Origin of the sequence: Stieleria mannarensis, assembly GCF_014154935.1 — a bacterium.
Classification (GTDB): Bacteria; Planctomycetota; Planctomycetia; order Pirellulales; family Pirellulaceae; genus Stieleria; species Stieleria mannarensis.
Genome location: NZ_JACEHH010000045.1, coordinates 1 through 57,671, shown reverse-complemented (window position 1 = coordinate 57,671; position 57,671 = coordinate 1). Strand labels below are relative to the sequence as shown.

The 57,671-nt window shown below is 59.1% G+C and carries 48 protein-coding genes; 32 read left to right on the top strand and 16 right to left on the bottom strand.

The features are described 5' to 3' along the window. Window positions 1-117: 117 nt before the first annotated feature. Window positions 118-978: a sugar phosphate isomerase/epimerase family protein gene (locus H1B37_RS25145; RefSeq protein WP_182870036.1), complete on the bottom strand. Its 861-nt coding sequence runs from the start codon at window positions 976-978 to the stop codon at window positions 118-120. Between the two features lie 484 nt (window positions 979-1,462). Here H1B37_RS25145 and H1B37_RS25140 point away from each other — a divergent pair, with 484 nt between their 5' ends. From H1B37_RS25140 to H1B37_RS25125, 4 genes are all read left to right on the top strand, one after another. Then, window positions 1,463-2,482: a zinc-dependent alcohol dehydrogenase family protein gene (locus H1B37_RS25140; RefSeq protein WP_286178148.1), complete on the top strand. Its 1,020-nt coding sequence runs from the start codon at window positions 1,463-1,465 to the stop codon at window positions 2,480-2,482. 960 nt (window positions 2,483-3,442) lie between these two features. After that, window positions 3,443-6,388, top strand: a complete 2,946-nt coding sequence (locus H1B37_RS25135) for a PSD1 and planctomycete cytochrome C domain-containing protein (RefSeq protein WP_182870035.1) — start codon at window positions 3,443-3,445, stop codon at window positions 6,386-6,388. Window positions 6,389-6,447: 59 nt separating this feature from the next. Continuing rightward, the gene (locus tag H1B37_RS25130) at window positions 6,448-7,842 is read left to right on the top strand and encodes a DUF1501 domain-containing protein (protein ID WP_182870048.1); all 1,395 of its coding nucleotides are present in this window, start codon (window positions 6,448-6,450) and stop codon (window positions 7,840-7,842) included. A gap of 39 nt (window positions 7,843-7,881) precedes the next feature. Then, a complete protein-coding gene (locus H1B37_RS25125; RefSeq protein WP_182870034.1) occupies window positions 7,882-8,058 on the top strand; it encodes a hypothetical protein in 177 nt (58 codons plus the stop codon). Window positions 8,059-8,252: 194 nt separating this feature from the next. Here the strand turns inward: H1B37_RS25125 and H1B37_RS25120 are convergent, their stop codons facing one another. From H1B37_RS25120 to H1B37_RS25110, 3 genes are all read right to left on the bottom strand, one after another. Then, window positions 8,253-9,620 carry a sigma-54-dependent transcriptional regulator gene (locus tag H1B37_RS25120; protein WP_182870033.1) on the bottom strand — a complete coding sequence of 456 codons (1,368 nt, stop codon included), beginning with the start codon at window positions 9,618-9,620 and terminating at the stop codon, window positions 8,253-8,255. Further along, window positions 9,617-11,005 (bottom strand): sensor histidine kinase, encoded by a 1,389-nt coding sequence (locus H1B37_RS25115; protein WP_182870032.1) that lies wholly within the window; start codon window positions 11,003-11,005, stop codon window positions 9,617-9,619. Before H1B37_RS25115 ends, H1B37_RS25120 begins: the two co-directional genes overlap by 4 nt. 209 nt (window positions 11,006-11,214) lie before the next feature. After that, complete coding sequence (locus H1B37_RS25110) at window positions 11,215-12,765, bottom strand: Do family serine endopeptidase (protein WP_182870031.1); 1,551 nt, start codon at window positions 12,763-12,765, stop codon at window positions 11,215-11,217. 531 nt (window positions 12,766-13,296) lie between these two features. On the opposite strand from H1B37_RS25110, the gene H1B37_RS25105 reads away from it, so the two are divergent. Then, window positions 13,297-16,125, top strand: coding sequence for a serine hydrolase (locus tag H1B37_RS25105; protein WP_182870030.1), 2,829 nt, complete (start codon window positions 13,297-13,299; stop codon window positions 16,123-16,125). Between the two features lie 372 nt (window positions 16,126-16,497). Further along, window positions 16,498-17,097, top strand: coding sequence for a DUF922 domain-containing protein (locus H1B37_RS25100; protein ID WP_182870029.1), 600 nt, complete (start codon window positions 16,498-16,500; stop codon window positions 17,095-17,097). Between the two features lie 46 nt (window positions 17,098-17,143). Here H1B37_RS25100 and H1B37_RS25095 read toward each other — a convergent pair whose 3' ends face one another. Further along, window positions 17,144-17,449: a hypothetical protein gene (locus H1B37_RS25095; protein WP_182870028.1), complete on the bottom strand. Its 306-nt coding sequence runs from the start codon at window positions 17,447-17,449 to the stop codon at window positions 17,144-17,146. A 617-nt stretch (window positions 17,450-18,066) separates the two neighbouring features. Here H1B37_RS25095 and H1B37_RS25090 point away from each other — a divergent pair. Genes H1B37_RS25090 through H1B37_RS25080 form a run of 3 tightly spaced genes read left to right on the top strand, consistent with a single transcriptional unit; the run spans window position 18,067 to window position 21,948 of the window. Then, window positions 18,067-18,939 carry an HAD-IIB family hydrolase gene (locus H1B37_RS25090; protein WP_182870027.1) on the top strand — a complete coding sequence of 291 codons (873 nt, stop codon included), beginning with the start codon at window positions 18,067-18,069 and terminating at the stop codon, window positions 18,937-18,939. 7 nt (window positions 18,940-18,946) lie between these two features. Further along, window positions 18,947-20,158 (top strand): glycosyltransferase family protein, encoded by a 1,212-nt coding sequence (locus tag H1B37_RS25085; protein WP_182870026.1) that lies wholly within the window; start codon window positions 18,947-18,949, stop codon window positions 20,156-20,158. Between the two features lie 47 nt (window positions 20,159-20,205). Continuing rightward, window positions 20,206-21,948 carry a sugar phosphorylase gene (locus tag H1B37_RS25080; protein ID WP_182870025.1) on the top strand — a complete coding sequence of 581 codons (1,743 nt, stop codon included), beginning with the start codon at window positions 20,206-20,208 and terminating at the stop codon, window positions 21,946-21,948. Window positions 21,949-22,071: 123 nt separating this feature from the next. On the opposite strand, the gene H1B37_RS25075 is transcribed toward H1B37_RS25080, so the two are convergent. Further along, window positions 22,072-24,552 (bottom strand): glycogen/starch/alpha-glucan phosphorylase, encoded by a 2,481-nt coding sequence (locus tag H1B37_RS25075; RefSeq protein ID WP_182870024.1) that lies wholly within the window; start codon window positions 24,550-24,552, stop codon window positions 22,072-22,074. A 677-nt stretch (window positions 24,553-25,229) separates the two neighbouring features. Between H1B37_RS25075 and H1B37_RS25070 the strand changes: the two genes are divergently transcribed. The 7 genes from H1B37_RS25070 to H1B37_RS25040 all read left to right on the top strand — a co-directional run bounded on the left by H1B37_RS25070 (window position 25,230) and on the right by H1B37_RS25040 (window position 32,615). Beyond that, window positions 25,230-26,516 (top strand): ABC transporter substrate-binding protein, encoded by a 1,287-nt coding sequence (locus tag H1B37_RS25070; RefSeq protein ID WP_182870023.1) that lies wholly within the window; start codon window positions 25,230-25,232, stop codon window positions 26,514-26,516. 23 nt (window positions 26,517-26,539) lie between these two features. Continuing rightward, complete coding sequence (locus H1B37_RS25065) at window positions 26,540-28,405, top strand: ATP-binding protein (RefSeq protein WP_182870022.1); 1,866 nt, start codon at window positions 26,540-26,542, stop codon at window positions 28,403-28,405. Further along, complete coding sequence (locus H1B37_RS25060; protein WP_182870021.1) at window positions 28,402-28,839, top strand: response regulator; 438 nt, start codon at window positions 28,402-28,404, stop codon at window positions 28,837-28,839. The genes H1B37_RS25065 and H1B37_RS25060 overlap by 4 nt, the downstream gene beginning before the upstream one ends. Window positions 28,840-29,042: 203 nt before the next feature. Then, complete coding sequence (locus H1B37_RS25055) at window positions 29,043-29,564, top strand: response regulator (RefSeq protein WP_182870020.1); 522 nt, start codon at window positions 29,043-29,045, stop codon at window positions 29,562-29,564. A gap of 87 nt (window positions 29,565-29,651) precedes the next feature. Next, window positions 29,652-31,226 (top strand): hybrid sensor histidine kinase/response regulator, encoded by a 1,575-nt coding sequence (locus tag H1B37_RS25050; RefSeq protein WP_182870019.1) that lies wholly within the window; start codon window positions 29,652-29,654, stop codon window positions 31,224-31,226. Then, the gene (locus tag H1B37_RS25045) at window positions 31,216-31,590 is read left to right on the top strand and encodes a response regulator transcription factor (protein WP_182870018.1); all 375 of its coding nucleotides are present in this window, start codon (window positions 31,216-31,218) and stop codon (window positions 31,588-31,590) included. The genes H1B37_RS25050 and H1B37_RS25045 overlap by 11 nt, the downstream gene beginning before the upstream one ends. Window positions 31,591-31,706: 116 nt before the next feature. Further along, window positions 31,707-32,615, top strand: a complete 909-nt coding sequence (locus tag H1B37_RS25040) for a response regulator (RefSeq protein ID WP_182870017.1) — start codon at window positions 31,707-31,709, stop codon at window positions 32,613-32,615. 424 nt (window positions 32,616-33,039) lie between these two features. On the opposite strand, the gene H1B37_RS25035 is transcribed toward H1B37_RS25040, so the two are convergent. Then, window positions 33,040-34,710: an ATP-binding response regulator gene (locus tag H1B37_RS25035; RefSeq protein WP_182870016.1), complete on the bottom strand. Its 1,671-nt coding sequence runs from the start codon at window positions 34,708-34,710 to the stop codon at window positions 33,040-33,042. A 334-nt stretch (window positions 34,711-35,044) separates the two neighbouring features. Between H1B37_RS25035 and H1B37_RS25030 the strand changes: the two genes are divergently transcribed. Beyond that, window positions 35,045-35,860, top strand: coding sequence for a class I SAM-dependent methyltransferase (locus tag H1B37_RS25030; protein WP_182870015.1), 816 nt, complete (start codon window positions 35,045-35,047; stop codon window positions 35,858-35,860). Between the two features lie 212 nt (window positions 35,861-36,072). Here H1B37_RS25030 and flgL read toward each other — a convergent pair whose 3' ends face one another. Genes flgL through H1B37_RS24985 form a run of 9 tightly spaced genes read right to left on the bottom strand, consistent with a single transcriptional unit; the run spans window position 36,073 to window position 44,872 of the window. Further along, the gene (gene flgL / locus H1B37_RS25025; RefSeq protein ID WP_182870014.1) at window positions 36,073-37,530 is read right to left on the bottom strand and encodes a flagellar hook-associated protein FlgL; all 1,458 of its coding nucleotides are present in this window, start codon (window positions 37,528-37,530) and stop codon (window positions 36,073-36,075) included. Window positions 37,531-37,535: 5 nt separating this feature from the next. Continuing rightward, a complete protein-coding gene (gene flgK / locus H1B37_RS25020; protein ID WP_182870013.1) occupies window positions 37,536-39,500 on the bottom strand; it encodes a flagellar hook-associated protein FlgK in 1,965 nt (654 codons plus the stop codon). 2 nt (window positions 39,501-39,502) lie between these two features. Next, entirely contained in the window at window positions 39,503-40,042 is a 540-nt protein-coding gene (locus H1B37_RS25015; protein WP_182870012.1) for a hypothetical protein, read from the bottom strand. Between the two features lie 37 nt (window positions 40,043-40,079). Next, the gene (locus H1B37_RS25010) at window positions 40,080-40,421 is read right to left on the bottom strand and encodes a rod-binding protein (RefSeq protein ID WP_182870011.1); all 342 of its coding nucleotides are present in this window, start codon (window positions 40,419-40,421) and stop codon (window positions 40,080-40,082) included. A 20-nt stretch (window positions 40,422-40,441) separates the two neighbouring features. Beyond that, window positions 40,442-41,644, bottom strand: a complete 1,203-nt coding sequence (gene flgI, locus H1B37_RS25005) for a flagellar basal body P-ring protein FlgI (RefSeq protein ID WP_182870010.1) — start codon at window positions 41,642-41,644, stop codon at window positions 40,442-40,444. 23 nt (window positions 41,645-41,667) lie between these two features. Continuing rightward, complete coding sequence (locus tag H1B37_RS25000; RefSeq protein ID WP_182870009.1) at window positions 41,668-42,306, bottom strand: flagellar basal body L-ring protein FlgH; 639 nt, start codon at window positions 42,304-42,306, stop codon at window positions 41,668-41,670. A gap of 2 nt (window positions 42,307-42,308) precedes the next feature. Then, window positions 42,309-43,340, bottom strand: coding sequence for a flagellar basal body P-ring formation chaperone FlgA (flgA, locus tag H1B37_RS24995; RefSeq protein ID WP_182870008.1), 1,032 nt, complete (start codon window positions 43,338-43,340; stop codon window positions 42,309-42,311). Between the two features lie 3 nt (window positions 43,341-43,343). After that, a complete protein-coding gene (flgG, locus tag H1B37_RS24990; protein WP_182870007.1) occupies window positions 43,344-44,123 on the bottom strand; it encodes a flagellar basal-body rod protein FlgG in 780 nt (259 codons plus the stop codon). Between the two features lie 29 nt (window positions 44,124-44,152). Next, a complete protein-coding gene (locus H1B37_RS24985; protein WP_182870006.1) occupies window positions 44,153-44,872 on the bottom strand; it encodes a flagellar hook basal-body protein in 720 nt (239 codons plus the stop codon). Window positions 44,873-45,363: 491 nt separating this feature from the next. Between H1B37_RS24985 and H1B37_RS24980 the strand changes: the two genes are divergently transcribed. The 15 genes from H1B37_RS24980 (at window position 45,364) to H1B37_RS24910 (ending at window position 57,529) form a co-directional block, all read left to right on the top strand. Continuing rightward, on the top strand, window positions 45,364-45,885 hold the full coding sequence (locus H1B37_RS24980) for a flagellar basal body-associated FliL family protein (protein ID WP_182870005.1): 522 nt from the start codon (window positions 45,364-45,366) through the stop codon (window positions 45,883-45,885). After that, the gene (locus H1B37_RS24975) at window positions 45,882-46,730 is read left to right on the top strand and encodes a FliM/FliN family flagellar motor switch protein (protein WP_182870004.1); all 849 of its coding nucleotides are present in this window, start codon (window positions 45,882-45,884) and stop codon (window positions 46,728-46,730) included. The genes H1B37_RS24980 and H1B37_RS24975 overlap by 4 nt, the downstream gene beginning before the upstream one ends. 17 nt (window positions 46,731-46,747) lie before the next feature. Then, window positions 46,748-47,131: a FliM/FliN family flagellar motor switch protein gene (locus H1B37_RS24970; protein ID WP_182870003.1), complete on the top strand. Its 384-nt coding sequence runs from the start codon at window positions 46,748-46,750 to the stop codon at window positions 47,129-47,131. A 33-nt stretch (window positions 47,132-47,164) separates the two neighbouring features. Next, complete coding sequence (locus tag H1B37_RS24965) at window positions 47,165-48,169, top strand: hypothetical protein (RefSeq protein WP_182870002.1); 1,005 nt, start codon at window positions 47,165-47,167, stop codon at window positions 48,167-48,169. A gap of 17 nt (window positions 48,170-48,186) precedes the next feature. After that, window positions 48,187-48,909: a flagellar type III secretion system pore protein FliP gene (gene fliP / locus H1B37_RS24960; protein ID WP_182870001.1), complete on the top strand. Its 723-nt coding sequence runs from the start codon at window positions 48,187-48,189 to the stop codon at window positions 48,907-48,909. 25 nt (window positions 48,910-48,934) lie between these two features. After that, window positions 48,935-51,073 carry a flagellar biosynthesis protein FlhA gene (gene flhA, locus H1B37_RS24955; protein WP_182870000.1) on the top strand — a complete coding sequence of 713 codons (2,139 nt, stop codon included), beginning with the start codon at window positions 48,935-48,937 and terminating at the stop codon, window positions 51,071-51,073. Further along, window positions 51,070-51,303, top strand: a complete 234-nt coding sequence (locus tag H1B37_RS24950; protein ID WP_182869999.1) for a hypothetical protein — start codon at window positions 51,070-51,072, stop codon at window positions 51,301-51,303. Before flhA ends, H1B37_RS24950 begins: the two co-directional genes overlap by 4 nt. 11 nt (window positions 51,304-51,314) lie before the next feature. Next, the gene (locus tag H1B37_RS24945; protein WP_182869998.1) at window positions 51,315-52,031 is read left to right on the top strand and encodes a sigma-70 family RNA polymerase sigma factor; all 717 of its coding nucleotides are present in this window, start codon (window positions 51,315-51,317) and stop codon (window positions 52,029-52,031) included. After that, a complete protein-coding gene (locus H1B37_RS24940; protein ID WP_182869997.1) occupies window positions 52,016-52,225 on the top strand; it encodes a hypothetical protein in 210 nt (69 codons plus the stop codon). The genes H1B37_RS24945 and H1B37_RS24940 overlap by 16 nt, the downstream gene beginning before the upstream one ends. Beyond that, entirely contained in the window at window positions 52,222-53,445 is a 1,224-nt protein-coding gene (locus H1B37_RS24935) for a hypothetical protein (protein ID WP_182869996.1), read from the top strand. Before H1B37_RS24940 ends, H1B37_RS24935 begins: the two co-directional genes overlap by 4 nt. A 34-nt stretch (window positions 53,446-53,479) precedes the next feature. Next, a complete protein-coding gene (locus H1B37_RS24930) occupies window positions 53,480-54,157 on the top strand; it encodes a hypothetical protein (protein ID WP_182869995.1) in 678 nt (225 codons plus the stop codon). 407 nt (window positions 54,158-54,564) lie between these two features. Further along, window positions 54,565-55,215: a PAQR family membrane homeostasis protein TrhA gene (gene trhA, locus H1B37_RS24925; protein WP_182869994.1), complete on the top strand. Its 651-nt coding sequence runs from the start codon at window positions 54,565-54,567 to the stop codon at window positions 55,213-55,215. A gap of 895 nt (window positions 55,216-56,110) precedes the next feature. Next, the gene (locus H1B37_RS24920) at window positions 56,111-56,818 is read left to right on the top strand and encodes a tetratricopeptide repeat protein (protein ID WP_182869993.1); all 708 of its coding nucleotides are present in this window, start codon (window positions 56,111-56,113) and stop codon (window positions 56,816-56,818) included. Between the two features lie 155 nt (window positions 56,819-56,973). Further along, entirely contained in the window at window positions 56,974-57,228 is a 255-nt protein-coding gene (locus H1B37_RS24915) for a hypothetical protein (RefSeq protein ID WP_182869992.1), read from the top strand. Between the two features lies 1 nt (window position 57,229). Beyond that, window positions 57,230-57,529 carry a hypothetical protein gene (locus H1B37_RS24910; RefSeq protein WP_182869991.1) on the top strand — a complete coding sequence of 100 codons (300 nt, stop codon included), beginning with the start codon at window positions 57,230-57,232 and terminating at the stop codon, window positions 57,527-57,529. Window positions 57,530-57,671: the final 142 nt, after the last annotated feature.

Here is a 57,671-nt window from a genome sequence, read left to right as displayed (position 1 = left end):
TCGAGTGTAGGCGTGTTTAGGCATCGCGCGGATTTAAAAGACGCATTCGATGGCCGCAGGACACTCGCAAGAAGCCCGTAAGGGCGCGGAAGACGGGCGAATCCGCGCGCCGCGTTCTCAGGCCCAGCCCTGCACGTGCGGATTCGCACCTTCGACGTGGCGTTTTATCTCGCGGATGAACCGTCTGCCCCGCTGGGCGCCGTCCAATGTCGTCTCCGGATCGAAGTCTCCGTTGACTTCCAAGATGATGGGGCCCTCAAAGTGAACTCTCTCCAGCTGCCTGATGAACGGTTCCCACTCGATCTTTCCATCACCGGGCGGCAGGTGGTCGTCCCGCTCGCCGCCATTGTCGCTGGCGTGCACCATCCACAAGTGCCCCGACAACTTATGGGCGACCGAGAGCAAGTCGCCGGAAAGGTAGGCGTGTCCGGTGTCCAGGCAAATCCCGACTTCGGTGCTTTCGATCGCGCCTAGAATCCAAAGGATGTCGCGGGGACGGCCGAAGAACAGGTGTGGCATCATGTTCTCCAACATCAGACCGACATTCAGTTCGGCGCACTCGCAGGTGATCAGATTCAATGAATGTGCCGCGTTTTCCATGCGGTGCATGCGTTCCTCTTCGGGCAGACCATGTTGCTCGGGCCCCGGGTGGATCACAAAATACAGCACGCCGATTTCCGCAGCGGCTGAGGCGGCCGTGACGATCTCTTCCACCGAACGATTCCGCACCGCCGAATCGGGCGACGTGATATCGATCTGCTCGGCAAACGGCGCGTGAAAGGCGAACGGTTCGAGCTTCAATTGTTGAATCAGATCACCCGCGCGCTTGACCGCCTCAAAGTCGTGGTAATCCAAATGCGATGGAAACGAACAGATCTCGATCAAGTCGAATCCGGCCGCGCGGATCGGTTCCAGGCATTCAAAGATGCTGTGGCGATAAAAACATCCCGTGGACAATCCGATCGGCCACTCCACCATCTTGCTCTCTCCGCAATTGCGATCTGTAGGCTGGTTACCCGATGCCGCTACGACCGCGTCGTTCCTGTAATTTTCGGTCCCGCTCATTTGGCACGGGCGACAGCGTTGGTGTGCAGGCTTTCGGGACCGTCCAGCTTAGGGCGATGCTTCTATCGGGGGACGATGGCCCTTCCGGGCTGTCGCCCGTGGGGCTCTGCACGACGACCTAGAAAGGACGTCGTACACCCCTCAACCGACCACCTCTTACCCAATCGGCCAGATCATTTGGATTTGTCGCGTTTCGCCTCTGTCCTAAGCTGGATGGTCCCTCAAGGCGAGACACCAACGTCCAACGTACATTGCGTCGCAAACCATGTGCCGAAAAGCATGCTCCATCGCCCTCGCTGTCGGCATGCCAGATGCACGATGTCAAAAGGCGTGAAATCAACCAACGCCGACGCCGTTGCGGGACAGCGACGTCCCTGCTGGAGACAAACCGATGGACATGATGAACGCGATGGTGCTGCCTGGAATCGTCTCGCTTGACGATTGCCGCACTCCGCTGGAATTCACCTCATTGCCGATCCCGGATCCGGGGGCGGGACAGGTGTTGGTGAAGGTGCTTTCGTGCGGCGTCTGTCACACGGAGCTGGATGAAATCGAAGGCCGCACCGCACCGTCGCAATTTCCCGTTGTCCCCGGCCACGAAATCGTCGGGCGGATCGTCACGCTGGGGGCGGGCGTTGCCCAATGGACCGTCGGCCGGCGCGTCGGAATCGGATGGATCTATGCTTCATCGGGAACCAGCCAGGAAAACCTGAGCCCCGAATTCCGCGCGACCGGACGCGACGTCAACGGAGGCTACGCCGAGTACATGTGCGCCGATGCGAGGTACATTTTCCCGATCCCAGAGACGTTCGGCGACGCCGAAGCGGCACCGCTGCTGTGCGCCGGTGGCATCGGTTACCGCGCTCTGCGGCTAGCCAATCTGAGCGACGGCGACCCGTTGGGGCTAACCGGGTTCGGCGGATCGGCGCACTTGGTCTTGCAACTGGTTCGCCATCTGTATCCGCGAACCAAGGTCTACGTGTTCGCCCGCGATCAACGCTCGCGACAATTCGCGTTAGAGATGGGCGCCCACTGGGCGGGTGCGAGCGAAGCCACCTCGCCTGAACCGCTGCAAGCGATCATCGACACCACGCCGGCCTGGAAACCGATCGTCGAAGCACTGCGCAATCTGCGGCCCGCCGGGCGGTTGGTGATCAACGCGATTCGCAAAGAGGACGCTGACAAACAGGAATTAAGCCGGCTGTCGTATCACGACCACCTCTGGATGGAAAAAGAAATCAAAAGCGTCGCCAACATCACCGGCAACGACCTCGCCGAATTCCTGCCGATCGCGGCACAAATTCCGATCCGTCCAAAAGTCGAAACCTACACGCTCCGACAGGCCAACCAGGCGTTGGTGGAACTCAAGCACGGGCATGTCCGCGGTGCAAAGGTGATCGTGATGGATCAAACGTAGGACGCGGCCCATTCGGTTTTCCTAGCCATCGCGGAGAAAGGGTAAGAAGATTTTGGGGGTAAGAAGATGATGGATGGCACCGTCCATTGGATCCTCGGAGCGGGGAGGGTTGCCTGCGGCTCGGATGCACTCAAACACCAGCAAACGACCCTCCCCTCGCTGCGCTCGCCCCTCCCTGTCAGGCATTGGTGTCGACACAACTTACCATGGCTCCCTGCTCCCCCGGCTTTGCGCACAGAGAAGGGCTGGGGAAAATGACTTCGCGGCTCAGCGTAAGCGTCCCCTATTGGAGCGGAAGTTTCACAGAGCAAAAATGAAACGGGCTCCCCTCTCCTCCGAAACTCTGGCGAGCCTAAGCGAGCCAGAGTTTCGGGGGAGAGGGGCCGGGGGTGAGGGGGATCCACTCCATCGTGACCGCCGGCAGCGGAGAAGATCCGACGAGGGTCATTCACGCCGAAGCAAAGAGTCCTTGCGACAATCGCACCGCAAAACCATCGGCGATTTAGCGGGTCTATCGATTGGAAGCGTGTCCATGCTGAGCCCCTCACCCCCAGCCCCTCTCCCCAAAACAGATCGCGGTCATCGTTAGTCCGCGATCCAAGTCTTTCGCGCGATCTGTTTTAGGGAGAGGGGAGCCATGTCCTCATTTGCGAGCCGACTTGCGTAGACACCAATGCTCCCGGCCAGAGTCGTAAATTGCCCGCCGCGTGTCGCAGTTTCCTCTCGCGGCTTCCAATCTCAGCCGTCATAATGGACTCCCCACCCGCGGCGTTCCCCCTCAAGACCATTGCGTCTGGGAAAAAAACTGCCCAAGCCGCGATCATCGAACTTCAGCTAAACTATCTGGTTCGTCCCCCCAATTTCGCTCATTCTGGAGATGAAGTGATTTCGATTTGGAACTTTGCATGGCGCAGCCTACTAACCGCCGGCTTGCTGACCTGCCCTTTGGCGGGGGCCGCGATGGCCGCTGCACCGAGCGCCAGCGCACCGAGCGCAGAAAAGTTAGAGTTCTTTGAGAAAGAAGTCCGTCCGTTGCTCGCCGAGCATTGTTATTCCTGTCACAGCACGACATCAAAAACCATCCAAGCGGGGCTGCGGGTCGACAGTCTGGCGGCGATGCTCGAAGGCGGCGACTCCGGTGAAGCGGTCGTTCCCGGCGACGCCGACGGCAGCCTGTTGATCGAAGCGGTGCGCTACGACTCGTACGAAATGCCGCCCAAAGGGAAGCTGCCGGACGAGGACATCGCGACGCTGGAACGGTGGGTGGAAATCGGAGCCCCCTGGCCCGAAGAAGACGCACCGGCCGAAACGGTGACGCGGCCCGAATTCGATCTCCGGCAACGTGCCCAAGACCACTGGGTGTGGCAACCGGTGGGCTCGCCCGAAATCCCCACGGTTGAACATGCATCCTGGCCGCGGATTCCGCTGGATCATTTCGTGCTCCACCGGCTCGAACAGGCGGGACTGCAACCGGCCGGCGACGCCGACCGATCGGCGCTGCTGCGCCGCGTGTCGTTCGATTTGATCGGATTGCCGCCGACACCCGAGCAAGCCGAACAGTTTCTCAGCGACGACTCCCCCCAGGCGTTTGAGCGGCTGGTCGACCAGTTGCTCGATTCACAGCACTTCGGTGAACGCTGGGGCCGACATTGGTTGGATTTGGTGCGTTATGCCGAATCGCGCGGCCACGAGTTCGACAACGATGCGCCCAATGCGTATCAGTATCGTGACTACATCATTCGCGCCCTGAACGCCGACGTGCCCTACGACCAACTGGTCCGCGAACACCTGGCCGGTGACCTGCTGGCCGAGCCGCGAACGAATCCCGAACAAGGGTTCAACGAATCGATCCTGGGCACCGGGTTTTGGTTTCTCGGCGAATGGGTTCATTCGCCGGTGGACATCCTGAAAGACGAAAGCGATCGGTTCGACAACATGATCGACGTGATGTCCAAGACCTTCTTGGGCGTGACGGTTTCCTGTGCCCGTTGTCACGATCACAAGTTCGACGCCATCTCAACCGCCGACTACTACTCGCTGACCGGCTTCCTGCAGGGCAGTGATTATCGACAAGTCCGATTCGAATCGATCGACCACAATCGCAAGGTTGCCGAGCAACTGGCGGCGATCGATGCCAAGTATCGCCATTCGGTCCAGCAGTTGTTGGCCGAGCACCAGTTGTCGCGTGAGCCGGTCGGTCCGGTCGAAGAGGAATTGGCCCGGGCGGTCGTGTTTGACTACCAATCCATCGCGGCCGACCAGTACTATCAGGACGGGTTTCTGTTCGGCGACCAACCACGCCAGGCCGGCCAGCCCGTCGTGTCTGCCAAAGACGACGGCCCGGTGATCGAATTCACGCCCGTTGCCGCCGCGGTCAGTGATCCGTTCTGGAACGGATTGAAATCGGTCAGCGAAACGGGGATGGGCAACCGAAGCCGGCTGGCCAAGTTGCCGCGCAGCAGCCGCACCCTGCGTACCCCCACGTTCACCCTGACCGATGGCAACGTCGCCTGTCTGGTCCGCGGTGCCGGCCATGTCGTCGCCTGTGTGGACTCGCACCGTTTGATCGCCGGACCGTTGCACGGCGAGACGATCAAGCCGATCAAGGCGACCGATGATTGGGTGCAATTGAATCTGAAACGTTACGTCGGCCACCGGCTGCACCTGGAATTCACACCGGATGAAAACGCCCAATTGGAAGTTTCGCTGATCACCCAAGGGGCATCAAAGCAGACTCGCAATCAGTTAAAGAAACGTCAACAGTCGATCGCGGCCGGTGTCGAGAAGATGGCGAGCGAGGCCCACGGAGTCCTGGCTGACGAACTTTCCGAAATCGCCCGTTTATGGTCACAAGAACGATCGCAGTTGCAGTCACAGATCATGCACCGCTCTCGACTGGCCATGGCGATGATGGACGGCAGCGGCGAAGACGCTCACATTTACATTCGCGGAAACTCATCCAAGCCCGGTGCGGTCGAACCGAGGCACTTTTTGACCGCCGTTTCCGGAAACGCCCCGATGGAAATCCGATCGGGAAGCGGCCGGTTGGAATTGGCCGAACACATCAATGATCCCGCCAATCCACTGACCTCCCGCGTCATCGTCAATCGGATCTGGCACTACCTGATCGGTCGCGGCATCGTGCCCAGCACGGATGATTTCGGGGTTCTGGGCCAACGCCCGACGCACCCGGAATTGTTGGATCATCTGGCGACTCGCTTTCGTGAGAACGGCCAGAGTCTGAAACAGATGATCCGCATGATTGTGCTTTCGCGGACCTATCAAATGTCCAGCCTGGCCGATGAATCCGCGATCGGCAGCGATCCGAAAAACTTGTTGTATCACCATCGCCCGCCCAAGCGTCTCGAAGGCGAAGTGATCCGTGACGCGCTGTTGTCGATCTCCGGTGAACTGGATCCGACGCTGTATGGCGAACCGATTCCGATTCACCTGACCACCTTCATGGACGGCCGCGGCCGGCCTGGAAAGAGCGGACCGCTCGATGGCGCCCGACGACGATCGATTTACACCGCCGTTCGACGCAACTTTCTCTCGCCGTTCATGTTGACCTTCGACACGCCCGTTCCCTTCAGCACGATGGGGCGGCGGAACGTGTCCAATGTTCCCGCCCAGGCGTTGATCCTGATGAACGACCCGCTGGTGGTCGATCTGGCCGGCAAGTGGGCCCGACGTGCCCTCGCGTTGCATTCGCAAAGCGGGCCGCGGATCCGCTGGATGTACCAGTCGGCGTTTGCGAGACAGCCGACCGATCCGGAATTGGCGGTCGCCGAAGCGTTCTTCAAAACCCAACAGGACGCCCGCAACGTCGGACCGGATGACGTGCAATTGTGGAGCGATTTCGCCCACGCGCTGATCAACACCAAGGAGTTCATTTTTCTGCGATGACCAAGCACGCCCAATTTCACTGTCGGCGGTTTCAATCCGCACCGACCTCGCGCCGCGACATGTTGCGTCGCTGCGCCAGCGGCTTTGGCGCGGTGGCCCTGGCCGGGCTCGCCCAGGATGCCGCGTATTCCCTTGAGTCGTCGCAGTCCGATGAACTCGGTAAAGCCGGCCACGGTCCGCACCACCAGGTCCGTGCCAAGAACGTGATCTTCTTGTACATGGATGGCGGACCGTCACAGATCGACACCTTCGATCCCAAACCGCTGCTGACCAAATTCAACGGCAAAGACCCCGCCAGCCTATTCGATGTCGAACCCACCCAGTTCAACAACAACGGCACCGTGCTGGGCAGCCCGTGGGAATTCAAGCAACACGGCGATTCGGGGATCCCGGTCAGCAGCCTGTTTCCCCACGTGGCGACCTGTGTCGACGAGCTGGCGGTCGTGCGATCGATGGTTTCCGAATTCCCCGAACACACCTTTGCCAATTACTTTTTGCATACCGGCAGCGGGCTGCAGGGGCGTCCCAGCATGGGCGCATGGGTCAACTACGGTCTCGGCAGCGTGTGTCAAAACCTGCCCGGGTTTGTCGTCATCAACGGAGGGCTGATCCCGCCGGGCGGTTTGGATTGTTTCGGCAGCGGGTTTCTGCCGGCCAGCTACCAGGGGTCGGTGTTCAAACCATCGGGAAGCGGTGTCGCCAACATCACCCCGACCGAATCGTCCCCGGTCCGGCAGCGTGAAAAACTGGACCTGATCGGCCAGCTGGATGGATTTGCCGCCGAGCACTTTGGCCGACACGACAGCCTGGATTCCGCGATCCGCAACTATGAACTCGCCTACGCGATGCAGATGGCGGTTCCCGAAGTGATGTCGATCAAAGACGAACCGGCGCACGTGCAGAAAATGTACGGGATGGAATCAGAGTACGAACCGACGCGGATTTATGCCGCCCAGTGCTTGATCGCCCGCCGCATGGTCGAAAGCGGCGTTCGGTTTATCGAACTGACCTGCCCTCAAGTCGGCGGCGACCGCTGGGACCAACACGGCAACCTGAAACAGGGGCACGAGAACAACGCCCGCGCGGTCGACCAGCCGATCGCCGCGCTGCTGAAAGACCTTCGCCAGCGGGGCATGTTGGATGAAACCCTGGTGGTCTGGGCCGGTGAGTTCGGACGCACGCCGTTCGCCCAAGGCAAAGACGGCCGCGATCACAACCAATTCGGTTTCTCGATTTGGATGGCCGGCGGCGGGGTCAAACGCGGCACGACCTACGGCGCGACCGATGAATTCGGTTACAAGGCGATCGAAAACCGTGTCGAAATCCACGACCTGCACGCCACGATGTTGCACTTGATGGGAGTCGACCACACGCGATCGACGTTCCGCTTCGGCGGCCGCGACATGCGGCTGACCGATGTTAAAGGCCACGTGATCCACGACATCATCGCGTAACACTCCTCGCGCGATGCTTCGCATTTCCACCAAGGCAATATGCGCAGTCTTGCTTCGTCCATCATCATCTTGTCGTCAAGCTTGCTGTTTGCAGCGGCGGCGTTCGTGACGCACAGTGACACCAATCTGTTCTTGAACGGGGTGGCGGTGGCTGTGGGGATCATCGGGCTGATCGGATGGTTTACGTCCTCGGGTGAAACCGGGCCGAAGCAGTGATTGGCTGCAGTGTTCTCGATTCTGGTCATCTTCTTACCTCCAAAATCTTCCTACCTCGCCCCCAACTACGGCGCCGCGTCGGTGGAGGGGCAGGAGAAGAGTGGCAGAATGATACGGGGCAGAATGATGAGGAAATGCGCCCAGTCGGAGCATGAGAACGCGTTACATTATGGCAGTGAGCGATGGTTCGCCCACTACGGATCCTGTTTCAATTTGCGGTAGATCGTTTTTCGATCCAGTCCCAGGATGCGAGCGGCTTGGGTCTGGTTGCCTCCGACCGCTTCCAAGACGTGGGTGATGTAGCGGCGTTCGATTTCTTCCATCGTCACCAGTTCACTCGGATCCAAACCGCCGATGAACACGGTGCCGCCGGCGAAGTTACTGATTTTTTCCGGCAGGTCTTCGATCGTGATTTTATCGTAGCGTGTGAGCGCGACGGCTCGTTCGATCACGTTACGCAACTCACGAATGTTTCCCGGCCACGAATACGCCAACAGCTTTTCCGGGACGCCTTCGGCGAACCCGTCGACGGACTTATTTTCTGATCGAGCGAACTGTTTCAAGAAATGTTCGGCCAGCCGCAACGCATCGGTCCCGCGGGAACGCAACGGCGGCAAAGGGATCCCGATCACGTTGATGCGGTAGAACAGGTCGTCACGGAAGCGGCCTTCGGCGACAGAGGTTTCCAGATCGCGGTTGGTGGCCGTCAACACGCGGACGTCGAACGGAATGTCTTGGTCTCCGCCGACCGGCCGAACGGTTCGTTCTTCCAGCGCGCGCAACAGTTTGACTTGCATCGTCATGGGCATCTCACCCATCTCGTCCAACAACAGCGTGCCGCCGTTCGCCTCAAGGAACAACCCGCGACGCTGGCTGCGGGCGTCGGTGAAGGCTCCTTTGACGTGACCGAAGAGTTCGCTTTCGAGCAGCGTTTCACTCAGCGCGCCGCAGTTGACGGCAACAAACGGTCCCTCGGCGCGGCGACTGTTCTGGTGGATCGAGCGGGCCACCAGTTCCTTGCCGGTGCCACTTTCGCCGGTGATCAGGACGGCGGCGTCGGACCGGGCGACCCGTTCCAGTTGTTCGTACAATTTGACCATCGCCGGACTTTTACCGATCATCGGACCGAACGCGCTGACCTTTTCGGACGATTCCTGTAGCAATCGCACCTGTTCGGAAAGCTGTCGGTGCTCGATCGCCCGCCGCAGCGTGATCGCCAACAGATCCATCTCGATCGGTTTGGTGATGAAATCATAGGCACCGGCACGCATCGCCGTGATGGCGGTTTCCATGGTCCCAAAGGCGGTCATCACGATCACCGGCACGTCGGGTCGGGTTTCGGTCAGCTGTTGACACAACTGCAACCCCGTCGTGCCCGGCATTTTGACATCGGTCAACACGACGTCAAAGTTCTCCTGGCGGAGAGCTTCCACCGCGTCGGCCGCCGACTGGCACCCGCGGCTGTCGATCCCCCGCAGCCGCAGATCCGTCTCGATCAGTTCACACATGTTGCGTTCGTCGTCAACGATCAAGACGTTCGCGTTTGGCAGGGTGTCGTTCATGAGTTGATCGCAGTGGAAGGTTGATCGGCGGCGGGCAGGTGGACGCGGAAAGTGGTTCCCGCGTTCGGTTCACTTTGGACATCGATGTCACCGCCGTGTTCCTGGACGATCCCGTAGGCGATCGACAGGCCCAGCCCGGTACCCTGTCCGACATCTTTGGTCGTGTAGAACGGTTCGAACACATGATCGATTTGCTCCGGCGGGATGCCACCGCCCTGGTCGGTCACATGGATGCCGATCTGGTTTGTCGGGCCGGTTTTTTGTCGTTGCAAGGTCACCGTCACGGTGCCGCCATCGGGCATGGCCTGGACGCCGTTGGTCAGGAAATTGGTCAGCACCTGCTGGATCTGAGTCGCGTCGCCGTGGATGAAGTACGGTTGATCATCGCGCGCCAGATTGATCTGCACCGACGACTTTTCCGCGATCGGTTCGATCAAATCGCAAGTGGTTCGGGCGATCTGTCCGAGATCGATCTTGGTGTGTGTGGCCGGCGACTGTCGCGCGAAATCCAACAACTGGCGGATCAGTGTGGTCATCCGTTCGGCTTCGGACTTGATCGTTTCAGCACTCTGTCGAACCTCCTCCGCAGACAACTTTCCGCTCGCGATCAGACCGGCGCGGCCGGCGACGACGTTCAGCGGTGTGCCCATCTCGTGGGCCATCCCCGCCGCCAGCGTGCCGACGGTACCCAAGCGGTCGGTGTGCCGAATGGTGTTTTGTTGCTGGTCCAATTGTCGGCTCATCTGACTGATCGCTTGGGCCAATGATCCGAGTTCATCGTTGCGTTCAAACGCGGGTGGTTGAGGTAATTTCCCGGCGCCGATTTGATGGACTTGATCGATCAGCCGGGCCAGCGGTTTGCCGACCAGTTGCACCCCGCCGAAGTAGATCATCATGCCCGAGAGTGCCGCAACACCGACCAACGACAATAGCGAGGCGATCAAGGATTCACGAATGAATTGATCGTGGTGTTCCATCGACTCGGAAACCTCCACCCCGCCGGCTTCGGATCCGTCAATCTCGATCGGTACGAAGGTCCGCGCGACCGTCTGTCCGTCTTTATCGGCGACCGAGATCTGCGAGACCTGACGGGACGTGATTTTGGTTTCCGATTCGGCGGCCGGGACGCCGTCGACCCAACGCAGTTGTTGGCCGGGGACATGTCGCGCGGTCACCTCGATGGCCTGTTGAATGGTCACAACGCCGCCGTTGCGATAGGCGTCGTCGATCGCCGGCCTGAGGGCGCCAACGACGTCGTTGGCGTGATCCGCCCTGCGTTGCTCGTCCCACCTCAATTGCCGACGGATCGTTTGCCAGGAGAACAGGGCGACGATGCCCAACACACCCAGCATGAACAACAGAATCAGTTTGGCGGCCAATTTCATCAAAGTTTCCTTGTCGATCGAAGCAATGCTCCAGGATACCCGTTGACGCCGATCGCCAAAACATCGCCGCGTCGACGTCGCGACGTTCGATGCGAGCGAGGTGAATGCCGGGGAACCACCTGTTGGCGAAGGTAGCTACGTTTTCCCGGCAATTCACAACGCCTTCTGGTCGAAGTGGAGATGTCCCGCGACAACCCCGGTCGCAAGTCCTATCCTTCGATGACCACGAAGCGGGAGCCTCGCTCGTTGCGAACCAACAGCAGCAACGTTCCGTCCTGGTCCGACTTGACCGCCGCTTCAAACTCAGTCGTCGTCGCGACGTCTTGACGGTTCACTTGGGCGATCACCATCCCCGGACTCAATCCGGCCTGCTCGGCGCGACTTCCTTCTTGGACGCGGGTGACAACCACACCGGATTCATCCTTGATCCCGAGTTGCTTGGCGACGTCGGCGGTCAACGGCGTGACCTCGATCCCCAAGGACTGCATTTTGACGCCATCGGGTTTCTGCTCGCGATCGTTGACGGCAAAATCGTTCGGCGCCGCTTCGGGATCATAGCTCAACGAGATCGTCTTGCCGTCGCGGACGACCGCGACGGAAACCGTTTTCCCGATCGCCGAGCGTTCCACGGCAAGCTGCAATTGCTGTGGCGTAGCGACTTTGGTGCCGCCGAAGTCGACGATCACGTCACCCGGTTTGAATCCCATCTTGGCCGCCGGCGTGTCCGGGAACACGTTGGTCACCGCGACGCCGCCGCGTGGGGAGACGCCCAGTTGGGCTGCCAATTGGTGCGACACCGGCTGGATCGCGACGCCCAAGTAGGCTCGCTGGACGGTGCCGTTGGCGACCAATTGGTCGCTCACCCAGCGCGCCAGATTCGAGGGGACGGCGAATCCGATGCCGTTGTTGCCACCGCCGCGCGAGGAGATCGCGGTGTTGATCCCGATCACTTCGCCGTGCAGGTTGACCAGCGGTCCGCCGCTGTTGCCGGGATTGATGGCCGCATCGGTTTGGATGAAATTCTCACGCGCGGTGATGCCGATCCCACGATTCTTGGCGCTGACGATGCCTGCGGTGACGGTGCTTTCCAGGCCGAACGGTTGGCCCAGTGCGATCACCCAGTCGCCGACCGAGGTGGTTTCGCTGTTACCGAGTTTGGCGGCGGTCAATGAACCGTCGCCGTTGATTTTCACCACCGCGATGTCCGTCTTGGGGTCGGTGAACACTTCGACGGCTTCGAATTCGCGACCGTCTTGTGTTTTCACGATCACGGTGCCGCCGCCGTCGACGACGTGGTTGTTCGTCAGCACGATGCCCGAGCTGTCGATGATCACGCCCGAACCGATGCCACCCTGGGAACGTGGCGCCTGGCGCGGAGTCATGTTCGGGGGCATCGGAATCTGTCCGCCGCGGAACATGTCCTCAAACGGAGTGCCCTTGAAGGGGTTCTGACCGTTCATCGAGTTGTCGTTGGGGTCCGGCTTGGCCGAACGCCAGGACGTGTCGGGGCGGTTTTCGATCGCGACCACGGCCGGCAGCACGCTGTCGGCGACGTTGCGAAAGGCTTGCGATAGCGAGTTGGCGATGTTCAGTTGTTCCGGCGTGATCGCCGGTTTGGTCACCGTTGCCGGCGCCGACGCGGCGGCCGGTTGTTGATCAAGTTTGGTTGCCGGGGCGGCTGCCATCAACAGACCGGCCGCTGCCAGGCTAAGCGGTGCTGCGACGAGTGCCGTTCGAAGGCGGGATTTTGGCTTTTTCATCAGTGATTTCCTTCATCAGTCATTGGTATCGGTTGCAGCGGCGATGCGCCGCGTGGTCGATCGGAGTTGAACGCACGCGGTGTGCCAGAACGCTTGCATCCAAAGCCTTTCGTTGCGTTCGCACCGCAAATCACCGCCTCAAAACAATTCTGCAAGTAAGCGATGCCGGCCGCACCGATCGCCCGGCACCGTCCCAGAAAGTCCCGCCGGGGCAAAATGCCCCAGCTGTTCGTAACCGCCCCCGCGCGTACGCCGGCCCTTCCGGGCGGTCGCTCCGATCGCGTTGAGGACCTGAAAAAACGCTCCGCGTCGAAATCGGGCCATCGAGCAGATAGGCAATCTTCGACAGCGGCAAACAAGGTGGCTCGAATCGATGTAGACTGAGCCCCCACCGCGGTCATGATGCGGCCTGTGAAATCGAGTGGCGTTGGTTTTCAGGCCGGAATCACCACGCCCTTGATCGCTTCGATGCGGCTGCAACATCAGCCTGGAAACCGCTCTCACAATTCCCTCCTCACTTCGATTGACCCGATGATTGCACCGCTGCGTTCTTGGCAAGTTTTGTTGCTCGCATTGATCACGGTGAAGGTCGCCTTTGCCGATGATTCTCCGATCGACATCGTGATCAAAAATGGAAAGGTCGTCGACGGATCTGGGGCGCCGTGGTACTACGCCGACGTCGGCATTAACGACGGCAAGATCGTTCGAATCGGCGACATCAACGCCGAAAACGCGAAACAAGTGATCGATGCCGAAGGACTGGTCGTGGCCCCGGGGCTGATCGACATGATGGGGCAGACCGCATCGCCGATGGTCGACGACGCCAAGACGGCGATCAACCTGTTGACACAGGGGATCACGACCATCAACGCCGGCGAAGGCGGATCGGCGGCGCCGTTGGGGGCCGAGGAAGGGCGTCGCAAAGGCTACACGACGATGGCCGAGTACTTCACCCTGATCGAATCCAAAGGGTTACCCGTCAACGTCGTCCAGACGATCGGTCACTCCCAGATCCGACGTATGGTGATCGGCGACGTCCAGCGGCGTCCCAGCGATCAGGAAATGGAGCAGATGCAAGCCCTGGTGCACGAGGCCATGCAAGCCGGCGCGATCGGGGTGTCCACCGCACTGATCTATCCGCCGGCCGTCTACGCACGCACCGAAGAGATCGCCCGATTGGCGGCCGTCGCGGGCCGGTACGGTGGCGGCTATTACACCCACATGCGAAACGAAGGCGACCGGTTGCTCGAAGCCATCGACGAAGCACTCGAAATCGGACACCGCGCCGAAACGCCCGTCCATATTTTTCATCTCAAAGCCGCCGGCAAGCAGAATTGGGGCAAGATGCCATTGGCGATCGCCAAAATCAAACAAGCACGGTCGGCCGGCCAGCAGGTGACCGCCGACATCTACCCCTACGTCAACAACGGATTGGGCATCGCCGCACTGATCCACCCGCGTCATTTCGCCGACGGCCACCAGCGGTTGGTCGGGCGGTTGGACGATCCGGCCCTGCGTGAGGAGATCAAGCGGGAAATGGAATCGACCGACGGCTGGGAAAACTGGTTTCGGCACGCCGGAAAGGATTGGAACCGAATCGTCGTCGGACGCAGTAACGACGCCCGATACAGCAAGTACGACGGCATGTCGGTCGAGGAAATGGCCCGCGCAAGCGACGAGGATCCCTGGGACACGTTTTTCAATCTGGTTCGGCAGGGCGCGTTTGCACTTCCCGAAACGATGACCGAGGCGAACAAGATTCTGGCGATGCGACAGGAATTTGTCTCCTTTTGCACCGACGTCGGCCCCGCCGGTGGAAGTCGATCGGCATCTCATCCACGAGCCTTCGGCTCGTTCCCGCGAATGCTCTCGCGTTACGTCCGCGACTTGGGGGTGATCTCATTGGAGCGGGCGATCGCCCAAGCCAGCGCGGTCGCGGCCAACGATGTGCTGGCCCATGATCGCGGCCGCATCAACGTCGGCTTGGCAGCCGACGTGATCGTGTTTGACTTTGAAAACCTGGTCGACCACGCGGATTTTGCCAATCCCGAGGCGCTGTCCGAAGGGATGAAGTTTGTCATCGTCGGTGGCCAATTGGTGCTGAACGATGGCGAGATGACCGACGCCCGCCCCGGACGTGTGTTGCGGGGGCCGGGCTATCGCGAATCGATGGCCGCCGCAAATGTCCGCTCGGGAAAAAGCGATCCACGGTTTGCCAGCTACGACCGCCTAATGCAAGACTTCATGACCGAGCACCGTGTTCCGGGGGCTTCGATCGCCGTGACCGATCGCGGTCGCATCGTTTTCGCCCGCGGCTATGGATACGCGGACGTTGCTCAGCGACAACCGGTCGAACCGAACAGTCTGTTTCGGATCGCCAGTTTGTCCAAGCCGATCACCGCGGTGGCCGTGCTGCAACTGATCGAGCAGAAAAAACTGTCCTTGGACGATAGGATCTTCGATGTGCTTGATTATGCGTCGGAGATCGAGGCGATCGACGACTTTGATGACCGTTTGCGCGACGTGACCGTTCGCCATTGTTTGGAACATCGCGGCGGGTGGGACCGCGACGTCTCTTTTGACGCCATGTTTCAATCGGTCCGCTTTGCCGATCAGATGGAAACCGATCCGCCGGCCGACCAGGAAACGGTCATCAAAGCGATGTTGAGTCAGGAACTTGACTTCGATCCCGGCCAGCGCTATGCCTATTCCAATTTCGGCTATTGCTTGCTGGGACGTGTGATCGAAACACTCACCGATCAAAGCTACGAAGACTACGTCAAGGAACATGTCTTGGAACCGATCGGCGTGACGACCATGCGGATCGGAGCGACACGCTTGGAGGGTCGAGCGGAGAACGAAGTGCGGTACTACCATCCTGGGACCGGCACGTCTGTGTTTGCGGACGACCGAGGCGATCGAATCCCGTGGCCCTATGGGGCATGGCATTTAGAAGCGATGGATTCGCACGGCGGATGGATCGCTTCGGCGTCGGATCTGGCGAAGTTTGCCGCCGCATTGGACGATCCGGACGACTGTCCGATTTTGACGCGGCGCTCGATTGAGTGGATGTATCGACGACCGCCTGGACTTGCCGGGCACGATGCCGACGGCACGGAAAAAGATCGCTACTATTCATTGGGCTGGAGCAACCGTGTGGTCGGGCCGGGCAAGGTCAACCATTGGCACACCGGGTCGCTCAATGGAACAGCGACCATCATGATTCGCCGTCATGACGGGAAAAATTTCGTCGCGCTGCTGAATTCCCGCGTCAGTCCCTCCGCATCGCATCTAGGAAAAGCGATCGACCAACTGTTGCACGAAGCGGCCAACAAAGTGACCGACTGGCCCAATCCGTAACGCGTCGCGGGGTGTGGGATGCGTGTTGGTGTACGACGTCCTTTCGAGGTCGTCGCGCCGAGCCCTACGGGCGACGCCCCGGACGCGGGCGCGCGCCGGCTGATGTCAGACGAATAGCAGCCGTTTGGCGCAAGCCTACGGGCGCTCCGCATTGGAAACAACGCTTCACTGAGCGGTATTGCGCTTTGGCCGCCCGGGGACGCTACGGAGCAGCGACAGGAGGAGTCGCCTGAAGGCTGGACACCAACAATTGCTGATTGCCCCCTGTTGTTCACTTCGGAGGTTTCTTGGGCGGATTCCACACAACTCTTCTGCAACTGGGACGATAATGGAGTTTTGGGACGGTTCACTTTTTTCCACCCGAAACCTTCAATGGGAGACCCTCCGATGCCGTCAAAGCTGACCGGGCTATTCAAGACTCTTCGGTGGTCGGATTTTGTTGGCACACCGGACGCCAACAGCCCCCACCTGGCATTCACCAGCACCTCGTTCACCGTTCCGACCATCCTGCTGTCGTCACTGGTCAATGACAACATCAACGTGACGGTTAAGTTCAATGCTTCCAAGAGTTGGAAGAAGATGGACGAGATCAATCAGAAAAAGAAACGCACGCCGGATCAAATCCTGAAACACGAGCAGGGCCATTACGACATCGTCGCCTTGCTGGCCCGCGACCTGTTCATCGAACTGATGCAGCTAAAGGGGAATCACTACAAGAATCAAGCCGAGCTGAACAATGACGTGCGCCCGACCCTTGCTAAATACAACGGGACGGAAAAGAAGTTAATGGACAAGTACGACTTGCCGACCGAGTCCGACCACGGGGAGAACGCTACCGGCCAGGACAAATGGAATCGCATGATCCAAGAGGCGTTCACGACCCCGCGCAGCCCCGCCGTGTTTGCCCCGGATGGCAAGGCGTACAAAGTTCCGTTGCTGGATGTCTTGGCAAAGAATGGGATCAAGCCGTGATCTCGGCCGAACGCAAAAGATTGAAGTCGCTGAATCCCCTGCCGAGCTAGTCCAGCAAATGGCTGGTCGCGGCGATCAATTCGCGGCGGAGTTGGGCGGAGGAGACCATCATCCGACGTTTCACGTCGCTGTCGTCAAAGAACCGCTCGATGCCCGGTAGCAGGGAATCGAGTGTATCGGTGTTGCGAATGCCGTACATCAGGATCCGCTCCCAGGAATATTTGTTGTTCTCGTCCAGGGTCTGGCGGATCAGGATGGTCCGTCCGTCATCCCAATTGATGATCGCAACGATGCAGCGTTGTTCATCGTCACGATCGATTCGTCGACATTCAATGACATCGTATTTCGACATGGTGCATCTGGTGGGGCAGCGACGGAGGTGGAGGGGGGGGCGGGAGGCGGGCGGCAATCCATTGAAGGCGGGCGGCAATCCATTGATTCTTCGTCCGAACGCACCGCAGCGGTCAGAGGCTGTTAGGTAAATCAAAACAATTCCGTCAGACCCGCCAGAGAATTCTCTGCGATGGCGCGTTCACGCCAGTCTGATTGGGCCGCCTCGTCGGAGGATGCCACAGCCACATCGCGACGCTCGCCAGCAGGCTGTCGATTCAGTGAGCCGACGGCGCTAGCCGCGGGCCTAGCGGTCCTGGCATCGCCCTTGGAGGCCCGTGGCGAGTGCCATCGGCTCACGATTGTTTCGGTAGCGATTGAATCGACAGCCCATCAGAGCGTGGAAGTCGTCGTGGAGCCAGTTTCTGGCGAAGCGAGTGACGTTGACCGGTAATTCGATCCAGGTACGGAGGATGTTTGTTGCGATTGCCGATTGATCAAGGTAGCGGCAAACCGGGGCGGTTGCAAAACAATGCCCAGTCGCGCCCCACTCTGCCCTTAGCCAGCCGTGAGGTCTGCGATCCTGCCCCGTGACAAGTCGCAGTGGCGACCGCTGAGTCGATGACGTAAAATCCGGCCATGCTGCCCACCGCCTCACCACTGATCCTGTTTACGGACCTCGATGGCTGCCTGCTGAACAAGCACGACTATGACTGGTCCCCGGCGTCTGCGACGCTGGATGAATTGCGTCAACGGCAGATTCCGGTGGTCATGAATTCCAGCAAGACCGTGCCGGAAATGACGCTTCTGGCCGCTGACCTGGGACTGACCGGCAACACCTTTGTCTCCGAAAACGGATCGGTGATTCGATGGGGGCAGGATGCCGGCGAGCTCAGTGGCGAGATCGAAATCATCGGTGCGGCTCGCGACCAGATTCTGGACGTCCTGAAGCCTCTGAAACAATCCTTTCGCTTCCGTTCGTTTGCCGATCTCGGACTCGACGGGGTGATCCAGGCGACCCAGCTGTCCAAGGACCGCTCACAACTGGCGCTCGCGCGGCAAGGGACCGAGCCGCTGCTGTGGGATGACAGCGACGAGAACCGAGATTTGTTCGAGCGACAATTGCAGACCCACCAGCTGACGTTAACCAGAGGCGGTCGATTCTGGCATGTCGCCGGGCGGACGAGCAAAGGCCAGGCGATGCAGGTCGTCGCACAGCGGTTGTCACTTCTGATGGCGGGTTGCGAATCCGACAGTTCGCCGATCTCCGACAGTTCACCGATCACCGCGGCCATCGGTGACAGCCCCATCGACCAGAGCATGTTGGATGTGGCCGACATCCCGATCGGCATTCCGACGGCCAACGGGTTGGGGGTCAACGTCGCCCCGGACCGCGGCATCGTTGCTTCCGCCCAGGGAGCGGCCGGCTGGGCCGAAGCGGTCACCGAACTGCTCGCGCGGATCGACGTTTCCTCGGCAGACTCTCTTCCCAACCCTCTTCCCCGAGCATAGCGAAACCATGGCGGACTTTGCGCAGAACGGCATTATCGGAACGCTCCACAATTTGCGAAATCGTTCCACCGAAGAACTCGAATCGGAATTGGTTCAGTTCTCCACGGAAACTCCGATGGCGTTGCTGTTGCCATGCCTGTATTCGGAATTGGAAGGCCCTGCGATGGGTCCGATCGTCGAAGAACTGGCGAAAATTCCTTACCTGAGCGAGATCATCATCGGGCTCGACCGGGCCAACGAAGACCAGTTCCACGCGGCCAAGCGATTCTTCGACAAACTGCCACAAAACTACGTCGTGCTGTGGAACGACGGAACGCGACTGCGACATGTCGACGCCGCCCTGCAATCGGCCGGGCTCGCGCCGATGGATCCGGGCAAGGGACGCAACGTCTGGTATTGCCTGGGGTACTTCCTGGCATCGGGAAAATCCAAAGCGATCGCACTGCATGACTGCGACATCCTGACGTACGACCGTTCGATGCCCGCGCGGCTGCTGTACCCGCTTGCGCATCCGTCGTTTCATTACCAGTTTTGCAAAGGCTATTACTACCGGGCGGCCCAGGGCAAACTGAACGGTCGCGTGTTCCGGTTGCTGGTCGTGCCATTGATCCGCGCCCTCAAGACCGTGCTGGGCCGGGTCGAATACCTGGACTACATGGGCAGCTTTCGGTACGCGCTCTCCGGTGAGTTTTCGATGCGATCCGAGGTCGTCACGTCGTTGCGGATCCCCAGCGATTGGGGTCTGGAGATCGGGACGTTGTCGGAGATGTATCGCAATTGCAATTTGAACCGGATCTGCCAGGTGGACATCGCCGACGCCTATGATCACAAACACCAACCGGTCTCCGAGGATGATCGCACCGGTGGGCTGCATCGGATGGCCAACGACATCTGCAAAGCCTTCATTCGCAAACTGGCCGTCCAAGGCTTTGTGATCAGCAACAGCATGCTGAGAACGCTGAAAGCCTGTTATTACCGGACGGCGCTGGACGTGGTGGATCACTACCACAACGATGCCGTGATGAGCGGTTTGAACTTGGATCGCCACCGGGAAGAAGCCACGGTGGAACTGTTCAGCCGAGTCATCGTGGCGGCGGGCGACGAGTTTCTCAATCGCCCCGACGAAAGCCCGTTCATTGACAACTGGTCCCGCGTGACGAGCGCGGTGCCGGATATCTATGACCAACTCCTGGGCGCGGTAGAAGCGGACAATGCCTGACCCAATCAACCTCAACTTTGATTCTCTCGCTTCAAGCAATCGTTTCCATGGCATCACCAACGGATTCTGACGGATCGTCCGTACGCGCGCAACTTGCTCAACACCTCGGTTTCCTCTATCCGGATTCAAACGCAGAACAACTGGCCGACGAAGTCATCGCGATCTTCGATCAATTCCGGCCGCAAAGTCCGTTGCCGCTGCACCAATTGTGGTCGCAAGAGGACGCCCTGCTGATCACCTATGGGGATTCGATCGTCGATGACGGTTTGGCCCCGCTGGACACGCTGCATCGGTTTCTCAACGAGTACTTGAAGGATTCCATCTCGTCGGTCCACGTGCTGCCGTTTTGTCCGTTCAGCAGCGACGATGGGTTCGCCGTGATCGACTACACCAAAGTCAATCCGAAGCTGGGCGACTGGTCGGAAATCTCGGGAATCGCCGCCGACTACCGGCTGATGGCCGACATCGTGATCAACCACGTCTCCTCGGAAAGCGAGTGGTTTGAGAACTATCGCGATGGCGTCGAACCCGGAGTGAGCTATTTCATGGAAGCCAATGCCGGAGATGACTTGTCGGCTGTCGTCCGGCCCCGTGCGTCTTCGCTGCTGCGGCCGACCGAGACCTCCCGGGGCCTGAAACACGTCTGGTGCACATTCAGCCACGATCAAATCGACCTGGATTTTCGCAATCCCCAGGTTTTGATGGAGTTTCTAAAGATCATCCGGCTGTACCTGCAGCACGGCGTCAGCATCTTTCGGCTCGATGCCGTGGGATTTCTGTGGAAGGAACCGGGAACGTCGTGCATGCACCTGCCTCAGACGCACGAAGTGGTGCGGATGATTCGCACGATCACCGATTTCTTTGCCCCGGGCACGCTGTTGATCACCGAAACCAACGTGCCCAACCACGAGAACCTGACCTATTTTGGCAACCGCAACGAAGCCCATGTGATCTACAACTTCAGCCTCGCACCGTTGCTGGTTCACGCCTTGCTGACCGGCAAATCGGAGTACCTGAAACGTTGGATGATGACGATGCCGCCGGCGCCGGTCGGGTGCACGTACCTGAACTTCACCGCCTCACATGACGGCATCGGCATGCGACCGGCCGAGGGGCTGCTTTCGGACGAAGAGCAATTGCAGCTGGTCGAAACCGTGCGACGATTCGGCGGTCGTGTTTCAACCCGTCGCACGCCCGACGGAGGAGAGCGCGTTTACGAATTGAACGTGTCCTTGTTCGACGCGCTGCGGGGCACCGTCGATGGTGAAGACCCCTGGCAGGTGGAACGCTTCCTCTGCTCTCAGACCGTGATGATGGGCTTGGAAGGCATCCCGGCGTTTTACATCCACAGCCTGTTGGCCACGCCCAACGACCAGGACGGCGTCGCGGCGACGAAGCATAACCGCAGCATCAATCGGCACAAATGGGATTGGTCGCAGTTGCAGCAACGCTTGAACGACAAAGGCTCGGTCCATCACCAGGTCTTTGAAGAACTGTCGCGGCGGATCCAATTGCGCCGCCGGATGGCACCGTTTCATCCCAACGCCACCCAGTTCACGCTGCAGCTGAGCGAGCCCTACTTCGCCTTTTGGCGTCAGAGCACCGACCGCAGCCAAAGCGTGTTTTGCGTGCACAACATGACCGACGCGGTCCAGGAATTAAAATTATCCGACCTGAACCTGATTCTGATGGATTCCTGGTACGACGCGATTTCGGGAACGCGGCTGGACGACCAAAATGCGGTCTTGAACGTCGCGCCGTACCAATGCCTGTGGATCACCAATCGGTAAACCGCCGGCTACTGGTCCAATTAACGTAGCCACGCTCACCAGAGCGTGGAGATTCCCGCGGAACCACCTTCTGGCGAAGGTAGCTACCTCGGCCCGATCATTCACACCTCCGCTTCGCAGGCGTTAGGCCGTCAGCGGTTTGACGCGCCAGATTTCGTCGGCGTATTGCTGGATCGTTCGATCGCTGGAGAACCAACCGCTGTGGGCGGTATTCAGGATGCTCATGCGATCCCAGGTGTCTGGGGCTTGGTAGGTTTTCGACACCCGGTCCTGGGCGTCGATAAAGCTACGCAGATCGGCGATGGTCAACCATTGGTCCTGTGGGCTCCTGAGTCCGGAGATCAGCTCACCGAACACGCCGGGTTCGGATCCGTGGAACCGTCCGCCTTCGAGCAATTCCATCACGCGGGCGATGGCGGGGTCGGCGGCGATGATCGCGTTGGGATCATAGCTTTTGCGCGTTTCCTGGGCCTCGGCGGCGTTGAGTCCGAACAGGAAGAAGTTTTCTTCGCCGGCCTTTTCCCGAATCTCGATGTTTGCACCGTCGAGGGTTCCGATCGTCAGCGCGCCGTTCATCATGAATTTCATGTTCCCCGTTCCGGACGCTTCCTTGCCGGCGGTGGAGATTTGTTCGGAGAGCTCGGTACCGGGGCAGATGATCTCCATCGCCGAAACGCGATAGTTGGGGAAGAAGACCAATCGCAGCAGGTCGTGGGCGCGAGGGTCGTTGTTGATCACGTCGGCGACGTTGTTGATCAATTTGACGATCATTTTTGCCATGTGATATCCCGGCGCGGCCTTGCCCCCGATCAGCACACCACGGGGAACCATGCCGGCGGTTTCGCCACGCAGGATCCGGTCGTACAAGTGGATGACGTGCAAGACGTTCATCAATTGTCGCTTGTATTCGTGAATCCGTTTGACCTGGACATCGAACAGCATCGTCGGATCAAAATCGACGCCGGTGTGTTGCTTGACGTACTTGGACAGACGTTGTTTGTTGCCGTTCTTGACCGCCCGCCAGCGTTTGCGGAATTCGGCATCGTCCGCCAGCGGGGCCAGTGCCGAGATCTGTTCCAGATCGGACTCCCAACGCCGGCCGATCGTTTCGTTCATCAGATCACGCAGCGCGGGGTTGCAGTGCGACAGCCAGCGACGTTGCGTGACGCCGTTGGTTTTGTTGTTGATCTTGTCGGGCCAGATGCGATCAAAATCGGCGAACAGTCCGCTTTTCAGCAGATCGGTGTGCAGCTGTGCGACACCGTTGACGGAAAAGCTGCCGACGATCGACAGGTACGCCATTCGGATATGCGGCGTGTGACCTTCCTCGACCAGCGAGACGCGTTTGAGCAGTTCGGGATCGTTGGGGAATTTTTCGGCGACTTCCGCGAGAAATCGCTGGTTGATCTCAAAGATGATTTCCAACACGCGCGGCAGCAGTTGGCCGAACAGGCTGACCGACCAACGTTCAAGGGCTTCTGGTAGCAACGTGTGATTGGTGTAGGCCATGCACTGCGTCGTGATCTTCCACGCTTCGTCCCATTCCAGTTGATGCTCGTCCATCAGCAACCGCATCAGCTCGGGAACCGCACACGCCGGGTGGGTGTCATTGAGCTGGAAGCAATTCTTCTTGCCGAACTCCGAGAAATCTTCGCCGTGGCGCTCGACCCAGTTGGCCAAGACGTCTTGCAGGCTGGCCGAGACCAGGAAGTATTGCTGCTTCAATCGCAGCTCCTTTCCGTTTTCGCTGGCGTCGTTGGGGTACAACACCATCGAGATTTGTTCGGCGTTGTTCTTTTGTGCGACCGATTCGGTGTAACTGCCGGCGTTGAATTCGCCCAGATCAAAGGCGTCCGTCGCGGTCGCTTTCCACAAACGGAGCGTGTTGACCGTCCCGTTGCGGTAACCGGGGATCGGCATGTCGTAGGGGACGGCCAGGATGTCGTAGGATTCGACCCAGCGGCTGTGGGGTTTGCCGTTTGCGTCAACGTAGCGTTCGGTCCGGCCATACAAACGGATCCGTTTGGTGTCTTCGGGCCGTTCGATCTCCCAGGGGTTGCCGTCACGCAACCAGTGGTCGGGGGCTTCGACCTGGCGGCCGCCTTCGATCAACTGGTGGAACATGCCGTATTCGTAGCGGATGCCGTATCCCGAGACCGGCAGCTGCAGATTGGCACAGCTGTCCAGGAAACAAGCCGCCAGCCGCCCCAGACCGCCGTTGCCCAGGCCGGCGTCGTGTTCTTTGTCGATCACCTCTTCCAGCTGGACGCCGAACCGTTGCAGCGCCTTTCGCATCGGTTCGTCCAGATCCATGTTTTGGATGGCGTTGTTGAGCGACCGTCCGAGCAGGAATTCCAGCGACAGGTAATTGACGTGACGGCTGTCGCTGGATGCCTGCAACTCGCGGGTCCGCCGCCAATCGCGGCTGATCCGATCGCGGATCGTGATCGCCGCGGCGCGAAAGCAATAGCCGGGGTCGGAATCGATGTCGTCGCGTCCCAGGGTGAACAGCAGATGCCGACGCAATTCGTGCGACAGGGAGCCCAGCAGCACGTCGTCGGTTTCAGGAGCAGATGAGACAGCGGAATCGAGAGTCTTTTGCATCGGTAAGATCGAGGGCTATTGGGATCCGAGTCAATTCTGAGACTTACAAGTCTTAGACAGACAGTGGCAGGCTCAACACCTTGTCATAAGGTGCAACCGGCCAAGAAACAAGCGTCTGGGCGGTCGCGTCGGACAGCGGCCCGGACAGCGGCGAAATGACCGCCCTCACGGGGGCCAAGCGGTGTGTGCACACTGTCGCGCCGGCGACCAGCAGGACGCAATCATCTTTCCCGATCGGCAAGACCGACGGTTCACGCGAGCTAATCCCCAGGGATTATCGCTTCGCCACACGCGCCAAGCGGAATCATCGGAGCGAAAACCGCGACCGCTGCGATCGCTGCCACCGGTCCTGCAGAGCGGCCCCACCGGTGAACGAGATCGTGAGGGTTTACGACGAAACTCTCCCCGGAAGGGAGGGCCGAGCGTAGCGAGGGGAGGGTGAAGTCGTAAACGCCTGAAAATCAGCGGTTAAACACCGCATGATCTCGGCAGGGAGGGGGCATGAATTCCCGCGGCGTCGAATTCGCAGACCGCTGTTCTGCCGGTCCGTTGTCCCGCATTCGGTCCGATTTCCCGAGACGTTGTGGGCCGCCGAGATACCCGCAAGACACGTTTTTCAGCCCCCTCGCCCAATTGTGAGCGATTCCGCCCCAAGCGAGATCCATCAAGCAATCCCCATGAAGCAATCCCGACGAACGTTCCTGGCCACCGCCACCGCCACCGCCGCCACGCTTGCCGCTGGTGCCGCGTCGCGACGCATTTACGGCGATGCCCCCTACGGTTTCGTGCGGCAAAAACGCGCGCTGCGCGTTCTGGGGACGCACGTCACGCTTCAGGAACCGATTCGCCAGCGGGCCGAAAAGGACTTGGGGATCACGATCCACTTTCAACCCGGGGGCAGCGCCTCGGTCTTGCACCAGGCCTCCACGCGGCCGGAGTCGTTTGATCTGTACGAACAGTGGTCCAACAGCATTCGTTTGCTGTGGCAGGCCGGCGCGATCGCGCCGATCGACACCTCGCGTTTGGTCTACTGGGACGAAATCAACAGTCTGACCAAAACAGGAAAGCTGACACCGCACGGGCGGGTCGGTGCCGGCGACGCCCCGAACAAACTGCTGTATGTCCAGGACAACGGAACCCTGGGGGCCGACGAAACGCAACGGATCAGTTTTCTGCCCTACGTCCACAACGTCGACTCGTTTGCCTATGACGCGTCGGTGGTCCCTCGTGGGGTTGCCTATCAAACCGAAAGCTGGAGTTGGCTATTGGATTCACGCTGGGCGGGCCGGGTGGCATTGTGCAACGAACCGACGATCGGGTTGTTTGACATCGCGCTGGCGGCCCAGTCCAAAGGGCTGGTGGAGTTCGAAGACATCGGCAATCTGTCCAAGTCCGAGATCTCGGCGTTATTTCGCGTGTTGGTCGATTTGAGGCGTGACGGACATTTTCGCGGCGTTTGGAACAGCGTGCCTCGATCGGTCGAATTGATGCGCTGCGGCGAAGCGGTCATCGAAAGCATGTTCTCTCCGGGAGTGTCCGCCCTGCGCGCCGAGAACATCGATTGCGTTTATGCGGCGCCGAAAGAAGGCTATCGGGCCTGGCACGGCGTGATGTGCCTGTCCGCGGCCACCTCCAACGCGACCAAAGACGCGGCGTACGAGTACATGAATTGGTGGCTGTCCGGCTGGCCGGGGGCGTTTGTCGCCCGACAAGGCTATTACATCTCCAATCCCGATCGGTCCCGTCGTGAAATGACCGACCAGGAGTGGGAGTACTGGTACGCCGGGAAACCTGCCGCGACCGACTTGATCGGGACCGATGGACGCACCGTCGTGCGACGCGGCGAGACCCGCACCGGCGGGTCCTATGAACGCCGTTTCAGCAACATCGCGGTCTGGAACACCGTGATGGAGCACTATGAGTACACGTTGAGCGGTTGGAACGAGTTTCTGACCGCGAATTAACATCTCGCCCACGCATGTTGCAAATGTTTCAGCTGTCGCTCAAACGAAAGATCTACCTCGGATTCGGCATCATTTTGATGCTGGTGTTTGGCAATGCGCTGGCGGTCTATTTCGGCTCCAAACGGATCGCCCGCGTCTTTGATCGGATGAGTCAGATCGAAGCGATCAATGCCGTCGTGCTGCGGATGGACCGCGACGTCCAAGAGCTTCGTTTGCGAGCCGACCGCTTCGTCTATTCCGGTCGCGAATCTCAATCCAATGCGGCCAAAGAGATCTTCGATCGTTTGCGGGTCAACATCGACGCGGCGACACAGCAGCAGACCGACCCTGAAATGGTCACGCTGTTCGGCCAGATCGACTCGCGGGTGACAGAGTATGCCAAACATTTCGACGCGGTGATCGTGGAGCGAAAGATTCGCCAAGACTTGGTCGAGCAGCAATTGCCCGTACTGGTGCAACAGATCGAAGACCAGATGGCGACCCTGTCCACTCGGTTGGCCGGATCGGGGGTGACCGATCAGCGTCTGGCACTGGTGCGATCCCAGTCTGCATTTTCCAAAGCGGAAAAATTCTTGCTGCGGTACTTCGAAAACCCCGACGGCGAACTGGTCGAGTCGTCGGTCGGAGCGATCCACGATGCCGTGCGGCAGTTGGGAGAAATCGAAGGTCTGCAAGGCGAGGTCGATGCCATCGTTGAAGCGATCCGAGACTTTGAAAGCGTCGGGTTGCGGGCCGTGCAAGCGACCCGCAGTTACCTGTTCCTGCGCAACGTCGTGATCGCGGGCGAGGAATCGGAGGTGTCCTACTACTCGGCACAACTGCGTTCGCGGGCCGAGACGCGACGGGAATTCATCGCATCGGAATTGGCCGCCACCTCCAATCGCGTCCGCCTGTTTTCTTGGGGAATCGTTGTCACGGCCGTTGGCTTGTCGCTGTTGATCGCCACCCGGCTGGCGCTGCTGATCGTCACCCCGATCTCGGAATTGACCCAGACGTTTGAGCGACTTTCCAGCGGCGAAGTGCTGGCCGATGTGCCGGGGACACGGCGAACCGACGAGATCGGCAAGATGGCCACGGCGGCCCGCATCTTTAGCGACCAGAACCTTCGGACCCGCGAATTACTTGAGCAGTCACAACAACTGGGCGTCGAGCTTCGCGAGCAAGCAAACCTGCTCCAGGCGACCAACGAAGAACTCGACAGTTTTGCCTATGTGGCCTCGCACGACCTGCGTTCTCCGCTGCGGGGCATCAAGCATCTGGCCCAGTGGATCGAAGAAGATGTTCGTGAGGACCTGTCCAGCGAAGGTGAGGTTTATTTGGACAATTTGAAAACCCGAGTGGGAAAGCTGGAAGTCTTGTTGGAAGACTTGCTGGATTTTTCGCGTGTCGGACGGATCGAACCCGCGGTGGAGATCGTCGACGTCGGATCGGTGCTGGAAAACATCGCCGACATGGTCAGCAACCCGCATGAAATCCGAATCGATTGGCCGAGCGATCTTCCCGAGTTCGAAACGGTTCGCGCGCCGTTGGAGCAGGTGTTTATGAATCTGATCGGCAACGCGATCAAACACAACGACAAGGGGCCCCAGGGGGTTGTCTCGGTGACTTGGTCGGCCGCCGGGGATTGTTTTGAATTTGCGGTGCAAGACAACGGTCCCGGAATCGACGCGGCCAACTTCGATCGCATTTTTCAGATGTATCAACGCGTCGGCGATACCTCGATCGAAGGCAGCGGGATGGGCCTTGCGATCGTCAAGAAACAAGTGGAGTTCTTCGGCGGCAAGATTTGTGTGACGTCACAAATCGGCCAGGGAACCCGGTTCATTTTTACATGGCCTTGTCGATTGCCGACAAAGCCGTCCGAAGCCGTCTGTGGAGCAGTGTCATGAACAAAGTTCTTCCAACTCTGGTGGTCGTCGAAGACGATTTCGTCGATCTGGAAATCGTCAAGCGGGGCGTCGCAAAGCGGCAGATGGAGGTCGACATCCTCAACGCGGCCGACGGGAATGCGGCACTGGACCTGTTGCGCTCGGATCGCTTGACCGACCAGCAGCGTTCCCAGTTGATCGTCCTGTTGGACATCAACATGCCCGGGATGAACGGACACCAATTCTTAGATGCGATCCGCGCCGACGAAGCATTTCGACGCACCACCGTTTTCATCTTGACCACCTCGGATCACCCCCGCGACATCACCCGCGCCTACGATCGCAACGTGGCGGGCTATTTCTTGAAATCCAACGTCGGCGGACTGTTGGAAACCCTGTCGCTTTATCTGCGGCACGTCAAATCCCCTCCCGTGGTGTCTCTGCAGCCGGTCTGATTGTCGGTGTTCAGACAACTCCGCCGAACGAACACGCCTCCGGCCGCGACACAATCTAACTGTTTACCAGCGGCAATCGCGCGTCCCAATCACTTCCCCCCGGCATCCCACCCACCTGTGCCACCGGTGATTCACCCACGCGGGCGCGAACGGATTGCTCCGCGAAGCTTCCCCCCCTCCGTTACCCCACCTGGAGAACCCAAATGTCAAGCGTGGTCACCCAAGCTTCACAGGCTCGCAAGCGTCCGCTGCAACAGGTCATGCGGGCACGCATGTCCAAGCGGATCGAAAGCAAAGTCGGCAAAGATCTGCTCGCTCGGTCGGCGATGACCCACACGCCTCGAATCTTGTGCATCGACGACGATCCGGAGATTTGTCGCACATTGGAAATGCGGCTCAGTGCCTATCGGGCCGAGGTCCAAGTCGCCTATTTCGGGACGCAGGGTTTTTGGGAAGCGATCACCGACCATCCCGACTTGATCCTGATGGACGTCTCGATGCCCAGTGGCGACGGGCGGTTTGTGCTGGAATCCTTGCGAAACAACCAGGCGACGCGTCGGATCCCGGTCATCGTGCTCACCGGCATGCGATCACCCGAATTGCGATCGGAAATGATGGCCTTGGGGGCGGACTGCTTTCTGAACAAGCCGGTGCATTTCGACGTGTTGCTCCGTGAAATGCAGGCCTTTGTCGACCTTTCCAAACGCGATCCAACGTCGCATTAGCGGTCAGACTCGAGCACACCGTCGCGGACCGGGGGGTGTGACGGTGGGACGTTTCTTATCCAGCCAACCGCAGCACGGGAGAGTGCCATGGTGATAGCAGAACAGAAAACCGAGTTGAGCATCTTGCTGATCGAAGACGATTTGGTCGACGGCGAATCGATCACGCGATCGCTGCACAAGGCGTTTCCGGATTGTGACGTTCGCCGTGCGACCTGTTTGGGCGATGCACTGGCCGTGGTCAATGAATCGAAATTTGATGTCGTGTTGGCGGATCTGTCGCTGCCCGATAGCCGTGGGCTGGATTCCGTCGTCAGCATGGTCCACGCCTGTCCCCGAAACCCCTTGATCGTGTTGACCGGACATGCCGATGACGAATTGTCCATCACCGCGATCGCCGAAGGCGCCCAGGATTACCTGGTCAAGGGACGCATCAACCCGGAACTGCTGCAACGCTCGATTCGCTATGCGATCCAGCGACACACGATGTCGCGAAACAACGAACAGTTGTTGCAGACGCTGCGTGAACGCGATTTGTTACTGCAGACCAAGAACAGCAAACTCGAAAAGGCGTGCAGGACGGCACAGAAGTTTGTCGACAACGTTTCGCACGAGTTCCGAACACCGCTGACGGTGATCATGGAATACGCCTCGCTGTTGGAGGATGGCATCGCCGGGCCGGTCAGCGAAGAACAGGCCAAACTTTTAGGCGTGATCGATGATCGAGCTAGTGATCTGAACAACATGGTCGACGACATGCTGGACGTCAGCAAGTTGGAATCGGGACTGCTCGGGGCCTCGCGCTGCCAGTGCACCGTGGCGGAAATCATCGAGCATGTTTTGCCGGCGATTCGACGCAAGGCAATGGTTCGCGACGTTCGTTTGGAACTGCAGATCGACGACGACTTGCCCGACGTGTTCTGTGATTCGGCCAAGGTCGGGCGGGTGATCGTCAATCTGGCCATCAACGCCATCAAGTTCACGCGCAGCCCCGGTCAAGTCTGCATCTCGGCCCGGCGTCACGGCGAGACGGATGTTTCGATCGCCGTCACGGACAACGGCGTGGGAATCCCGGCCGACCGTCAGCGAGAAATCTTCCATCGATTCGCGCAGGTCAAAACGGAGGTCCGTGACAGCACCAAAGGGTTCGGCCTGGGGTTGAACATCGCCCAGGAACTGGTGGAGATCAACTTCGGCAAAATGGATGTCGAAAGCACCGAGGGAGTCGGCAGCACGTTCAGTTTTACCTTGCCGGTCAACAACCCCGGCGAAGTGACGCGTCGATTCGTCGATCGTTTGGCCGAGGTGCCTGACGGTCCACAGTCGGTGTCCGCCATCGGCGTGGTGTTGGAAGAAGACGCCAGTGAGTCGGCGGTTCTGGATGTGGAACGTTTTTTGGTCCACATCCTGCGACAAAACGATTTGATCTTTCCGCTGCCCAACCGGCAATGGTTGCTGTTGGTGTCCGTGCCGACGATCGCGTTGGAGGAATTCCTGGCGCGACTGGACACGGAACGACAGCAGATCAATCGCAACCGTCCGCGCGGTCCGCTGCCGGATTTCCGCGTCGAAGTCCATGGGACCTGGGACGTTGCCCAGCGGGCAACCGAGATCGTCACCATGGTGAACCAACAACTCGTCCAAGAGAAGTGCTGTGTCGCATAAGTCCAAGATTGTGGTGATCGATGACGACCGAGGAATCGTGCTGGGGGTCCAAATGCGACTCCGTCACGCCGGATTCGAGGTCGCGGTCGCCTATGACGGCACCGAAGGATTGGAATTAATCCGCTCGCAGAATCCCGACCTGGTGTTGCTGGATGTCCAGATGCCCAACCTGGACGGGTTGTCGGTGCTAAAGTCGCTTCGGGAAGACCCCGATTTGGTCACGCCGCCGGTGATCATGCTGTCGGCCAGTCTGCAAGATCAACAAACCGCTCTTGATGCCGGGGCACATTACTTTTTGACCAAACCCTATCGCAGCAGCGATTTGATCGACGCCATCGCATCGGTCCTGGCCACCCCGGCATAAGTGCAGGTGTTTTGGCCTTCGCCGCCCGGGGGCGCTGCGTCGCAGCAAAAGCGATTCGCCTGAAGGCTAGACACCAATGATCCCACCGTCCTTTCAACCGACCATGGAGAACAAAAATGAGTGAGAAACAAATCCTGATCGCCGACGATGATCAAGACCTGTTGGAACTGTTGAGCATGCGTTGCCAGCAGTTGGGCCTTGCCGTGGTCGTTGCCGACAACGCGATGGATGCCTTGTCGACGGCCGATGTTTGCGCCCCCGAGATCGCCCTGTTGGATGTTCGCATGCCCGGCGGAAACGGCATCAGCGTTTCCGAAATGATGGCCACCGACGAGCGACTCAGCCAGACCTCGGTGATCGTGATGACCGGTGATCCGAACGAAAAAGTCCAACAGCGCTGCCAGGAAATGGGGGCCCAACTGGTTAAAAAAGATCAGCAGATCTGGACGCGACTGGAACCGATGTTGAAAGAGCTGATCGCCCAAGAATCAACGGACGACGCCACGCCGCCGACCGAACCCGAAGGCGAAGAATCGCTGTTGTCGATGCTGCAGGAATGGGGCTGGTTGGATGACGCAACTTCATCGACCGCCGAGCGTGACCAGGATGCGGGGACGCCGTGGGTGTTGGCGATCGATGATGACCCGGACTTTTCGATCGGACTGCAAAAACGCCTGCTCAGCGTCGGTGTCCGCCTGGTGCGGGCCTACCGCGGCATGGACGGCTATCGCAGCGCCTTCCAGCAACGTCCCGCCGCGATCCTGTTGGATTATCAGATGCCCGATGGGAATGGCGAATACATCCTGCGTCGTTTGAAGGAGTCCAGTGCGACCGATTCAGTGCCCGTGATCGTGGTCACCGGAATGCGTGACGCCTCGCTGAAACGTCGGATGATGGCCGCCGGGGCAAGCGAGTTTCTTACCAAACCGGTTTCGTGGGACCAACTCAAACGCGCCCTGCTGCAATACACCGACCTGGACCTGCGTTCCAAAATCGTGCCCCAAGAACTCGTCGGTTCCAGCTGAATCGTGGCGCAAGCCGTCCAGAGCACGGCGACCATCCCCCGCTGAAAAAAACTTCCTGGAAGAGGTCATGCGGTTTTTACCTCTGATTTGACAGGCGTTTACGACTTCACCCTCCCTGGCGGGGAGGGTCGCGGAGGAGTGAGCGCTCGGAGCGGGGAGGGTCGATCCGCGATTCGATGTGACCAAAGGACAGAAGCTTGTTCGGCAATTCACCGTTCGACCTCCCCTCGCTACGCTCGACCCTCCTGCCAGGAGGGTTGAATTTAGAAACCGCACGACCTCGGACGAGACGGGCGAGCGTAGCGAGGGGAGGGGCGATTCGTGGCGCTTAAGTGAATCCGAGCCACTGGGAACCCTCCCCGCTCCGAGCGTTTCTTCCTCCGCGACCTCTCAGGGGACCACCTTCTGGCGAAGGTAGCTACGTTCACTCGCCGTTGATCAGCTGCTGGTACTGTTGATCGATTTGCTCGGTCGGCGTTTCCAGACTCCAAACCGCACGCGGTTGGATGCCGATGTCCAGCGCCGGGTTGGCGGCACGCGCTTCGGTCAACCGGGCGATCTCGTCGGTCGCCTTTTTCACCCGCGCATCGGTACTGCGTGAAATCGAACTGGTCGCCAGCCACCACTGTGAATCCGACGCTTGGATCAGCAGTTCCGCGTTTTCGGTCAAGTAGGTCAGCAACAGTTCGCCGTTGCGTTTTTCGGCCGGTGTGCAGGACTCGTTCAGGTGGAACGAAATCAGTTGCACGTATTTCATTGGCGCCGATTGCATTTCCAGCCAACGCGGAAAGATCTGAGTGCTTCCCGCGACCGGGATGCCGAACCAAAACGTGGACCCCAAGCCGGGTTCGGACTCGAGGTGCAATTGGCCGAGATTGAGCCGGCAGAATCGTGCGGCGATCGACAATCCGAGTCCGAGGAATTTGTCATCCGGGTCGGTGGTTAGCCCCGGGCGGGCAAACCGGGCGGCGAGTTGATCGCGTTGCCGGGCGGCGATGCCGACGCCGTCGTCGGTCACACCGATCCGGATCTGTTGCTCCGTTTCATCATGGCGAACCCAGATGCGGACGTGTCCCGAATCGCGGCAGGCGTTGATGGCATTGACGGCCAAGCAAATCAGCACGCGGCCGACCTTTTGTCCGTCACAGTACGCCAGCGGCATTTCGACCTTCCCTTGGATCTCCAGCTCGACGTTTCGCATCGCGGCGCGCTGGGCCAAAGTTGAGCGAACCGAGTCGATCAGTTCGTCGACGCGACACGGTTGGCGGCAGATGTCCAGCAGCCCCGAATCCAGTTTACTCGAATCCAGCAAGTCATCCAGTTTGGTGTTGACGTCGTCGGCGCGGATCAACGCCTTTTCAAGCATTTCGGCTTGTTCGTAATTGATTCGCCCGGCCAGTCCATCGCGAACGATCGAGACGTGTTCTTTGATGACGGTCAGCGGATTGCGGATGTCATGCGACGCTTTGGCTAGGAATTCGTGTGCCGTTTGATGCAACCGTTCCAGTTTCTGGTTGTCCTGCTCCCTCATCTCGGATTGTTCACGCAGCAACCGGTGGCTGGCTTGCAGCTGTTCGGTGACCCGCTGCATCTCGTTGACGGTATGTTGGCGTTCGACGGCATGCTCGATCGCCTTCCGCGTCCAACTGCTGCCTGCAAGTCCCTTGGGCAGGAAGTCCTGCGCCCCGGCTTGAAGGATTTCCCTCTCCACGGTCGCGTCGTCCAAGCCGGTCAGGACCAGGATGGGGACGTCGTCGCATCGCCCGCGCAAGCGTTTGACGGTATCCAGCCCGCTCGAATCGGGCAGGCTGAGATCAGTCAGAATGACGTCGAATCGCCGCAGGTCGAGTTCCTGCAGTGCCGCGCCCAAAGAGGTGGCGTGGGACAGGACGATACGTCGTGTGCCGTGCCGCAAGTTCTTTGCAACCTGCATGAAATCGACATCATTGTCCTCCACCACCAACACGCTCAAGCCGCCGTCGGCGCATCCGACCGTCGGTTCCTTCGCGATCGCCGCCTGGGGCGATGGGAAGATCGATTCGGCGCCGTCCAGCGCCGGGCGGTGGCTCAGGGAGTGAAAATTCGAATCGATCATGCGGCGGTCTTCGTCGAATGAAACTGGGGGAATTGTTCGGTAGGATTCGGCGTGCTTTGTATGCGAATTACCACCGCGGACACGTGCGGGGATGACGTGCAGGCGAGCGATGAATCCTGCTCGTGGGGAGATCCGACCTACGTAGAACTGTAACCCTCAAACAACCGCGTGCAAAACGAATCCGTAGATGCTATTTTGGCTTCTCGCGAATCGGCTTTTGATTCGCGACGGTTTTCCCTCAGGCGATGCGTAACGCACCAATGCGGGCTCTGCCCCGCGGATCGTTGCTGGCCCGACGGACCGTTCGCCTCAATGAACAACAGTGATTGCGACAATGTGTGATTCGATCCAATGTGATTTTGTGTCCGACCAGAGGACCCCCAATCGACTCCGCCAACGGGCCTGGTTCCCGAAGGTCGCCGGCGTGATCGGGGCCAAACATTGTGGCGCGTTGCTGGGCGGCTGGTTGATCTGCATCGCATCGTTATCGGCACAGGATGCGACGGTGCCGGCCGACCAGAGCGTCAAACCCGGGATCAACGAGCAATTTGTCGATCCCGAATTGGACGTCAGCGAGTGGATGGCGCGATTTGAGATCGAAAGTCGCGAGGTCTATGCGGCGCGGCGGGAGGTGCTGCGAGCCTGCGGGATCAAGCCCGGTGACAGCGTTGCGGATATCGGAGCCGGAACGGGGTTCTACAGTCGGCTGTTCGCCGACGCGGTCGGAGACAAAGGCTGGGTGTTCGCCGTGGACATTTCGCCACGGTTTCTCGAACACATCAATGTGAAAGCGCGCCAGGAACAGGTGCACAATCTGACCGGAGTGCTGTGTTCGGACCGGTCGGTGAACCTTCCGCCCAACTCGATCGACGTCGCCTTCATCTGCGACACCTACCATCACTTCGAATACCCGCACGCGACGGTCGAGTCGATTTTCAAAGCGATCAAACCGGGCGGTTCTTTGATCGTGATCGATTTTGACCGTATTCCCGGAAAGTCGCGGGAATTCATCCTCGGTCACGTGCGTGCCGGCAAAGACGTGTTTCGCGGCGAGATCGAAAAAGGCGGTTTCGAATTTGTCGACGAAGTTCAGGTCCCGGCCTTTGAAGAAAACTACTTGTTGCGTTTTCGCAAACCGCCCAGCGCCTAACGGGACAGCGGCCGTTTTCGAATGGGCTGGACAGTCGCCGTCCTCTCCGAGGTCGGCGCGGAGAGAAGCTTCGCTTTGACGCGCGCCGAGTTCGGAGAACACGGCGACTCTCCGAACACATCGCCAAATACCCAAATTGAGTTGCATTAGACGACTCGTGCCGCATTCCAATCCGATGTTCGGGTTGCGGGATGGTTCGCGAGTGATGATGTTTATCGCAAGAATTCCAGCAACCCCAGCGAATTCAGATTTGCGGTCACCGCATAGGTGTACTGCAACAGGGTTTGTGAATTCTCCAACCGCAGCACGGCGTCGGGAAAGTCGGTGGCTTGGATTTCTCCGATGTTCGATTCGACCGACAGCATCAAGTCGTCGACGCGAAATTCCATCGTTTGCATCGTCTGCAGCGAACTCGATTGCTCTCCCATCACGCTGAAGACCTTGCTGGCGGCATGATCCAGTTCGTCCAACCGCCGATTGAGTGCGGCGGAATATTCGGCCGACCCGAGTTCTCGGCTGTTGCGAAGATCGGCGGCGGTGGCGTGCAAGATTTGGAACAGGTTTGACGTTCCGGGGAATTCGATGGAATCATCACCGGTCGCGCGGATGTTGCTCGAGTCGATCGTGACGAACTTACCCGTGTCGACGTCGGACACGATTTGATTGGTGCTGAAGTCGATCGGGATGGTCGATCCGCCGTCGTCGACGCTCAGCGTTCCGGTCGAGGTGATGTTGACGGTCCCATTGAATCCCGCTGCGATGTTCGTCGTGTCCAGATACACTTCTTGGCCGGCGAAACCCACCACTCGCAAATTGGTGTCGGCGTTGGTAAACGGAACCGGATCGGCACCGTTTAGCGAGATGGTTCCCGCCGAACCGTCACCGGCGGTATCGACGATCGTCAACTGATGGGCACCGGTCGGTCCCAGGATGGTGTCCAGCGCCGCCGAACTGGTCCCGGCCGCGACGCCCGATCCGCCCCCAAACGTGGTCGTGTCATGTTCGACACGCAAGGTGGCGCGTCCGACAATCGTGTCGGTGCCGCCGCCGTGTTTGGCCCCCGTCGTTCCGACCAGCACGGTGGGTTCGCGGCCCGAGGCGCCGAAGATTTTCGAACCGTCATAGTAGGTGTCGATCGAAATCGAATCGCCGATATGCGTCTGACTTCGATGCCCCGACCCTTGGTAGGCGACTTCCATGATCCCGTTTTCACGCAGCGGTTCTCCGAACGTGAACGGGGGCATGTCGGAACGCGTTCCGCCGTACAGGTAGTTCTCGTTGAACTTCGCCAGACCGATCTGTTTTGCCTGGGCCAGCAACGCATCGATTTCCGTCGCCAATGCCTCGCGTTCGTCGCCGTCCAAGGCTTGGATCCCTTGCTGCACCAGGTTTTTTGACAGCGTGATCAAATCGCTGACATCCTGGAACTGGGCGACACTGGCATTCAACGTCGACGTCGCCAGGTTGATCACCTTTTTGTCGGCTTGCAGTTCGACGAAACGCGTTTCCAACGATCGAACTTGTCGATACGCGACCGGTTCTTCCGAGGGCAGTTCGAACTGCATCCCCGACGTGATCTGTTTTTGCGCGGTCAACAGTCGACTGCTGTGCAGCGACGTGAAATGGATGGCGTTTCGCGTAAACGTTTGCGAGGTGACTCGGGGATTCATCGATCTTAGCCTATGATTCTGAACAATTCGCTGAGCATTTCATCGGTCGCCTGAATGATTCGGACGGCCGCCTCATACGATTTTTGATATTCCTGCAGGTACACCAGTTCTTCATTCAAATCGACGCCCGAGATCGAATCGCGTTCTGTTTCCAGCCGCAACTTGAATGTGGTCAAACTGGCGCTCAACGAGGTATTGGAACTGATCTCGAATCCGATCTCGGTTCCCATTTCGCTGGCGAACTGGCCGAGCGTGCGATTGCTCGGCATCAACGTGGCATCGGCGATCTCGATGAAGCGACTCAGATTGCTGGTGTCGGCGGCTTCACCGGATCGACCGGTCGCGATCCGCTCCGGCTGACTTGCGAGGGTGGGGTCGACCGAGATCGAATGCGCGTCGGTTCCACTGAAGAACGCATTGACTCCCAGTGCGGCCAAGATGCCGGTCTGGTCGGGCTGGCCCGTCAAGCGTGTCGAAAACTCGTCGGCATCGTTCATCGTGCCGGCGGTGAAGGCGATGGAGACGCCGTCGTCCAGCTCGATCGGCGATCCCGCTTCGTACCCGTCGCCGACGTTCACGCGGGACAGCAATGCACCGCTGGATGAATAGACGTTGGCAAACAAGTTGGCCGCACTTCCGACTTGGCCGGACCCTTCGATCCGAACGGTCAGTTCTTCGTTGGGCTCTCCGGTGTAGGTCCCCGAAACGGTGGCGACACTGGTGCCGGTGAACAACGTCAGATCGGGATTGGTTTCCACGCCGCCGGCAAAATCAAACTCCAGGTCCGCGCCGGTGGTGATCTGGAACTGGTTGCTGACCGCGCGAACCGACGAGGTGATCCCCGCGATGCTGCTCAACTGGGCCGCGACATCCTCGAGCGTGTCGACGTCCGGATCGATGGTGAGGACGTGGATTTGGCGATCGCCGTTGGCATCGGTCACCGAAAGCGTCAATTCACCGGCCGTCAAATCGGCATCGGGCAACGCCTCGGAAAGCGGAATTGTGGGTTGGGAAACACTGACATTCCCGACCAGGTTGGTGAACGATCCGGCGCTGCCGATCCCCGTCGAATGCACGCGGTTGACACTCTGGATCAATTCCCCGGCGATCTGGTCCAATTTCTCTTCATAGGCCGGAACGATCTCGTTGTAGGCCTCGACCAACGCCGACAATCGCCCGGTTTCGATCGCCAACGGCCGGTCGGAGTCATCCAGAAAAACTTCCAGTTGCTGACCCGATTCGACCACCGACAGCGAACTCGGATGGCTGCCCTGCTCGATCGAATGATGTCCGATGGTCAGGTGCAATTGCCCGCCGGGTTGTTCGTTTCGCCGGATGCCGACGACTTCGGCGATCCGGTTCAGCACGGCATCGCGTTGATCCAGTTCGTTGTTGTGTTCGATGCCCTGAGCTTCAAACTTGAAGATCTGGAAACTGACGTCACGCAATTCCTCCAGGTCGCCGTTGAGCAATTCGATCTCGTGTTCGATTTGCAGACGAATGTTTCCTTTCAATTCGGTCAACTGTTGCGCCGCGTCCTGTAGTCCGCCGCTCAATTGCTTGCCTGTTTCCAGCAACGCGGATCGTTGGGCGGGTTCGTTCGGGGACGCCGACAGATTGGTGAATTCCGCGAAAAACGCATCCAGCTGTTTTCCGATGGAATTGTCTCCGGTCAACAGCGCCGATTCGATTTTTCGTTCGATATTCAACAGTTGTTCGACATCGCTGGAATCCGAGATCACGCTGGTCAACGAGGCTTCGGTGACCGAATCGCGGACCCGGTTGATCCCCGAGATCGTCACGCCGGTGCCGACCCGAAAGCCGGCGACGAGGTCCGGGTTCGTGGATTGCAGCGTCAACGTGCGGCGATGGTAGCCGTCCGTGTTGGCATTGGAAATGTTGTTGGAAACCATTTCCAACGCGAACTGGCTGGTCTGCAGGGCCGACAGGCCGATTGAGAAGTTGGGCATCGTTAGCAGTTCCTTCCGATGATCTTTTCCGGGGGCAGCTTGAAGGGTTGGCCGTCGGCCTTGTAATTGCCTTCATCGACATCACACTGCAGCACACCGAGCAGATACCGGCGATGAAACTCGGTGGAATAAAAGATGACGACTTGATTGGCCGTCAGCTTTTGCCGCGCCGCACTCAGCCGATCGTGGATGCGACGGCGGTCCGCTTCCAATCGATGGGATTCCGGCTTGGGCAGCGCGTTCAAAATCGTCCGGATTGACGCGTCGTTTTGCTCGGTCGCGTCGCTCGCTTCCGAAGCGTCGGCGTTGACGTACCGCTGTAAGATTGTTCGCGACTTACGGCTGTCCGTTTGGCGGCTTTGCAGCGTCTCGATCAGCGGCGACAACTCTGCCAGGTCGGCGGGGTTCGGGCCGTAGATCCCAGAGTTGTCCAGCAGCGCCGACATCTCATCGTTCAGTGCATCAAGTGCATCGACGACGCCGGATTCCAGTTGCAGTTGCCGCGCGACGAGGACGCCCAGTCGTTCCGTTGGTTGATTCATCGTTGGGTTACCATCCATGAAAAATGTCCGAAAGTGGTTAGGCCGAAAACGAAACGCCGGGTGATTGCTCGTGACTTTCGGCGGCCTGTGTTTTGGAATACTGCTGCACCAGCAGATCGCTGACCCCGATCGCTTTGGACTGGGCAAGGTGTTGACCGATGAACTGGTCGAACATTCCGCCGAAGGAGTCGCTTCCGTCACCCCCGAACAGACCGTCTTCGAGCGAGTTTCGCATCTCCTTCATCAGCATCGACAGAAAGACGCTTTCGAACTCCGTACCCAGTTCTTCCATTCCAGCGGCCGAAGGAGCCTCGCCTTTAGCCGCCGCCGCGATTTGACCGGGCAGTGAGACGCTGATGTTGTTTCCGATCGATTCCATTGCAACTGTCCTTGTGCGTGTTATTCGATGACCAACTCGGCCTTCAGGGCACCTTGATTGCGTAACGTGGTCATGATGCTGATCAATGTGGTCGGCGATACGGCCAGGGAATTTAACGCCGTGGCCAGCTCCCCGACCGTCATGCCGCCGGGTAGGACGTTGTAGCGTCCGCCGGATTCGAACAGTTCGATGCCGGTCCGTGGCAAGACGACGGTGTCGCCGGCGGCCAGCGGATTGGGCTGGGACGCGACCGGTGTTTCGGTCGTCGCGATCACGATGTTTTCGCTGGCAAACAACACCGGAGCGATCTTGACGGTGTGTCCCAGGACGATCGACCCGGTTTTTTGGTTGATCACGACCCGCGCCGGCGTATCCGGTTCGACTCGCAAATTGCCGATCGTCGCGATGAACTCGGTGACGCTGTTGCGGAACGTCGACGGAACAAAGACCTGGACGGTGCCCGAGTCGAGGGCACGGGCGCGGCCGGGGAAGATCCGGTTCAATGCGTTTCCGATCGCGGTCGCCGTGGCGTAGGACTTGTTTCGCAGGATCAGTTTGATGCTGCCGTTGGAAACGATCGTTCCGCAGGGAATCTCGCGCTCGACGATCGCTTCGCAGACCCCGACGGTCGGGTGGTTCTTTTGCACGTTGGCCGCCGCACCTTCGGCCGAGATCCCGCCGCCGATGATCGCGCCTTGGGCGATCGCATAGATCTCGTCGTCGATGCCGCGGAGCGCGGTTTGATTGAGCGTGCCGCCACGCAAACTGGACGCGTCGTCGGCGACCGAGACGGTCACCAGAATCGTTTCACCGGGGCGGGCGTAGGCGGGGATTTTGCCCGACACCATCACCGCCGAAATGTTCTTGGTGTCGACTTGACCGACCCGAACACCACGTCGCAGGTAGTAGTTGGTCAACATCTGTCGCGTTTGTTGGCTCTTGCCGCCGGTCCCGCTCAAGCCGAACACCAAGCCTTCGCCGGAGACGTGATTGACACGGTCGCCTTCGACAAACGCGATGTCTTTGATGCGGACGCTGGGGTCTTGCCCGATCGGGGCAAGCGGCTGCAGCGGCGGGGGCACCGCCGCGGTCGCGGTCGGTGGCGGTGGCAGCGGATCTTGCAGTGTCTGCGCATGCGCCGCCGCACCGCCGTGGTGGATCCACAGCATGGCGACGCAAAACGCGGTGCAGGCGAGTCGTGAAGGCGTTTGGAAAATCGGCATGAATCAGCGAGTGACCGCGAGAGTTAAAAAGGCCAGAAACGGTTGAACCGGCGACTGAGCCAACCTTGGCTGGTAAACGCTTGTTCGGCCCCCACGGCATCGAGCGTCAGCCGCAGATCGGCCACCAAATACGAGGGGACGGTGTTGCCGGGCAGGATGTCGTACTGGCGGACGATGCCCGTCAGTTTCAAATCCCGTACGTCACCCTGGACGGAGATCTTACGCGTGCCCTCGACGACCAGGTTGCCGTTGGGCAGGACGTCGACCACGATCACACTGAATCGGTCGGTGATCTGTCGTTCGCTGCGGAATTCCGCATCGCCGGTGAAGGCGCGTTGGTTGGAGGTGCTGGTGCCCAGCTCGGCGTTGCCGTTGCCGCTGCCGATGGTGCCACCGATGCCATAGTCGAAACCTTGGCTGGACGAGGAATTGCCGGTCTTGTCCATCGACCGTTCGTCGCGGTTTTCGACGTCCGTGCTTTCGGCGATCAGGATCGACAACGTGTCACCGCGGTTGCGGGCCGCGTAGTCGCGGTACTGGTCGATCTGGTTGTTGCTGCGTCGCTCGAACAAACTTTGGCCGATCGATGATTGTGATGTCAGTGCGGTCGCCAAGACGACCAGCAAGGGCACGAGCCGCCGCAGCGTTGAATGGTGATGCATCGTTAGCGCCTTCGTAGGTTCGTAGAAACGGTTGCCAGGTTCTTTCCCAGGATGGAGGCGTTGAAGCGTCGGTTGGTTTGCGGGTTGAGCACCTCGATCGTGTCGCCGATCTCGCCCGATTCCATCGCCCGGGCGTTCTTCAATCGAATCTCTCCTCGTCCGACGCTGATCACCACATCGACCAGATCGTTTCGTTTGACCGTCTGGGACGACCGCCCGCGGGTGCTGCGGAAGTGGCTGGTCAACAGAATCGAATTGCCGGCGATATACCGGCTGGCCGTGCGTCCGGCCGCGGTGTCCGGATTCGCATAGTCGGCCTTTTGGGTGATCAATCGATCAACCGCATGGAACATTTCGGGTTTCAAGACGGCTCCTTGAGCGATCGGCCCGCGGGCAATCGCGACCCGCATGGAAAGGCTGACCAGGGCATCGAACGAATGCGAGTATTGATTCCCCGACGAATCGAGGATCGAAACAGCCAGCCGGGTCCGGCCGACCGGGAACTCATTGCGGGGCACCAGGTCAACGTCGAAGCCACCGGCGGCAAGCCGTTTCTCCAAGGATTCCAGTTGAGGCGTTTGCGTCAACCGAATGTCGACCCGCTCGGGCGCGATGGCGAATTGTTGACTGAGTTTGGTTTCCAACAGCCGCTCCAATTCGCTCCGCAATTTGGCCGGCGAAGAACGTCGGGCCGAGACCGTCGACGGCCCAATGATCTTGATGGAATCTCGCTCGAACCCGGCCAACAACAGACGCATTTCGATCTGCTTGCGGGTGATCGAGCAATCATCTCGGTCACGCAGCGATTCCAGATCCAGCTGTTCGATCGAACGTCGGTCCGACGGGGTGGCGCCCAGCACGTTGGCAACGTCGCCGATCCGAACCGTCGTGTCGGCCACTGCCGAAGATTCTTGATGAAGCGCAACGACGACATCCCCCGCCACCGCGGCGCGATGGTGGTCCAGACCGATCAGGCCACCGGGGAACCCGATCAGCAAGCCGAACAACAGAGTTGAGATGCGAACAGAGTTCATCGATTATCGAACCAGATCACTTGCGGAGGACAGCATTTCGTCACCGGCGCGGATGGCCCGCGAGTTGATTTCGTAGGCGCGTTGGGCGGTAATCAGCGACACCAATTCCGAAACGACTTCGACGTTGGAACCTTCGAGGAACTGCTGGCGGATTTGTCCGTTGCCATCGAGCCCGGGTTCGCCGAGGATCTCCGGGCCGGACGCCGCGGTTTCCATGTACAGATTGCTGCCGATGTTCTGCAAACCGGCGGGGTTGGCGAAACGCGCCAGTTGAATCGTCGGGCCGACGGTCGAAACGCCGTCGATTTGGTAGCTGACCACGCCGGTCGAGGAAATCGATAGGTTGGTCGCTTGCTGGGGGATCGTGACTTGGGGATCCAGCAGGTAGCCGTCGGCGTTGACCATCTGGCCTTGGTCATTCAGCGTGAACGAACCGTCGCGGGTGTAGGCGATCGTGTTGCCCTGGGTGACTTTGAAAAATCCGTCACCTTCGATCGCCATGTGGGTGTCGATGCCCGTTTCGGTGGGCGTCCCTTGGGCGAACAGGCTGGTCGTGCCGACGGCGCGGACACCGCTTCCGATCTGCAAACCGATCGGTTTGATTTCGCCGTTGGCCGAGGCGGCCCCGGGAGGCGTCTTAGTGTCGTACAACAAGTCGGCAAAGTTGATGTGCTTCTTCTTGAAACCGGTGGTGTTGACGTTGGCCAGGTTGTTGGCGGTGTTGTCAATCATCAATTCCTGGGCGCGCATGCCGGTCGCGCTGGAATAGAATGCTTTTAACATGGTGGACCTATGCTGCTGTCAATTCGGGTCTAGGAGCGGATGTATTCTTTCAGCGAATCGGAAAGTGTTCGGGTCGCTTTCTCGACCGCTTCGTGTTGTCGCGTGTTGACGATCAGTGCGATCAGTTCGGTGACCGGGTGGACGTTGGACAATTCGTGAGTGAACTGGTTGATCTTGACCGGCGCTTCGCTTTCGATCGCATCGGGACCGGGTGTAAAGCCGAGGGCGCCGACCGGGATCAGCGTTCCGTTGTTTTGATAGGCGACCGGCAGAATCTTGCCGACCTCTCGGTCGCCGGCCGACACGGTGCCGTCGGCCGCGATGGTGATTTCGCGATCGGAAACGTCCGGATCGATGGTGATGGGGCCGTTTTCGCCGCGGATCGGGATCCCGTCTTCGTTGACCAGGATGTTGCTTTGGGGGGCGCGGAACAGTCTGCCGTTTCGCGTCAAATAGGGCTGGCCGCCGTCGTCTTCGAACACGAAGAAGCCGTCACCGGCGATCGACAGGTCCAGCGGCCGTTCGGTCGGCGTGATCCGGCCGGGAGTGAAATCGGAGGTCAGTTTTTCGACCTCCGGTCCCAAGTCGACCGTGGTGTTGGGGGATGTTTCTTCAAAACGCTGTTTCACGGCCGGTTGGACGCGGCGGTGCCCGCTGGAATTGACGTGCATCAGATTGCTGCTGATCAGCTCCTGGTGCTTTGCCAATGTCTGCATCGCGGCGGCGCCGCTGTAAAGTCCGTTGATCATTCGACCTTCCTGTCCGTGGGGGGATCACCGTTGGCCGGGAGACACGGAAACCAAAAGCAATCCTGCGGTACTGGTTGTGTCGAATATCCGGCGTCTGGCGGTGAGAGAATTGGGTCGCCTTGGGCAAGAACGCCCGAGGGTTAACCCACACCGAGTGCAAGCGAAAAGGGGGCAGGTGCAAGCGAAAAGGGGGCAGGTGCCAACAATGCGAAGCAGCCTGCGGGCCATCTGGTTTTTGGTACCTGCCCCCTTTTTGCCAACCACCCCTGCCCAATGAGATTGTGGGGGTTTGCCCTCATCGGCTAATGAAACAGCGGTCGCGACTGAATTCCGTCACCCGGGCCGGACGATAAGCTGTAACGACACGGAAAGATGAACCGGTCACGCAAAGATGACCGTCGGCCGGCTGGCATTCGGCCTCCGACCCACGTGCGACGTCGGGCCCGCCGCCGCGTGAACCCTCCCCCCCTTCCCAACACTTCAACCGATCCATGGCAGACGACAACGAGTCCGGAGCGGACGACAAAAAGAAATCCGGCATGCTTTCCAAGCTCGTGATTTGGGGGGCGGTGTTTGTGATGGGCGCCGGGACCGGCGTGGCCGTTCCCATGTTTGTCCTGCCCTCGGATCCAAACGCGACTCAAAGCGCGGCGGTGGATGAAGACCGCATGGACATCCCCGAACCGGATGACAAGCTGGCGTTCGTCGATTTCGATGAAATCGTGGTCAATCTGAATGATGACCGCTATTCACGCTACCTGACCTGCACGTTTTCGCTGCAAATCGCCGCCTCGCAGCAAGAAGCGATCACCAAACTGGTGGAAGACAAGAACGTGGTGCTGAAGAACTGGCTGATCGCTCATTTGCGTGACAAGAAGTTGGAAGATGTCCGCGGAAAACTGGGACACAACCTGTTGCGCCGCGAGATTCACGACAAATTCAACGCGATGTTGTTCACCGACGGCATCGAGCGAATTCAAGACGTCCTCTTCCAGGATTTCAAGGTTCAATGAACGTTCGCCCGTTCGATTTTCGTGACATCGCTGCCCTGGATGACACTGCCGTTGCCATTCGAACTTGGATTTCGAAGTCGACGTCGTTCTTCTCGGACTATTGGGTCGAGGCGACCGGATTCAGTGCCAAATTGGAACTGGGTGCGATCACCACCGAGTCCTACGAGAAGGTGCTCAGTGAAATCCCGCGGCACGACCTGTGCTGCGTCGCTGAAATCAAGGAACGCTCGCCATCGGTCTGGTACGCATCGAGCGATCAGTTTCGCATCATCCTGTCCGATCTGCTGTGCTTGACTCCCTCGGACGAGGGCGGCGACAAGGACCTCAGTGCGATCGAGACGGATCTGGCGAACTACTTCATCGCACGCCTGGCCGATTCGATCAGCCGCGGCTGGATGGGCCAGGGCGACTTGGAAATCGAAGTCACGGATCTGGAAAAAGATGCCCGCAAACTGCGATTGTTTCGGGGCAAGGACCTGGTCACCAAGGTCTGCATCGAAGTCGAATGCAAGGGCGGCAAGGCGACATTGAACTGGTTGTTGCCCAAACAAAAGCTGCCGGCCTTGCTGGACGAAACCGTCGACAACCGCGACGGTGGCGCACCGGCCACGCCGTCCAAGGAGCTGATCGGACAGATGCCCTTGGAAGTCGTGACGATGCTGGGCAGCGCCAGCATTCCGATGTCCGAACTGAGCAAGCTGAAACCCGGCGAATTGATCGTCCTGGACCAACGCATCGACCAACCGATGGTTTCCCATGTCGATGGCGAGCCGGCGTTTGAATGTTGGCCCGGCCGGTTGGGGAACAAACAGGCCGTCCAAGTCTCGAGATGTTTGAACGATTAGACCAAGGAATGTGATTCATGGCTGAAACCAAAACAGAAACGCCCGTGTCGGACGACCCGCAAACGGTCGCCCAGGACGCTCAAGCCGGCGCTGCCGACGAACAGGTCGATGACACGATTCCGGAATTCGAGCAACTAAAACCGAATCCGCCCAAAGCGTCCAAAGACCTCGATTTTTCCCGCTTCGGGGGCGTCCAGGTCACCCTGGCGGCCGAGCTGGGACGCACCCAATTGACGATCCAAGAATTAATCGGGCTGGCGGAAGGATCGGTCGTTGAATTAAACCGGGCCATCAGCGCGCCGGTCGAGTTGGTTGCCCAAGGCGTTCCCTTGGGCAACGGCGAGGTGGTCGTGATTGACAATCAATTCGCGATTCGAATCAAAGAAATCTATCCCTCCTAGCACCAACGATTCGGCATTCTCATGGACGTCAACATGCCTTTCCGCTTTACCCCAAAAACGAAGTGCGTTTTTTACGCACTGCTGGTTTCGTCGACCCTCGCGACCCTCGGCCACGGTCACGTCCACGGCCAGGGCTACGCTGATGATCGAGGTTACGCTGATGGCCGGGGCTACGCCGATGGCCGGGGCTACGCCGATGGACGAGCCCTGAACCGCATCGAGTCGCGCAGCTCGCGTCACAGCGGCATGGTCGACCAACTCTCACGTGGCGAGTCGACCGTCAGCATCCGTCGCCCGGTGCTTTCGGGCGATATCGGCACGGTCGACCGTGATACTCGCACGGCCATCCCCGAAAGCCCGCTGCGACCGTCCGCCGGCGGAGAACCGGTGGTCGCGCTGCGTCCCCAACCGATGTCGGTGCGTCAGGCCAATTTTGAAACCAGCGACCCGCTTGGCGGCGTTTATTCCGACGAGCAAACGCAATTGCAGTCGCGGCAGCAGTTGGATCAGCTGAACGCCCAAGAACACTATCAATCGTTCATCCAGCGTGAGCAGGCCGCGGCGCCGTCGGAGAAAGCGGACGCGACAGAAATGATCAGCCGGATCGGGATCAACCTGGTTTTCGTACTCGCACTGGCCGTCGGCGGAATCCTGTTCGTGCGACAGATTCAAAAGGGCAAGCAAGGTTCCAAGTCGTCAACGCCCACCGATCTGGCCGGGTTAAAAATCGACCAGGTCCTGCAAGTCACCCGCGGCGTCAGTTTGTACCTGGTCGATTCGATGGCCAGCAAAATCCTGGTCGCGGTCGACGGCGGCGGGATTAAATCCGTCAGCGTCCTGCCTTCGCGATTCGAAGACGAATTGGAAGACCCCGACGCCTTCAGCCGGCCCAAAGAACCCGATGCCGTGGCCGCACGAGCCGGAGCTGCCAACGCGACTCGCCAAGCCTCTCGCCGCAGCGTCAACAAGACGTCCAGCTCCGACATCGATGAGAACCTGATCCGGCTGCTTCTGACGAAATCGAAAGAAGCCGCCTGATCGAATTGGGGACCGAAATGGAATTCGCGTTGATCGCCCAGTTATCCGCCGACCCGGCCAGCGACCCGTCGCAGCTGTTTTCGGATCTTGCGCCGCCGTTGCAGGTCGCGGTGTTGCTCGGTGCGCTCAGCTTTGCCACGGCCATGTTGGTCTGTGTCACGGCGTTCACGCGAATCATCATCGTGCTGTCCTTCGTTCGCCGGGCATTGTCCACTCAAGAGATTCCGCCGAACCAGGTGATGATGGGGCTGAGCCTGTTTCTGACGCTGTTCGTCATGGCCCCCACGTTTGAAAAGATTCACGACAACGCGGTGATCCCATTGTTGGAAGCCCAGGAAGCGGCCGGGGAGGACGAGGAACCCGAATTCGGCTTCGTCGATGCGTGGAAAATCGCATCGGAAGAGTTGAAGGTGTTCATGTTGCACAACACACGGACGAACGACTTGGCGCTGTTCTTTGAACTCTCCGAAACCGTCCCGCCGTCCCAGCGAATGGACACGCCGCTGAAGATCGCGGTGCCGGCGTTCATCATCAGCGAACTCAAGACGGCCTTCATCATGGGATTTTGCATCTACATCCCCTTCCTGCTGATCGACTTGGTCATTTCAACGATCTTGATGGCGTTGGGGATGATGATGATGCCGCCGGTCGTCGTTTCGACGCCCTGCAAGTTGCTGCTGTTCGTGTTGGTGGACGGCTGGCAATTGATTTCAAAAGCACTTGTCGCAAGTTTTGCCTAAGGGTTAACCGGCGTACCAAATCAAGATGAAAGAGACGGATTCGAATTTCGGATTTCTTCAGCGGAGTGAGCTGTGGCTTTCGGCCTCGTTCCTCGCGATGCTGATCGTCCTGATCATCCCCCTGCCGACGTTCCTGCTGGACATGTTTCTGGCGTGCAACATCGCCGCGGCGATCCTGTTGTTGCTGGTCACGTTGGGAGCCAAACGGCCGCTGGACATCGCGTCGTTTCCGTCGCTGTTGTTGTTGCTGACCCTGTTTCGATTGTCGCTCAACGTCGCCACGACGCGTTTGATTCTGTTGGACGGCAATGCCGGCAAGATCGTGTTGACGTTCGGCGATTTTGTCGTCGGCGGAAACCTGGTCGTCGGTCTGGTGATCTTTTTGATCTTGGTCACCATTCAATTCATCGTGATCACCAAGGGGGCGACGCGGATCTCCGAAGTCAACGCCCGGTTCACGCTCGATGCGATGCCCGGAAAACAGATGGCGATCGACGCCGAACTCAACAGCGGTGCGATCGATGAGAAAGAAGCACGGGATCGGCGCAAAGGGTTGACCCAGGAAGCCGAGTTCTATGGTGCAATGGACGGTGCCAGCAAGTACGTCCGCGGCGACGCGATCGCGGGTTTGATCATCATGGTCGTCAACATCCTGGGCGGCGTGATCCTGGGCGTCAGCGACGGACAAGCCATCACCGACGCCGTTCAAATCTATTCCATTTTGACGATCGGCGACGGATTGGTTTCGCAAATCCCGGCCCTGATCATCGCCACCAGTGCGGGCATCCTGGTCACCAAGTCGGCTTCGGAATCGAACCTCGGCGATGAAATCAACAACCAGGTTTCGGGCGCTTATCGATCGCTGTACCTGGGGCCGCTGATCTTGCTGTTGATCGGGTTCACGCCTGGGTTCCCCAAACTGCCCTTCATGCTGTTGGCCGGTGTGGTGTTCGCCTTCGTGTTCTTTGCCAAACAACGCGAGTTGGCCAAGGAGGCCGAGGTCGCCGAAGAACCACAGGTCGCCGAACCGACGCAAACGCCCGAAGAGAAGGGGTTACAAAAGTTCGTCCAGTCGGAGCGGATCATCATCGAAATCGGTGCCGGGCTGATCGCGCTTGCCGAACCCAAACGTGGCAAGGGCATCGCCGAACGGATCTCGACGTTGCGCGAGGACGTGGCGATCGAACATGGGTTTTGGGTTCCCGCGGCGCGGATCCGAGACAACCTGCAGATCGGTGTCAACGAGTATCGCTTCCTGATCTGCGGACGAGAGATCGCACGGGGCCAAGTGTTCGTCAACGACTTCTTGGCAATCAATCCCGGCAGCATCAAGGCGGAACTGGAGGGCGAGCCGATTCGGGACCCCGCGTTCGATTTGCCGGCCAAGTGGATCCCCGAATCACAGCGTCGTCGGGCCGAGGTGTTAGGGTTTACCGTCGTCGACGCGCCGACTGTATTGATCACGCACCTCAGCGAGTGTTTGCGCAAGCACGCCCACGAACTTTTAAGCCGCCAGGACCTTCAGTCCATGCTAGAAAAACTGAAGGAGATCGCGCCGACAACCGTCGAAGAAATCAAGCCGGACACCGTCCGCCCCGCCACCCTGCACCAAGTGCTGCTGAATCTGCTCCGCGAACGTATCTCCATCACCGCGCTGGAGAAAATCGTCGAATCCGCAGTCCAGTTCGGTCCCCAAATCAAAGACCCCATCCAGTTGACCGAAAAGATTCGAGGCGGAATCGGACACATCATCTGTGATCGATTCCGAGACAGCAATGGCAACGTGAGGGTAATCATCCTGGAGCCACGGTTGGAACACTATTTCCGAGAACACTTGAACGGAGACGCAATCGTCTTGCGGCCGGACCAGTTGGAACGGTTGATCATGGAGTTGCAGGCGAAGTGGGAAGCGTCGCGATTGAAGAATCAAATGGCCACGGTGTTGGTGGATTCGTCGGTCCGTTTCCCGTTGCATCGCACCATCTTTCGATCGTTGCCCGAGATCAGTGTGGTCGCTTACAGCGAGGTGCCATCGGATTTGCGGATCGAGTCGGTGGGGATGATCCGATACGAAGATGTCTTGGGTGAAGGCGACGCGGCCACACCGGACCCCTTCGTGCTCGGGCTTCAGGGGAAAGAAGGTAATCAAGAAGAGACGAAATGAGCGGAAAGTCAACCACCAGGCGGGCATCGCAGCGGATGCAAAAAGCGTTTCCGGTAGGAACGTTGGTTGCGTTATTGACCGCAGTCGCCGTCACGTTGATCGGAATCGTCATGGGGGTCGAATCAACCACGATCCTGATGCGCGCCGCCATATCCGCGTTGATGGTCGGATCGGTCGTCTCGATCGGTGTGGGCGTGATTCGACTCGCTGACGCAGACTACAAGGACTGAGCCGTTCACCTATGAAAGCGACGCTCGAAACGACGTACAAAGCATCCCCTTCGACGCAATCCGATCGCGATCGGCTTGTGCTGGATAACATCGATTACGTCGGGCGGATCCTCAGTACGATGACGTTCTTCCGCAAGAATGACGATCATCGGGAAAACCTCCATTCGGCCGGCATCCTGGGGCTCGTGCAAGCCGCCGCCAGTTTTGATCCCGACCAGGGCGTCGCGTTCCGTACCTTCGCCTACCCGCGTATCCGTGGCGCGATCGTCGATGAGCTGCGCAAGCAATCGCCCGTCTCGCCACGCATGATGCGGCACGTCGGCACAATCAAACGACTGTGCGAAACACTCGAACCACCGATCACCCCCGAACAACTCGCCCAGCGATCCAGCCTGTCGATCGAAGTCGTGCTGGAATGCCTGGAAGCGATGCGGTTCATCAAGCCCGATGACTGGAATGATCTTTCGGACGTAGTTCACAAAACTTGGCGGACCAGTATCGATTCTCCGGAAGATCTGGCCGAAAAAGAAGAAATCGGAGAGCTGCTCGCAGAATTGATCGAGCAATTGCCAGAGAAGGAACGCTTGGTGATGACCCTGTACTACTCCGAGGAGTTGAACCTGGCTGAAATCGGGGCTGCGATGGGATTGTCCGAATCGCGCACCTCACGCCTGTTGGCTGCAGCACGCTTCAGACTCAAGGAGGCCATTCGATGGAAGACAAGCTAGGGATCGGTTTGAAAGAACGTACCACCAGAGTCGGCGGACCACGTGTCCGAGTCGGCCCCACCAAACATTGCAACACCGAACCGGAAGTTCGAGTGGTCAAAGACGGGAATCGAATCGAATCGATCGTGATCGCTTGCTCCTGTGGCGAAGAGATCACGGTCGTTTGCGGCTATGACGAGAATCAGACGACGTGATTAAGACTCGCAGCAACGAACGAACACGCGACCAAGACGCGGCGGCGATCGACGGTGAGCCCGCCGATGGCTGCCGATGCGCGCCGACGAAGCGTCCGGTCGCTGTTGCGGCGCTGCTAATCGTACTTGGATGTTGGGCCGCGACACCGGCCCTGGGCCAAGATCGGCAACGTGTCCAGCGCGAACAAAACCCGAATTCAACGTTGCGGAAACTCGATCTGCTGCAGCAGAGTGTGAAGCGCCGGCTGAAAACGGCATTGGGCGTGTCCAAGACGTCGTCCGATTCGGACCGTGCCCCGACCGGTGGCCCCGACCAAGCTCCGCGCGATTCAAACGCTCGCACGGATGAACGCGTCGCGAACGACGTCGACGCCCCGCGCGGACAAGTCGATGCGCGGACCGCGCCACCGCATTGGACTCCCAACGAAGTCACCGCAGCACCGCAGTATCAACGGCAGCCGCAATATCAACCGCAGCCACAGTACCAGTCGCAGTACCAAGCTCAGACGCAATACGAACCGCAGCAGCCATACCAAGCACCGCCGCCGTTCAGGCAACAGTCACCGGCGGTCCAAAACCCAATGGACGCCGGCGGGAACTCCCAGCCGCACGCGGTCGGGCCCGCGGCGTACAACCAGATTCAAACACCATTGCCGCAACCGATTGCCGAGCTTGCGACCGGCGAACTGCCCCCGCCGCACCTGCAAGACGGCGGCGGAGAACCCTATCCGCGCTGGGATGGATCGCCCCAGCCGACCAGCCCCTACGCTGCGGAACGTCACAACCCTTCACGTGCCGGCAGTCAGTGGAACCAACCCGGGCCGCGTTACGCAGCCGCGGCCGTCAACGGCAACGCGCCGCTGGCACGCGGCAGTGTGCTGGGCGGTGACCAGATCACGGCCACACAACATGCGTTGCGACTGATCGAAGAGAACGGTGATCTGAAAGCCAAGTTGGCGATGATGGACGCCGAAATCAAACGGCTGAAAGAAAAACTCGCACAATCCGAAACGTTGCTGGAACGCTCCAACGAAGCCATCGAGTCGGCGTATGACGAGATCGAAGCAACGCGCCAGCTCAACCGCGATCTGCAAACCAAGCTCAGCGATGCCGAACTGAAATACAACCGCTACCTGATGGAAACCGATCGAACGCTGCAGTCGATTCGGCAAGAGTTGGACGATGTGTTGGTTCGAGAGATTTCGGCGAAAAGGAATTAGCGTCGTGGACAGAACGAATCGACGATTGTTTTTCATGACCTGCACCCTGGTCGCGTTGTCTGGTGCTTCTGTCGGGGCCGCGCCGCCGTGGTGGTCTGCCCGCTGCAGCGGCAAATGTGGCAAGACCTGTCACTGTGGGGCGACTGCGGACGCAACGGCAAAGACGGGGCCGGCGAAATGCCCGCCGCAGCCGGTTCGGACGTCCCCGTTGCTCAGTCAGTTGAAACCGAACCGCGTGCTGATCGTGGTTCCGCTGGACCGGCAAGATCGCTTGAAAGAGCAGCTGGCGTTGATGCGAATGCTGGCCACCGCGCTGCGGCAACACTCCCGGATCGATGTGGTGGAAAGCCCGCGGCGAATTTGTGAAGCCTGCTTTCCGATCCACAGCGGCCAATTCGACGAACGCAAGCTGGTCGATTTGGGCGATCGGTTCTTCGTCGACACGGTGTTGTACTGCAACATCGAATCGATCGATGCCTACAGTCCGATGCGATTGGAAATCCAGTTCTTGGCCGTCAATGTCGCACAGTCGGTGGCGATCGTGTCGGGGGCCCACACCTTTGATCTGGCCGATCCGGCCATGAGCGAATGTTTCTATGGCGCGATGAACGCCGATCCCGAAATCAACACCACGCTCAAGAACTCGCCCTCGCGTCTGATCGACTTCGGCGCGACACGCGTGGCCGGTGCACTGACGCGGGTCTGGAAGTAGACGCCCGCGACAAACTCGCGCAAGCTCGGCGTCAACCCATGGTTTCGGTCTGGCTGTTAAAGAGACCTTCCAAGGGAGCATTGGTGTCAACACAAATCCTCGGGAAGACACCCCGCTTGCATCGATTGTTCGGCCAACGGCCGTTCACACCCATAGCCTTGGGCATCGCCCAAGGTTCCCCATGAGGACCGAGATCATTTGGCCAAGGGCCATAGACAAACGCTTGCCCCAGATTTAGTCCTGTCTATGGCCGTTGGCCAAAGCGGTGTACGTTGTACGTGAATTCCTGGGGCGGCGCGGCCTCGCTGACGCTCGATCCGCTTGCCCCAGGCTACGGGTTTTGATGCCCTTCAGGCAAGGAGATCGGTTGAGTCTCCTCGTATGTCACCAAGCCTATCCTATCTCTCGTGAACGCCCCCTCCCCACCCCATGGAAACGCCCCCGTCCGTCCGGACGAAGAGTGGGCCAACGCGCTCACGCACGGCGTGGCGGCGTTGTCAGCGCTGCTTTTGGGCGGCTGGCTGGTGCTCGATGCGTTGCCCGACAATCCGGGATTGGCGTTTGCGTGCGGGGCGTACATCGCATCGGTGTTTGCGACGTTCTCGTTTTCGGCGCTCTCGCACACGATTCTTCAACAACCGTTGTTGGACACGCTGCGGGCCTGGGACCAAGCGATGATCTACGCGATGATTTCCGGGACGTACACACCGATCATTTACCGCCATGCCCCCGACGCGGTCCTAGTGCCCCTGTTGACCGCGATCTGGGTCGCCGCGTTTGCCGGGATTGCCGGCAAGTTGTTGCTGCGTCACCGGGTCAACAACGTCGCGACGGTCAGCTATCTGTTGCTCGGTTGGTTACGGGCAATCCCGTTGTATGGCAACGTCCCCTCCGGCCTGGGCTGGGGCATGTTGCTCGGCGGGGTGCTGTACACGTTGGGCGTGATCGTGTTGCTGAACGATTCCAAGCTCAAGTACCTGCACGTCGTCTGGCACCTGTTCGTCATCTCCGCCGCCCTGTGCCATTTCATGGCGATTTGGTGGTACGTCGTGGCTTAGTGGGAGCGTGGTCCTCCATCGCTGCACCAAATACGCCAGCCCTCCCGGACGATCGCCGAAGTCCTCTCGCTACACGACGCCCCTTCCGGGCGGTCGTCGAAGTCCTTTCGGTGTACGACGGCCCTTCCGGGCGGTCGCTCTTCCGATCCAATCGGCGCCCGATAGCCCGGCGCGAATTGCGATCGGCCCGATAGGCCGGCGGAAGCTTGACCGGGATCCCGCCGTGCCCTACTATCGGGTGGCGGGAGATATTCCGCGGTCCGACCGGGGAATATCGGTTTTTACCCCAGTCGGACCACCAATAATTAGTTGTTATCCTATCACAGCGTCATTTGAGTCGACGATGAGCATTCGCTCTCTTTTGCTACTAACGTTTATCGCTGCCATCATCTTCGTGACGTGGCAGACTTGCTGGGGAGTCTCATTGTTCTTGGCGGCTCTGACTGCGCTTGCGTTCGTAAATTATCTTCGTAACCATAGCGTCGCAAGGAGATCAGTGCGTCGACCGCTCTTTGTGGTGTTGGCTGTAATCGTTTATTGGTTGTCATTTGGTCCGGCTGTCGCTGCTGACCAATTCGTTTCCAATCTCCGACCGGGTACGGGCAAGTACTTCGCAAACGCTCCACTATTTCAATGGACCTATCCCTTCCACTGTCAAATGTACACATGGCCCCGCCGCAACGACCCGCGTGCCCAATATCGTAGACTATTGGAGCAGTACCATGCCCAATGGCGTGGTCTCGGGGCAAACGCGAGGGGCTTTGTCGATGCATTCGGTGACGAGGTTTAGGATAACCATGCCGTGCACACGAAGGACGGCTTGCGCGGTTTTTGGTGTGGAAGATCTTTCGTCCGTCCTCGGTGACGGCTGCCGTTCTGTGTCAAACGAAGCCACATGCCAAACTCTACTGAACTCGTCCATCGCGCCATCGACCTATCTGATTCCGGCGATTACATGGCCGCGATCAAGCTACTCACTCGTGCCATTGCGACTGACACGAGCAACGCACAAGCATTCTTCGAGCGCGGCATGGTTTACATGAACCTAGACCAAGACGCTGACGCCGTTCCAGACTTCGATCGGGCCCTTGCAATTGATCCAGAATTCCCGGGCGCACGCGATTGGCGTTCACGCGCGCTCGAATCACTCGGCGATCATCAAAGCGCTGCCGAAGACCGCTTAAACGATCTCGAATCACACCCTGACGGCCCGTACGAAGGCATGGGCGTTAGTCCACAGAAATGGGCTGACTGTGCGGAAGCGTTTATCAACGCTGGTAACTGGCAGAAGGCTCAAGAACTTCTTGAAGAATACTTCGCAACATATGCTCCAAAGGTTACAAGCTACGCTCGTTTCGAAACGGCACCGATGCGCATGCTTGCGAAGCTCTTAATTCAATCTGGAGATTTCGCTCGTGCATGCGAATTTGCGCACATGGCGTACTCTAGCAATTACCAATGCCCCGCCGATGTGTTCGTTTATGCGCTGGCGCTTGAATCCGTCGGTGATTTAGATGCGGCACGTAGTGTTTGCCACGAAGCAATCAAGATCAATGATCAAATGCCGGGTGTCATGGAATTACACGAACGGCTCGCGGGATGACACAGAACAAAACGTTGAACGCGAGTGGCTACGGCTGCGGTGATTCAGCGGTTAAACTGATGGAAACGTGGTCGGTGGTTCACGGTCGGTCTTGATGGTCCGCCACCGCGTTAACTTGGTCGTTATCCGGCAGTAGCTTCCAACACTTGTTCACAATGCCCAGCGACGAAGAAATCGCTCGACGCTCACTCGATCTCCAAAAGCGTGCGCGTGACGTACCGCTCACGCAGATTCCCGGATACATGGAATGGTCCAAACAAAAACTTGCCGATGGCGTTTCCGACGCACTGATTGCTCACCTTGATGCGACTTCTATGTGGCTGCTGCCCGAAGACGTTAATTCTGTGTCCACCGATGATTTCGACGAAATGCTCGACGATTTGAAATCCACAGCCGAGGATACCGACTGATTTGTCCGTCATTACGATTCACATCACGAAACCGACTGATCTGCCGACACTTGTCCGAGCAATTCGTCCCGCAACCGGCCAGTCCATCGCTCAGATCAAATCGTGCATCGACAACAACACGCCAATCTTTGAACATGAATTGTTCCTCAACGACTTTGCCGATCTCGCAGACACGCTTCGCCAGCTTGTTGCCGCATTGACTGAAACCGATGCCGAATTCATCATCTGCGAATCTGGAGACGTGATCTCCGATACAACGCTGTTCAACATTCTGGAAGGTTCGGAACAATATCGCCTATAATCGTCCGTTGTCGAAGGAACGCGAATGCCGGATAACCAGTAAGGATTTGACTTCGCGAGCTTGCGAGCCGAAGTTCAAGTCCTCTGTTCAAGAAGCCCGTCAGCGCCAGAGCGGCCGTCTAAATCTCTCTTGGATTTTGCTG

What these genes read in the sequence shown, in the direction of transcription:
- H1B37_RS25145 (WP_182870036.1), bottom strand. Translation starts at nt 978, where the DNA reads ATGGTGGAGTGGCCGATCGGATTGTCCACGGGATGTTTTTATCGCCAC.
- H1B37_RS25140 (WP_286178148.1), top strand. Translation starts at nt 1,463, where the DNA reads ATGATGAACGCGATGGTGCTGCCTGGAATCGTCTCGCTTGACGATTGC.
- H1B37_RS25135 (WP_182870035.1), top strand. Translation starts at nt 3,443, where the DNA reads ATGGCCGCTGCACCGAGCGCCAGCGCACCGAGCGCAGAAAAGTTAGAG.
- H1B37_RS25130 (WP_182870048.1), top strand. Translation starts at nt 6,448, where the DNA reads ATGTTGCGTCGCTGCGCCAGCGGCTTTGGCGCGGTGGCCCTGGCCGGG.
- H1B37_RS25125 (WP_182870034.1), top strand. Translation starts at nt 7,882, where the DNA reads ATGCGCAGTCTTGCTTCGTCCATCATCATCTTGTCGTCAAGCTTGCTG.
- H1B37_RS25120 (WP_182870033.1), bottom strand. Translation starts at nt 9,620, where the DNA reads ATGAACGACACCCTGCCAAACGCGAACGTCTTGATCGTTGACGACGAA.
- H1B37_RS25115 (WP_182870032.1), bottom strand. Translation starts at nt 11,005, where the DNA reads ATGAAATTGGCCGCCAAACTGATTCTGTTGTTCATGCTGGGTGTGTTG.
- H1B37_RS25110 (WP_182870031.1), bottom strand. Translation starts at nt 12,765, where the DNA reads ATGAAAAAGCCAAAATCCCGCCTTCGAACGGCACTCGTCGCAGCACCG.
- H1B37_RS25105 (WP_182870030.1), top strand. Translation starts at nt 13,297, where the DNA reads ATGATTGCACCGCTGCGTTCTTGGCAAGTTTTGTTGCTCGCATTGATC.
- H1B37_RS25100 (WP_182870029.1), top strand. Translation starts at nt 16,498, where the DNA reads ATGGGAGACCCTCCGATGCCGTCAAAGCTGACCGGGCTATTCAAGACT.
- H1B37_RS25095 (WP_182870028.1), bottom strand. Translation starts at nt 17,449, where the DNA reads ATGTCGAAATACGATGTCATTGAATGTCGACGAATCGATCGTGACGAT.
- H1B37_RS25090 (WP_182870027.1), top strand. Translation starts at nt 18,067, where the DNA reads ATGCTGCCCACCGCCTCACCACTGATCCTGTTTACGGACCTCGATGGC.
- H1B37_RS25085 (WP_182870026.1), top strand. Translation starts at nt 18,947, where the DNA reads ATGGCGGACTTTGCGCAGAACGGCATTATCGGAACGCTCCACAATTTG.
- H1B37_RS25080 (WP_182870025.1), top strand. Translation starts at nt 20,206, where the DNA reads ATGGCATCACCAACGGATTCTGACGGATCGTCCGTACGCGCGCAACTT.
- H1B37_RS25075 (WP_182870024.1), bottom strand. Translation starts at nt 24,552, where the DNA reads ATGCAAAAGACTCTCGATTCCGCTGTCTCATCTGCTCCTGAAACCGAC.
- H1B37_RS25070 (WP_182870023.1), top strand. Translation starts at nt 25,230, where the DNA reads ATGAAGCAATCCCGACGAACGTTCCTGGCCACCGCCACCGCCACCGCC.
- H1B37_RS25065 (WP_182870022.1), top strand. Translation starts at nt 26,540, where the DNA reads ATGTTTCAGCTGTCGCTCAAACGAAAGATCTACCTCGGATTCGGCATC.
- H1B37_RS25060 (WP_182870021.1), top strand. Translation starts at nt 28,402, where the DNA reads ATGAACAAAGTTCTTCCAACTCTGGTGGTCGTCGAAGACGATTTCGTC.
- H1B37_RS25055 (WP_182870020.1), top strand. Translation starts at nt 29,043, where the DNA reads ATGTCAAGCGTGGTCACCCAAGCTTCACAGGCTCGCAAGCGTCCGCTG.
- H1B37_RS25050 (WP_182870019.1), top strand. Translation starts at nt 29,652, where the DNA reads ATGGTGATAGCAGAACAGAAAACCGAGTTGAGCATCTTGCTGATCGAA.
- H1B37_RS25040 (WP_182870017.1), top strand. Translation starts at nt 31,707, where the DNA reads ATGAGTGAGAAACAAATCCTGATCGCCGACGATGATCAAGACCTGTTG.
- H1B37_RS25035 (WP_182870016.1), bottom strand. Translation starts at nt 34,710, where the DNA reads ATGATCGATTCGAATTTTCACTCCCTGAGCCACCGCCCGGCGCTGGAC.
- H1B37_RS25030 (WP_182870015.1), top strand. Translation starts at nt 35,045, where the DNA reads ATGTGTGATTCGATCCAATGTGATTTTGTGTCCGACCAGAGGACCCCC.
- flgL (WP_182870014.1), bottom strand. Translation starts at nt 37,530, where the DNA reads ATGAATCCCCGAGTCACCTCGCAAACGTTTACGCGAAACGCCATCCAT.
- flgK (WP_182870013.1), bottom strand. Translation starts at nt 39,500, where the DNA reads ATGCCCAACTTCTCAATCGGCCTGTCGGCCCTGCAGACCAGCCAGTTC.
- H1B37_RS25015 (WP_182870012.1), bottom strand. Translation starts at nt 40,042, where the DNA reads ATGAATCAACCAACGGAACGACTGGGCGTCCTCGTCGCGCGGCAACTG.
- H1B37_RS25010 (WP_182870011.1), bottom strand. Translation starts at nt 40,421, where the DNA reads ATGGAATCGATCGGAAACAACATCAGCGTCTCACTGCCCGGTCAAATC.
- flgI (WP_182870010.1), bottom strand. Translation starts at nt 41,644, where the DNA reads ATGCCGATTTTCCAAACGCCTTCACGACTCGCCTGCACCGCGTTTTGC.
- H1B37_RS25000 (WP_182870009.1), bottom strand. Translation starts at nt 42,306, where the DNA reads ATGCATCACCATTCAACGCTGCGGCGGCTCGTGCCCTTGCTGGTCGTC.
- flgA (WP_182870008.1), bottom strand. Translation starts at nt 43,340, where the DNA reads ATGAACTCTGTTCGCATCTCAACTCTGTTGTTCGGCTTGCTGATCGGG.
- flgG (WP_182870007.1), bottom strand. Translation starts at nt 44,123, where the DNA reads ATGTTAAAAGCATTCTATTCCAGCGCGACCGGCATGCGCGCCCAGGAA.
- H1B37_RS24985 (WP_182870006.1), bottom strand. Translation starts at nt 44,872, where the DNA reads ATGATCAACGGACTTTACAGCGGCGCCGCCGCGATGCAGACATTGGCA.
- H1B37_RS24980 (WP_182870005.1), top strand. Translation starts at nt 45,364, where the DNA reads ATGGCAGACGACAACGAGTCCGGAGCGGACGACAAAAAGAAATCCGGC.
- H1B37_RS24975 (WP_182870004.1), top strand. Translation starts at nt 45,882, where the DNA reads ATGAACGTTCGCCCGTTCGATTTTCGTGACATCGCTGCCCTGGATGAC.
- H1B37_RS24970 (WP_182870003.1), top strand. Translation starts at nt 46,748, where the DNA reads ATGGCTGAAACCAAAACAGAAACGCCCGTGTCGGACGACCCGCAAACG.
- H1B37_RS24965 (WP_182870002.1), top strand. Translation starts at nt 47,165, where the DNA reads ATGCCTTTCCGCTTTACCCCAAAAACGAAGTGCGTTTTTTACGCACTG.
- fliP (WP_182870001.1), top strand. Translation starts at nt 48,187, where the DNA reads ATGGAATTCGCGTTGATCGCCCAGTTATCCGCCGACCCGGCCAGCGAC.
- flhA (WP_182870000.1), top strand. Translation starts at nt 48,935, where the DNA reads ATGAAAGAGACGGATTCGAATTTCGGATTTCTTCAGCGGAGTGAGCTG.
- H1B37_RS24950 (WP_182869999.1), top strand. Translation starts at nt 51,070, where the DNA reads ATGAGCGGAAAGTCAACCACCAGGCGGGCATCGCAGCGGATGCAAAAA.
- H1B37_RS24945 (WP_182869998.1), top strand. Translation starts at nt 51,315, where the DNA reads ATGAAAGCGACGCTCGAAACGACGTACAAAGCATCCCCTTCGACGCAA.
- H1B37_RS24940 (WP_182869997.1), top strand. Translation starts at nt 52,016, where the DNA reads ATGGAAGACAAGCTAGGGATCGGTTTGAAAGAACGTACCACCAGAGTC.
- H1B37_RS24930 (WP_182869995.1), top strand. Translation starts at nt 53,480, where the DNA reads ATGACCTGCACCCTGGTCGCGTTGTCTGGTGCTTCTGTCGGGGCCGCG.
- H1B37_RS24920 (WP_182869993.1), top strand. Translation starts at nt 56,111, where the DNA reads ATGCCAAACTCTACTGAACTCGTCCATCGCGCCATCGACCTATCTGAT.
- H1B37_RS24915 (WP_182869992.1), top strand. Translation starts at nt 56,974, where the DNA reads ATGCCCAGCGACGAAGAAATCGCTCGACGCTCACTCGATCTCCAAAAG.